43 protein-coding genes, 1 tRNA gene and 1 pseudogene (1 of these 45 cut by a window edge) are annotated in these 57,671 nt (G+C 57.1%); 10 read left to right on the top strand and 35 right to left on the bottom strand.

All coding sequences use genetic code 11. From position 1 onward, the window contains the following. From ISF27_RS02125 to trkA, 3 genes are all read right to left on the bottom strand, one after another. Positions 1-79 carry the beginning of a histidine kinase N-terminal 7TM domain-containing protein gene (locus ISF27_RS02125; protein WP_207727363.1) on the bottom strand. Its footprint begins 1,556 nt before the window's first position, so 79 of the gene's 1,635 nt are visible here — the first part of the coding sequence; it begins with the start codon at positions 77-79; its stop codon lies off the left edge, out of view. A gap of 123 nt (positions 80-202) precedes the next feature. Next, entirely contained in the window at positions 203-1,642 is a 1,440-nt protein-coding gene (locus ISF27_RS02120; protein ID WP_194608659.1) for a TrkH family potassium uptake protein, read from the bottom strand. Positions 1,643-1,656: 14 nt separating this feature from the next. Next, positions 1,657-3,018, bottom strand: a complete 1,362-nt coding sequence (gene trkA / locus ISF27_RS02115; RefSeq protein WP_194608657.1) for a Trk system potassium transporter TrkA — start codon at positions 3,016-3,018, stop codon at positions 1,657-1,659. A gap of 218 nt (positions 3,019-3,236) precedes the next feature. Here trkA and ISF27_RS02110 point away from each other — a divergent pair, with 218 nt between their 5' ends. From ISF27_RS02110 to ISF27_RS02095, 4 genes are all read left to right on the top strand, one after another. Continuing rightward, entirely contained in the window at positions 3,237-4,970 is a 1,734-nt protein-coding gene (locus tag ISF27_RS02110) for a sensor histidine kinase (RefSeq protein WP_328701477.1), read from the top strand. Beyond that, positions 4,963-5,649, top strand: a complete 687-nt coding sequence (locus ISF27_RS02105; RefSeq protein WP_194608654.1) for a response regulator — start codon at positions 4,963-4,965, stop codon at positions 5,647-5,649. The genes ISF27_RS02110 and ISF27_RS02105 overlap by 8 nt, the downstream gene beginning before the upstream one ends. Positions 5,650-5,757: 108 nt before the next feature. Beyond that, entirely contained in the window at positions 5,758-7,017 is a 1,260-nt protein-coding gene (locus ISF27_RS02100; protein WP_194608652.1) for a sodium/glutamate symporter, read from the top strand. 235 nt (positions 7,018-7,252) lie between these two features. Beyond that, on the top strand, positions 7,253-8,227 hold the full coding sequence (locus tag ISF27_RS02095) for a TAXI family TRAP transporter solute-binding subunit (protein ID WP_194608650.1): 975 nt from the start codon (positions 7,253-7,255) through the stop codon (positions 8,225-8,227). 60 nt (positions 8,228-8,287) lie between these two features. On the opposite strand, the gene ISF27_RS02090 is transcribed toward ISF27_RS02095, so the two are convergent. Continuing rightward, positions 8,288-8,857 carry a hypothetical protein gene (locus ISF27_RS02090; protein WP_194608648.1) on the bottom strand — a complete coding sequence of 190 codons (570 nt, stop codon included), beginning with the start codon at positions 8,855-8,857 and terminating at the stop codon, positions 8,288-8,290. Positions 8,858-9,125: 268 nt separating this feature from the next. Between ISF27_RS02090 and ISF27_RS02085 the strand changes: the two genes are divergently transcribed. After that, positions 9,126-10,310, top strand: coding sequence for a polysaccharide deacetylase family protein (locus tag ISF27_RS02085; RefSeq protein ID WP_194608646.1), 1,185 nt, complete (start codon positions 9,126-9,128; stop codon positions 10,308-10,310). A 105-nt stretch (positions 10,311-10,415) separates the two neighbouring features. Here the strand turns inward: ISF27_RS02085 and ISF27_RS02080 are convergent, their stop codons facing one another. The 3 genes from ISF27_RS02080 to ISF27_RS02070 are packed head-to-tail and all read right to left on the bottom strand — an operon-like array spanning position 10,416 to position 14,071. Further along, complete coding sequence (locus ISF27_RS02080; protein ID WP_194608644.1) at positions 10,416-12,614, bottom strand: ATP-dependent helicase; 2,199 nt, start codon at positions 12,612-12,614, stop codon at positions 10,416-10,418. A gap of 3 nt (positions 12,615-12,617) precedes the next feature. Next, complete coding sequence (locus ISF27_RS02075; protein ID WP_194608642.1) at positions 12,618-13,259, bottom strand: HAD family hydrolase; 642 nt, start codon at positions 13,257-13,259, stop codon at positions 12,618-12,620. Beyond that, positions 13,253-14,071 carry a TatD family hydrolase gene (locus ISF27_RS02070; RefSeq protein WP_194608640.1) on the bottom strand — a complete coding sequence of 273 codons (819 nt, stop codon included), beginning with the start codon at positions 14,069-14,071 and terminating at the stop codon, positions 13,253-13,255. Before ISF27_RS02070 ends, ISF27_RS02075 begins: the two co-directional genes overlap by 7 nt. A gap of 252 nt (positions 14,072-14,323) precedes the next feature. Here ISF27_RS02070 and ISF27_RS02065 point away from each other — a divergent pair, with 252 nt between their 5' ends. Next, complete coding sequence (locus tag ISF27_RS02065; RefSeq protein ID WP_194608638.1) at positions 14,324-16,462, top strand: Na/Pi cotransporter family protein; 2,139 nt, start codon at positions 14,324-14,326, stop codon at positions 16,460-16,462. Positions 16,463-16,485: 23 nt separating this feature from the next. Here ISF27_RS02065 and ISF27_RS13480 read toward each other — a convergent pair whose 3' ends face one another. After that, positions 16,486-17,322, bottom strand: coding sequence for a DUF5131 family protein (locus ISF27_RS13480; RefSeq protein ID WP_194608636.1), 837 nt, complete (start codon positions 17,320-17,322; stop codon positions 16,486-16,488). A gap of 140 nt (positions 17,323-17,462) precedes the next feature. Between ISF27_RS13480 and ISF27_RS02055 the strand changes: the two genes are divergently transcribed. Then, on the top strand, positions 17,463-18,350 hold the full coding sequence (locus ISF27_RS02055; protein WP_194608634.1) for a methylenetetrahydrofolate reductase: 888 nt from the start codon (positions 17,463-17,465) through the stop codon (positions 18,348-18,350). Here ISF27_RS02055 and ISF27_RS02050 read toward each other — a convergent pair. The 5 genes from ISF27_RS02050 to ISF27_RS02030 form a co-directional block, all read right to left on the bottom strand. After that, positions 18,319-19,347 carry a hypothetical protein gene (locus ISF27_RS02050; protein WP_194608632.1) on the bottom strand — a complete coding sequence of 343 codons (1,029 nt, stop codon included), beginning with the start codon at positions 19,345-19,347 and terminating at the stop codon, positions 18,319-18,321. The two genes, ISF27_RS02055 and ISF27_RS02050, sit on opposite strands and share 32 nt — an antisense overlap. Before the next feature lie 64 nt (positions 19,348-19,411). After that, a complete protein-coding gene (gene idi / locus ISF27_RS02045; RefSeq protein ID WP_194608630.1) occupies positions 19,412-19,954 on the bottom strand; it encodes an isopentenyl-diphosphate Delta-isomerase in 543 nt (180 codons plus the stop codon). 4 nt (positions 19,955-19,958) lie between these two features. Further along, a complete protein-coding gene (locus ISF27_RS02040; protein ID WP_194608628.1) occupies positions 19,959-20,561 on the bottom strand; it encodes an ECF transporter S component in 603 nt (200 codons plus the stop codon). Between the two features lie 202 nt (positions 20,562-20,763). Then, complete coding sequence (locus ISF27_RS02035; protein ID WP_194608626.1) at positions 20,764-21,552, bottom strand: patatin-like phospholipase family protein; 789 nt, start codon at positions 21,550-21,552, stop codon at positions 20,764-20,766. Positions 21,553-21,821: 269 nt separating this feature from the next. Beyond that, complete coding sequence (locus ISF27_RS02030) at positions 21,822-22,634, bottom strand: hypothetical protein (protein ID WP_194608624.1); 813 nt, start codon at positions 22,632-22,634, stop codon at positions 21,822-21,824. A 173-nt stretch (positions 22,635-22,807) separates the two neighbouring features. On the opposite strand from ISF27_RS02030, the gene ISF27_RS02025 reads away from it, so the two are divergent. Then, positions 22,808-23,860 carry an IS30 family transposase gene (locus ISF27_RS02025; RefSeq protein ID WP_194609583.1) on the top strand — a complete coding sequence of 351 codons (1,053 nt, stop codon included), beginning with the start codon at positions 22,808-22,810 and terminating at the stop codon, positions 23,858-23,860. Between the two features lie 18 nt (positions 23,861-23,878). Here the strand turns inward: ISF27_RS02025 and ISF27_RS13585 are convergent, their stop codons facing one another. Next, positions 23,879-24,010, bottom strand: coding sequence for a zinc ribbon domain-containing protein (locus tag ISF27_RS13585; RefSeq protein ID WP_194608622.1), 132 nt, complete (start codon positions 24,008-24,010; stop codon positions 23,879-23,881). A gap of 289 nt (positions 24,011-24,299) precedes the next feature. Between ISF27_RS13585 and ISF27_RS02015 the strand changes: the two genes are divergently transcribed. Continuing rightward, a complete protein-coding gene (locus tag ISF27_RS02015; protein WP_194608620.1) occupies positions 24,300-25,445 on the top strand; it encodes a tyrosine-type recombinase/integrase in 1,146 nt (381 codons plus the stop codon). Between the two features lie 91 nt (positions 25,446-25,536). Here the strand turns inward: ISF27_RS02015 and ISF27_RS02010 are convergent. The 9 genes from ISF27_RS02010 to ISF27_RS01970 all read right to left on the bottom strand — a co-directional run bounded on the left by ISF27_RS02010 (position 25,537) and on the right by ISF27_RS01970 (position 36,914). After that, a tRNA-Gly gene (locus ISF27_RS02010) sits at positions 25,537-25,607 on the bottom strand. Positions 25,608-25,825: 218 nt separating this feature from the next. Then, positions 25,826-26,284: a CBS domain-containing protein gene (locus ISF27_RS02005; protein WP_194608618.1), complete on the bottom strand. Its 459-nt coding sequence runs from the start codon at positions 26,282-26,284 to the stop codon at positions 25,826-25,828. Positions 26,285-26,313: 29 nt separating this feature from the next. Continuing rightward, a complete protein-coding gene (locus ISF27_RS02000) occupies positions 26,314-26,985 on the bottom strand; it encodes an LbetaH domain-containing protein (protein WP_194608617.1) in 672 nt (223 codons plus the stop codon). 6 nt (positions 26,986-26,991) lie between these two features. Next, positions 26,992-29,277 (bottom strand): DNA topoisomerase, encoded by a 2,286-nt coding sequence (locus ISF27_RS01995; protein WP_194608615.1) that lies wholly within the window; start codon positions 29,275-29,277, stop codon positions 26,992-26,994. 293 nt (positions 29,278-29,570) lie between these two features. Further along, positions 29,571-30,662, bottom strand: coding sequence for an aspartate-semialdehyde dehydrogenase (gene asd / locus ISF27_RS01990; protein ID WP_194608613.1), 1,092 nt, complete (start codon positions 30,660-30,662; stop codon positions 29,571-29,573). A gap of 200 nt (positions 30,663-30,862) precedes the next feature. Further along, on the bottom strand, positions 30,863-31,600 hold the full coding sequence (gene deoD, locus ISF27_RS01985; RefSeq protein ID WP_194608611.1) for a purine-nucleoside phosphorylase: 738 nt from the start codon (positions 31,598-31,600) through the stop codon (positions 30,863-30,865). 2 nt (positions 31,601-31,602) lie between these two features. Beyond that, on the bottom strand, positions 31,603-33,855 hold the full coding sequence (locus ISF27_RS01980; RefSeq protein WP_194608608.1) for a DNA gyrase/topoisomerase IV subunit A: 2,253 nt from the start codon (positions 33,853-33,855) through the stop codon (positions 31,603-31,605). A gap of 11 nt (positions 33,856-33,866) precedes the next feature. Then, entirely contained in the window at positions 33,867-35,786 is a 1,920-nt protein-coding gene (locus tag ISF27_RS01975) for a DNA gyrase/topoisomerase IV subunit B (protein ID WP_194608606.1), read from the bottom strand. A 102-nt stretch (positions 35,787-35,888) separates the two neighbouring features. After that, positions 35,889-36,914, bottom strand: coding sequence for an RluA family pseudouridine synthase (locus ISF27_RS01970; protein WP_194608603.1), 1,026 nt, complete (start codon positions 36,912-36,914; stop codon positions 35,889-35,891). A 252-nt stretch (positions 36,915-37,166) separates the two neighbouring features. Between ISF27_RS01970 and ISF27_RS01965 the strand changes: the two genes are divergently transcribed. After that, positions 37,167-37,910: a metallophosphoesterase gene (locus ISF27_RS01965; RefSeq protein WP_194608601.1), complete on the top strand. Its 744-nt coding sequence runs from the start codon at positions 37,167-37,169 to the stop codon at positions 37,908-37,910. Here the strand turns inward: ISF27_RS01965 and ISF27_RS01960 are convergent. The 12 genes and pseudogenes from ISF27_RS01960 to ISF27_RS13200 all read right to left on the bottom strand — a co-directional run. After that, positions 37,876-39,147, bottom strand: a complete 1,272-nt coding sequence (locus ISF27_RS01960) for an O-acetylhomoserine aminocarboxypropyltransferase/cysteine synthase family protein (RefSeq protein WP_194608599.1) — start codon at positions 39,145-39,147, stop codon at positions 37,876-37,878. The two genes, ISF27_RS01965 and ISF27_RS01960, sit on opposite strands and share 35 nt — an antisense overlap. A 188-nt stretch (positions 39,148-39,335) precedes the next feature. Next, positions 39,336-41,105 (bottom strand): ammonium transporter, encoded by a 1,770-nt coding sequence (locus ISF27_RS01955; protein ID WP_194608597.1) that lies wholly within the window; start codon positions 41,103-41,105, stop codon positions 39,336-39,338. A gap of 279 nt (positions 41,106-41,384) precedes the next feature. After that, a complete protein-coding gene (locus ISF27_RS01950) occupies positions 41,385-42,857 on the bottom strand; it encodes a glutamate synthase subunit beta (RefSeq protein WP_194608595.1) in 1,473 nt (490 codons plus the stop codon). A gap of 43 nt (positions 42,858-42,900) precedes the next feature. Further along, a complete protein-coding gene (gltB, locus tag ISF27_RS01945; protein ID WP_194609624.1) occupies positions 42,901-47,427 on the bottom strand; it encodes a glutamate synthase large subunit in 4,527 nt (1,508 codons plus the stop codon). A gap of 735 nt (positions 47,428-48,162) precedes the next feature. Continuing rightward, the gene (gene pyk / locus ISF27_RS01940) at positions 48,163-49,581 is read right to left on the bottom strand and encodes a pyruvate kinase (protein ID WP_194608592.1); all 1,419 of its coding nucleotides are present in this window, start codon (positions 49,579-49,581) and stop codon (positions 48,163-48,165) included. A 340-nt stretch (positions 49,582-49,921) separates the two neighbouring features. Continuing rightward, positions 49,922-51,709, bottom strand: coding sequence for an aspartate--tRNA ligase (gene aspS / locus ISF27_RS01935; protein ID WP_194608590.1), 1,788 nt, complete (start codon positions 51,707-51,709; stop codon positions 49,922-49,924). A 154-nt stretch (positions 51,710-51,863) separates the two neighbouring features. Then, positions 51,864-52,553: an SDR family NAD(P)-dependent oxidoreductase gene (locus ISF27_RS01930; protein ID WP_328701475.1), complete on the bottom strand. Its 690-nt coding sequence runs from the start codon at positions 52,551-52,553 to the stop codon at positions 51,864-51,866. Continuing rightward, entirely contained in the window at positions 52,540-54,639 is a 2,100-nt protein-coding gene (locus ISF27_RS01925; protein ID WP_235985987.1) for a penicillin-binding transpeptidase domain-containing protein, read from the bottom strand. Before ISF27_RS01925 ends, ISF27_RS01930 begins: the two co-directional genes overlap by 14 nt. Before the next feature lie 58 nt (positions 54,640-54,697). Then, positions 54,698-55,150 carry an FtsB/FtsL family cell division protein gene (locus ISF27_RS01920; RefSeq protein ID WP_194608586.1) on the bottom strand — a complete coding sequence of 151 codons (453 nt, stop codon included), beginning with the start codon at positions 55,148-55,150 and terminating at the stop codon, positions 54,698-54,700. A 26-nt stretch (positions 55,151-55,176) separates the two neighbouring features. After that, positions 55,177-56,145 carry a 16S rRNA (cytosine(1402)-N(4))-methyltransferase RsmH gene (gene rsmH, locus ISF27_RS01915; RefSeq protein ID WP_194608584.1) on the bottom strand — a complete coding sequence of 323 codons (969 nt, stop codon included), beginning with the start codon at positions 56,143-56,145 and terminating at the stop codon, positions 55,177-55,179. Positions 56,146-56,164: 19 nt separating this feature from the next. After that, complete coding sequence (gene mraZ / locus ISF27_RS01910; RefSeq protein ID WP_194608582.1) at positions 56,165-56,593, bottom strand: division/cell wall cluster transcriptional repressor MraZ; 429 nt, start codon at positions 56,591-56,593, stop codon at positions 56,165-56,167. Positions 56,594-57,435: 842 nt separating this feature from the next. Then, positions 57,436-57,671 (bottom strand): annotated as a pseudogene (locus ISF27_RS13200) (IS30 family transposase); the annotation flags it as partial.

Genomic DNA, 57,671 nt, shown 5'->3' with positions numbered 1-57,671 from the left:
TTCCCAAAACGCGCAGAATAATCGCGCAGAAAACCATCGCGGCGACAAGAACGGCTGTCTTTTGACTCTGCCTCGTCATGCGGCCCCCTTTCCCATCGATGCAGTCCCTGAACATATTATACACGAGGATTCGCGGATTATTAAGAAAAAACTCCACCCGGTTTCCAAGGGGAATCGAGTGGAGTTTCCTTCAAAGTTGCTTTCAGGTTTTCTGCCAGGTTTTCGGGTAGAACAGCATGAGAAGCGGGAAAATTTCCAGCCTGCCGGCGAGCATGTCAAAGATCAGGACAATCTTCGCGAGAGGGCTCAGGAAGCCGTAATTGCAGGTCGGGCCAACCATGGCAAGTCCCGGCCCGATGTTATTGAATGTCGCCGCGACGGCGGTAAATGCCGTGACCAGGTCGTCATTGTCCAGTGCAACCAGGAGAACCGAGATGCCGAAAATGATGATATAGACGGCGAGAAAGACGTTGATCGAGCGTGTGGTGCTCTCCTCCACGGTCTTTCCGTCCATCTTCACGCGGCAGACCGCATTGGGATGCAGATAGAGCTGGAGCTCCTTCCGGATGTTCCGAAACAGCAGGACGACGCGGGACACCTTGATACCGCCCCCGGTACTTCCCGCGCAGGCGCCGATAAACATCAGGGCGACCAGGATGGCCTTGGAGAAGGACGGCCAGAGGTCAAAATCGGTGGTGCCGTATCCGGTGGTGGTGATGATGGAAGCCACCTGGAAATATGCCTGATGCAGCGCCTCGCCGAAGCTGCCGTAAAACCCGGTGACGTTCAGGGCAATCAGCAGGACGGAAGCGGCAATGATTGCCAGGTAAGTCCGGACCTCCTCGCTCTTCAAAGCGCTCCGAAAATCTCTCATGAGGATCAGGAAGTAGAAATTAAAATTCACGCCGAAGAGGATACAGAATGTCGCGGTTGCAGTCTGGAGAAACGGCGAATAGCTGCCCATGCTGTCGTTCCGGACGGCAAAACCGCCGGTGCCGGCACTGCCGAAGGTGATCGTCAGGGCGTCAAAGACCGGCATGCCGCCGATCAGCATCACAGCGATCTGAACGACCGTCATGAACAGATAGATTTCATAGAGAACCTTCGCCGTCGTCTGCACCTTCGGGAGCATGCGGGAAACGCTCGGCCCCGGGCTCTCCGCCTTCATCAGGTTCATGTGGGAACCGCCGGCGAGGGGAAGCAGGCTCAGGATAAAGACGAGAACCCCCATGCCGCCCAGCCAGTGGGTGAAGCTCCGCCAGAACAGGATGCAGCGGGGAAGGGATTCAACCTCGGGAAGGATGCTCGCCCCGGTGGTGGTAAAGCCGGACACCGTCTCAAACAGGGCATCCACCGGGTTCGGGATGCTGCCGCAGAGGACAAAGGGAACGGCGCCCATGACGCTCATCATAAGCCAGCTGAGCGAGCAGGCCGCCATGCTCTCCGCCGTGAAGAAAACCCGGCTCCGGATCGGAACCCTGGTCAGCAGGAAACCCAGGACAAGGCAGGCCGCCATCGTAGCAAGGAAACAGAAGCCCGCGCTCTCCCCGTAGACGACCGCCGTCAGGCAGGGCAGCAGCATAAATGCCGCCTCCACATTCAGCACCCAGCCGAGAATATGGGATATCATTGCAAAGTTCATAATTTCAGAAGCTCCTATGCTCTGGCCACAATATCGCGGATATCGTGAAGGCCCTTCTGGCTGGTCACGACAATCACGGTATCCCCGAGCCGGATCATGTTCTGGCCGCGCGGGATAATGATCTTTCCGTTCCGCATAATGGCCGCGATCAGCAGATTATTCTTCGTGGGCAGATCGCTCAGCGGGATATTGGTCACATCGGACTCTTCGCGGATAATAAACTCGAGTGCTTCCGCGCGGTTGCCCAAGATGTGGTAAAGCGTCTCCACATTGCTGCCGATCGAGTTCTGCATGGCCCGCACATACTGCAGGATATAGTCCGCCGTCAGGAACTTCGGGTAAATGAGGCTGCCGAGATCCATCTTGCTGATGAGCTGGTCAAACTGAATCCTATTGATTTTTGTGACAATCTTCGCCTGGGAATTATCCTTGGCATAGAGGGAGAGAAAGACGTTCTCCTCGTCGATATTGGTCAGGGTGATGAACGACTGCGCCGTCTGGAGGCCCTCCTCGAGAAGCATGTCCTTGTCCGTCCCGTCGCCGTTGATAATGAGCGTATCCCCGAGGACGTCCGCGAGAAAATCGCAGCGGGCGCGATCCTTCTCGATAATCTTCACCTGGATCTTCATCCGGGAAAGCTGCTGAGCAAGATAATAGGCGATGGTGCCGCCGCCGATGATCATGCAGTCGCGGACCTGGTGTGTGTCGAGGCCGATCTTGCGGAAAAACTCCGCCGAGTTGGTCTGGGACGCGATGATGGAAACCATATCCCCGTTGCGGATCACGAATTTCCCATCCGGGATGGAAACCTCATCCCCCCGCTCGACCCCGCTGATCAGGACGTCGCAGCGGAGCTTATTGTCGATCTCCATGACTGAGAGCCCGTCAAGGCCGAATTCCGGCTGAACCTTGAACTTCAGGAGCTCGATTCTCCCCTTGGCAAAGGTATCGATCTGGATTGCCGGCGGGAAGCGCAGGATGCGGGAAATCTCCGTCGCGGCAGCCATCTCCGGATTGATAATCATGGAGATCCCCATCTGCTCCTTGATAAACCCGATCTCGTTGCTGTAAACCGGGTTGCGGACGCGGGCGATCGTTGCGCAGTGTCCCGCCTTTCTCGCGATCAGGCAGCAGAGCAGGTTCATCTCGTCCGAATTGGTCACCGAGATGAAAATATCCGCCGTCTTGATTCCGGCCTCCATCTGTGTCGTGATGCTGGCACCATTCCCCTCGAGGCGGATAGCGTCAATGTCTTCGGAAACCCTGGCGAGGGCTTCCGCGGAGCGATCCACCATGACCACGTTGTGGCCTTCCTTTACCAGCTGGTCGGCAAGGGCTGTCCCGACCTTGCCGATCCCTACAATGATGATATTCATATATTCCTCCAGTATAAATCCATGCACCATACTAACAGAACAGGGGCAAAAAAGCAACCGGAGCGGCAGGCAGCATTGTGAACCGATCGTCCAGACGGTATAATAAAAAGGACCTGTCCGGCATGTGCCCGGCACCGTATGTACCGGCGTCCCCACGGAACTTTTCAAGGCACAGGATCCCGGACAGGGATCGAAATTTTTCAGAAGGAGGCGCTCCCGTGAAATTTCATCTGCAGGCCCCGTCGAACGCCCTTGAGCGGACGATCTACCGGACATTTCTCCTCTTCTCGGGATTCATGATCCTGGCCTCACTTTTGATCTCCCTCGCCTATGACATCCACCGGCAGCGACGCTACATGGACCGGGTGATCTACGGATCGGCCGCCTACGTCGCCGGCCTTCCGGGCGTCGTCTCCATGCTGGAGGCCGGCTACCCGGACAGCGCAACCTTAAGTGTCCTTGAGGATTTCTGTGAAAATATCCCCGACATCACCGGGGCGGTGGTCTACAACACGAGCGGCCTCCGCTTCTTCCATACGAGCCGCCACGCCACCGGCGAATCTTACCTGGACGGCAGCGAGAAGCCGGTCCTTGCGGGCGCCGACCCCTACATCACCACCGGTTACGATACGACAGGGGCGCAGCGGCGGGCCTACCACGCGGTCAGGAGCTCCTCGGGCGAGATCATCGGCTTTGTGATGCTGTCCATCCCCCAGGCGGTGATCTCCGCGAGTGACAAAGGACTGATCCTCCTGCACTTTGCCATTTTCCTGGTCATGATGGCGGTCTGCCTCGCTGCCACCCAGGCCACGCTGCGCTATATCCGCTCCGCCCTCGCGGGGCACGATCCGGATGAGCTCCTGAGCCTCTACACCCGCCAGAACTCTGTGCTGAATAACCTCGCCGAGGGCATCGCCGCGACCGACCGAAACGGCAAAATCATTTTCGCCAACAGCGAGGCCAGGGCAATCCTCGCGAGCGGCTCCGTGATCCGCGAACACCGGATCGGGGACATTTTCCCGGACAGCGCCTTTGCCCGGGTCATCCGCGATGGCGAGCCTGTCCTCCACCGGAACACGGTCATCGGCGGGCGGAGCCTTCTCATCAGCGAGGTGCCGATCATGCCCGGCGGAAGCCGCTCCCTTCTCCGGGTCGGGCAGGGGGCAGGCCCTGACGGCGAGCTGGTGATCCTCCAGGACCGGACAGAGACCCTGAAACTCTCTGATGAGCTCTCGGGCGCCCGCAGCATGATGGACACGATGCGCGCCTTCAACCATGAATATCTGAACAAGCTTCATGTCATCCTCGGCTACCTCCAGATCGGGGAGATCGAGAAGGCCAAAAAGTTCATTACAAACGCCGGCCTCGTCTCCAGCCAGGCTGTCCGGCAGACCGCGAACAGCATCCGCGAAAGCCGCATCTGCGCCCTCGTCATCGGGAAGATGATGCATGCCGCGGAGCTGGGAATCACCCTCTCTGTGACGCCGGACAGCCTCGTCCTGGAGAATGACCTCCTGATCCCCCTGGACAGCCTGGTGACAATTATCGGCAACCTCCTGGAAAATGCGATCGACGAGCTCGACAGCGCGGATGTTCCGGTGAAGGAGGTTGTGCTCAGCCTGTATTTCAGCCCGGAAGTGAATATCCTCGTCTGCACGGATACCGGCAGGGGCATCGACCCGGCCATCCGTGATCACATCTTCGACATGGGGATTTCCACCAAGGGCGCCGGCCACGGGACAGGGCTCTACCTGATCCGGCAGATTACCCGGAATTACGGCGGCACCATCGACCTGGAATCGGAACCGGGCGAGGGCACAAGCTTCACCGTCACCTTCACCGGGGAAAAGGGCATGGGAGCCGGGGAAGACAGCACAGGAAAAAAGGGACAGCCGGAGACGGCGCTGCCCAAAGAGACGGATCAAACTATGGGAGGAAACAGACATGGTTAAGGTACTGATTGTCGAGGACGACCCGATGGTTGCCTCCATCGACAGCCGCTATGTGGAGATGGACGGGAGATTTCAGGTGCTGAAGGTCTTCGACAACGGCAGGAGCGCTCTGGAATACCGGGAAATGGACCAGGTTGACCTGATCATTCTCGACTATTTCATGCCCTCCATGAACGGGGCGGAATTTCTCGACGCGCTCCACGGGCGGGGATACTTCCCCAGCATCATCATGGTGACTTCCGCCAATGACACGGACACCGTCACCGCGCTGATCTCCCGCGGTGTTGTGGATTACCTGGTGAAGCCCTTCGAGTACAGCCGCTTTCAGGAAGCCCTCTCTCGCTTCATCGACACCCGCGGCCTTCTCAGCGCCCACTCCGGCCAGGTCGCCCAGGAGGATATTGACCGCCTTCTCCACGGTGCCCACCCGAAGGCTTCCGGGCAGAAGGAGGTGCTCGCCAAGGGGCTGAACGCCCCGACGCTTGAGCGGATCCGGAACTTTCTGCGCGGGCATGCTGGCCAGTCGTTTACGAGCGAGAGCATTGCCCAGGCGGTCGGCCTTTCCCGCATCACCGTCCGCCGGTATGTCAATTATATGGTGGACACCGGCGAGCTCGTCAGCAACATCGACTACCACACCGGCGGACGGCCGGGGATTCATTACCGGTACTCTTCATAATTTTACTTACTTTACGTTACTAACTTACATAAATTGTATAGTAATTATTTGATGGCTATAATGCAATCATAAAAGTTCGATATACTTTTCTAAGAAGGGGGTAAATTTATGCTATCAACCATCGCATCGTACTTCGGTACCTTCAAGGCCGGGGAAAATGGGGCGGTCAGTACCTTCCAGTTTGAGTACCTGACTACGCTCGGCCTCGCCGCCATCGTCATCTTCCTCGGGCGCGCCATCGTGAAGCGCTCCAGGTTCCTGAGGAAATACGCGATCCCGGCGCCGGTCGTTTCCGGTATCATTTTCTCGGTCGTCATTTCCTGTATCAAGGCGGCAGGAATCATCGGATTCACCTTTGACACCAAGATCATGAAGGATCTGTGCCAGAACCTTTTCTTCCTCTGCGTCGGCTACGGGTTCTCGACCAGCCTCATCAAGAAGGCCGGTGGCAAGCTCGTGATGATGATCGCCGTCGCGGCAGTTGTCCTGATCACGCTCCAGGATATCCTGGGTGTTGTCGTCGGCAACGCGATCGGCCTGAACCCCCTGCTTGCCCTGCAGTGCTCCTCCTCTTCCATGTCCGGAGGCGTCGGCACCGCATCGGCCTTCGGCCCGATCTTTGAGAAAATGGATCCGTCCATGGGCGAGGGCATGGCGACGACCGTCGGCGTCGCGGCAGCGACGATGGGCAACATCATGGGCTCCCTGATCGGCGGCCCGGTGGCAGCATACCTGATCACCCATCATAACCTGAAATCCGACCCGAATGATAAACCCGAATCGGCAGCCAGCGGAAAGCTCCCGTCTCTCAACAACGAGCGCATGATCACGGCGTTCGCCATGTCCCTCCTGTTCGCTGCCCTCGGCATGCCGATCTACATGATCCTCGACAACATCCCGATGATCTCCATGCCGAAATTCATCGGCTGCCTCTTCGCCGGCGCAATCTGCCGCAATGTCTGCGAGGCCGCCGGAGTTGACACCCACGTTCCGGAATTTGACGCGATCGAGCACATGTTCCTCGAGCTCTACCTCGCCCTCGTCCTGATGACCATCGACATCACAAAGCTTGCACCGGTTGCCGGCCAGATGGGCATCATCCTTCTTGCCCAGGCGATCTTCATGGCAGTATTTGCGATCTTCGTCTCCTACAACATGTTCGGCCGCGACTACGGCGCAGCCGTCATGGCAGGCGGTAACTGCGGATGGGGCTGCGGCTCCGGCCCGAACGCTGTGGCAAATGAGAAGGCCATCATGGATGAGTACGGCTATCACAATGTAGCCTGGGTTCTGTATCCGTCATGGGCAGTCATCTGCGATGATATCTACAACCCGATCTTCCTGTCGATCTTCTCGAATTTCGTATAATCAACGCAAAAACTTCCTTTTCTTTCTATATTTCTGTTCCCACGCCGCCCCGGCTTTTTCCGCCGGGGCGGCCGTTTTGTCGCCGTTCAGCACAATCCTCCAAATTGTCCAGTTGCCCGCCCTATTCTTTTATGTTAAAATTTTACAGACGATTGAAAACAATTCATTCCGAGAGGGGGAATGAGATCGTATGCATCCTGCCGGAAAATGCCGCCTTGTCCTATCTGTTGGACTGATGATGGCAGCCTGCGCGCTTTTTGCCTGTTCCGGAAAACAGGCTTCTTCTCCCGCCGGCACCGGAGAGCCTTCCGGGAGCGGTCTCACCGTCATCACCATCGGAACGGCGGACGCCGGCGGAACCATGGTGCCCGCCGGCCAGGCGATCGCTGACGCCATCGCCGCCGCGGATCCCACCATCCGGGTCAATGTCAATGCCTCTACCGGCTCGGTCAGCAATATCCAGTCCCTGCGATCCGGGGAGATCGATCTTGGCCTGGTCAGCGGGGACGCCGCCTGGCGAGCCTATAACGGCTCAGGGGATTTCTCCGGCAATGCTTTCCCCGGCCTTCGCGCGGTCGCCGCGCTCTATTCCAGCACCTCTGACTGGATGGCGCCGGATGCCGTCGGGATCCGCTATGTGCATGACCTGAAGGGTCATGTCTGTGCCATCGGGCCGGAAAATTCCGCGACAGACAACACTGCCCGGGATAGTCTCCGCGCCTGCGGCATTCCTATCGATTCCGACCACTTTAAAAATATCAGCATCGGTGAGGGGAGTTCCATGACCATCCGCGGCGAGATCGACGCGGTGCACGGCTTTGCCGGAAACCCGATCAGCGGCCTTGCGGATATGGCGGAAGCGACCCCATCGCGGCTTCTTCTCTACACGGAAAGTGAGCTCGACGCCATCCTCAACCGATACCCTTACTACGAAGAAGTCAAAATCCCTGCCGGAACCTACAAGGGGCAGGATACGGTTGTCACGACCTTTGGCGTCAAGTGCCTGCTCTGTGTGAGCAGCGCCGCCGACAAGGAGAAGATCCAGCACCTCGCGGAAATCCTGGATCATGCAGCGGTAGATCTTGCCTCCACGTACCCCTATCTTCAGGAACTGGACGATGACCTCTTCCGCTACAGCGCCATCCCGATCCCGCTGCATGAAGGCGCGCTCGCCTACTACCATCAGAGGGGATACATCGATTCCCAGTGAATGCCTTCTCCATGACCAGACAATCGCCGCCACCTGAAAATAGGTGGCGGCTTGATCATGTCAATCTTTGATGTAATGGATCGCGACCCATCCGGTAGAGTTTGTGTCCAGATAAGAAAATGTCGTCTCGGAATCGACATAAATCTCGGATGTCCCTGTGGGCTCCCCGTGAATCGTCTGGGCATAATCATCATAACCATCGATGCTGTAGGAATACTGATATGTCCGGCTGTTCAGGTTGACCGTATCGCCCTGCACAGACACGCTGGCATGCTTTAACCCGCTGCTCACCGGTACGGAACCAGCCAGAATCTGCTGATTCTGAATCGAGTAGATGATACAGCCATCGCCAGTATATTTGCCATCCTGCAATCGGATCCGCCCGGTCCACGCCCCGTCCGCATTGACCCAGTACCCGTCCGGTGTCCTGGTGCCGGCAAGCATATACCCATATTCATTAAAATAGTACCACTTGCCTTCAATCTCCTGCCAGCCGTTCGCGGTCCAACCCCCATCATCATTCTGATACCACCAGCCTGCCTGGTCCTGCACCCACTGACCGGCAAATGCGGGCGTTGACACTGCCAAAGTGATTGCTGCCGCCAAAATCGGTATAAGCGTCCTTTTCATGTGAATGCCCTCCTTATTAAAATTATACGAATGCCCTCATGATTAAAATTATACCAGACCATCGCAGAAAATAATATCATCCCGGAACGGTTTTTGCATACTCCCAAAAAACCGGAACTATCCGGACATCCATGAGAAAGTAAGAAAATCTTCATTTCCAAGGAGCATCTTTGTATACCTTTTTCTGTGCAGATTCAGTATAATACAGGATATTGTGATAAAATAGGAATCAATTACGAAATAAGGGGAATTGAGTAAGGAAAACGTTATGGATGAACATCAGCAGGGCAGACAGGACAGGGAACGTGCTGCCGGGAACAGCAGGTTAATCGAAGATAGACAGGCCGGGAGGAATACGGCGGCAAGGCCTCAGGCTCACAGGCCGTCCAGGAATTCCGGGAACGGGCGCCGCACGGCGCACCGGCACCGCCGGTATAAGCGGGGGAAGGCACTCTATATCGCCCTGGGAATCCGCGCCGCCTTCGCCCTGATCGTCCTCCTCCTCGCGGTGGGCGCCATCCGCGGGATCACCGGCATGTTCCGCCATCACGGACAGCAGCAGGCAGAGGAATCCACGGAGGAAGCCTCCTCGGCGGAGGAATCCGCCGCGCCGGAGGAAACCCAGAACCCGAACATCGTCACCTCGAACGGCCGGCAGCTCGACCTGACAAAGCCGATGGTCGCGGTGACCTTCGACGACGGCCCGTACGCCAGCGTCGGCAATCAGATCATGGACACGCTCGCGCAGTGCGGCGGGAAGGCCACATTTTTCGTGGTCGGCAACCGGGCGGAAAAATACACCGACGAGCTCAAGCGGATGGCCAGCGAAGGCCACGAGATCGGCAACCACTCCTATGACCACGATGAAAAGCTGTCGAAAAAAGACGCGAAAACGATTGCCTGGGAATTTAATTCCTGCGACGAGGAGATCAACAAGGTTGCCGGGGTGACGCCGGCAGTTTACCGCCTTCCCGGCGGCATCAACTCCGACACTGTCCGGAAGACGCTGACCAAACCGCTGATCTCCTGGAGTGTGGACACGGAGGACTGGAAAACCAGAAATGCCCAGGCTACCGTAAATGCGGTCGTCGGGCACGTCCGCGACGGCGATATCATCCTGATGCATGAGCTTTACCAGTCCACCGCCGACGCCTGCAAGACGATTCTCCCGGAATTGGTGAACGAGGGCTACCAGCTGGTGACGGTTTCTGAGCTGATCCAGTACCGCTCGTCCGGGCCGCTCGAGCAGGGCGTCCAGTATACGGATTTCCATCCGAAGTCCGGCGATGCCCAGGCGGCATCTTCCGGGACGCCGACCGTCGACGTCGACCAGGAAACCGCCGGTCTCGCCGCGAGTGCTGAGGAGAGCGGCTCTGCCGCTGCGCCGTCAGGCAGCTCCGCGGCAGGTTCCTCCGCGGCGTCATCCGGCGGGGAGGACAATACGGAAAACTGAGGCAAGCACACGAAGGGCTACCGCGATTCCACTTGATCCATGGAATCGCGGCAGCCCTTTCTTGTACAGTTGCCTTTTTGTCAAAAAGCTCCGATCCTCATTTTCCTATGCGGGGTCCCCTCCGGGCGGCTGCGGCGTCTGGCCGCGATCTTCCGCCTTCTCCAGCCTCGCCCGGAACGAGATCGCGCGCGGCGTCCTGATCTGGGCGAACCGCACAAGATAGGCTTCCCTGTCGAGATCCAGCGCTTCAATCACGCCTTCCCCGAATACCCGGTGCATGACATGGGTTCCCGGGGCAAGATGTTCTTCTTCTGTCCCCTCCCGGAGGCGCTGTTCGCTGCTGCGGATATACGCCCGCGCCTCCGCCATCTCCTCCTCCGACGGTTTATGGGTAAATTCCAGAAGGCCGGCATCAATATCCAGGATGAACCGCGAGGGATACCGCGGCATCCCGTCAAAATTTCTCCCGGACGCTTCCGTCATGCACAGCCTGTCCTTCGCCCTGGTCAGGGCGACAAAAGCGAGCCTGCGCTCCTCCTCCATCCCCTGACGGGTTTTCACCTTCCGCGACGGGAAGATCCCCTCATTCATCCCGCAGAGGATGACACAGGGGAACTCCAGCCCCTTGGCCGTATGGATCGTCATCAGCTTCACCCGGTCGCCCGTCTCCTCGATATCGGTATTGGTAAACATTGCCGCGTGGACCAGATAATTCTCCGCGGTGCATTCCTCCCCGCAGCTTGTCTCGTAATCGTAGACCGACTGGCGAAGTTCGGCAAGGTTGTCCAGGCGCTCCTGGCTTCCCTCGGTCCGCAGGGCTTTTTCGTAGCCGCTCTGATCGACCAGCTCCGCGAGCGTCTCGGACACCGGTTTTCCCGCGTATTCGGCGGCTTCCCGTTCAATCAGGCGGACGAATTCCGCCGCCCCCGTCCCCCGGAAAATGCCCTCGCCGAGATTTCTCTTGAGTGCCTCATAGAGTGTCCCGCCGTTCTTTTCCTGATATTCCTTCAGCCAGGCGATCCTTCGCTCCCCCAGATTCCGTTTCGGCTTGTTCACAATCCGGAGGAAGGACAGGTCATCGCGGTAGACCGCCATCCGGAGATAGCAGAGCGCGTCCTTGATCTCCATCCGCGAGAAAAACTGAGTGCCGCTGTAGATCACGTACGGAATCTTTTTCCGGATCAGTGCCTCCTCGACCGCACGGGTCACATAGTGGGCGCGATAGAGGATCGAGACATCCCGGAAAGGAATCCCCTCCGCCCGGTAAGACAGGATCCTGTCCGCGATCCATCCCGCCTCCTCGTCTGCCGACGGGGCATAGTGGCAGACCGGCATGGAGCCGCTCTCCCTGCAGGGAATCAGGTCCTTCCGGATCCTGTCGCGGTTGCGGCTGATCAGGGAATTGGCCACATTCAAAATCTCCGGTGTTGACCGGTAATTCCGCATCATCATGACGGTGTGGCAGGGGGTGAAGATCTTATCAAAATTCAGCAGATACTCCACCCGCGCCCCGCGCCAGGTGTAGATCGTCTGATCCGGATCCCCGACAATGAAGAGATTCCGATGGTAGCCGCAGAGAACCTCCATGAGCCTGTACTGGAGTGCGTCGATATCCTGAAACTCATCGATCATGATGTACTCCAGGCGCTCCTGCCATTTCTGGCGGATTTCCGGATTTTCCTCAAAGAGAAACAGGGAAAATTTGATCAGGTCATTGTAGTCGAGGCCGAAGCATTTCTTTTCCTGATAGAGATAGCCGTAAAAGATGATATCCCCGGCCTCCTCGGCTTTCTCGTATTTTTCCCTGAGTGTATCCCTCGACATCCGGAGCATATCCCGGTAATACTCCGGCTCCCGGAAGGTCTTCCGGATCTCGATCATGTCGCGCGCGGCACTGAAGGTCATGTCCCGGAGGGTCAGCCCGCGCTCCTCGTAGATGGCCTGCAGCATGGCATCGATATCCGAATTGTCCAGAACCAGGAAATTCTTCGGATACTGCAGGGCATGGCCGTCCTCCTGGAGGATGGAGACACAGAACCCGTGAAAGGTATTCACATAGCCCGTATCATTATCTCCGGTCAGCGCATGAATCCTCCGCCGCATCTCATTTGCCGACTTGTTGGTAAAAGTCACACAGAGAATATTGCCGGGGAGGATGCCCAGCTCATTCACCAGGTAGGCAAACCGCCTCGCCAGGACGCCGGTTTTGCCCGAGCCGGCGCCGGCGATCACCCGCACATAGCCCTCGGTAGCAGCCACCGCCTCGCGCTGGGCAGCATTCAGGTTCGCAAAAAGGTCTTCCATCGGTCACTCCATTTTCCCGGAAAGGCCGAGAATCTCCCGCAGCTCGCCGACATCACCGCCGGAGAAGCACCAGCCGTCCATCCCCTCCCGCTCCGCGGCATCGACATTGCGCCGAAGGTCATCGATGAATACGCACTCCTCCGGCCTCAGGCGGAATTTTTCAAAAAACCGGCGGTAAATTGCCTTCTCCGGTTTGAGGCACAGTTCCTCGGCAGAAAAAAGGATCCCCGAAATCAGGTCCGGCCGCGGCATAAACCGCGTCCAGCTTTTCCGGAGCCGCACCCCCGCGTTCGAGAGCACATAAATCTCCTGCCCGCGGCTGACAAGGTCTTCCATCACCTTGTCCATCCCTCTCTTCGGATGGAGATTGTATTGGTCATAGCTGAGAAATGCTTTCCGCGCGATCTCCCGCACCTCATCTGAGGAGAGCCTCGGCAGCACCTCCGCGAGAAATTCCTCCTCGCTGATCGCCCCTATATCAAGATAGGCCCAATCATAAGAAACAAAGACCGTCAGCCAGATTTCCCGGATGACCGCCGGGTCATCGGTAAACTGACGTATCGCCGCCCTGCCATCATAGTCGGCGAGCACCATCCCCATGTCAAAAACCACATTTTTGTACGCATTCCCCGGCTTTTTCAGCATTTTTCCTCTCCTCCCCGGCTGCCCGCCATCCTGTCCAAGCGGAACAGCCGTTCCGTATTCTCCCTGGCCATGCGGATCAGGCGCTCCTCCGGTATGCCCATATACCCCGCCAGCGCCGATGCCACATGGCAGATATTGCCGGGCACATTGACCCGGCCAAGGCCCGGGACGTTCCTCGGCGTGAGGTAAGGGGCGTCCGTCTCGAGAAGGATCCGGTCTTCCGGAATCTCCCGGACAGCCTCCCGGAGATCCTGCGCCCTCCGGTCATCACAGATCCAGCCGGTGACGCCGAGATAGAATCCCATCTCGAGGTATCGCCGCGCCTCATCGCGCGTCCCGGTGAAGCAGTGGATAACCGACCTCCGGCAGAGCCCGGAATGTCCGGAAAATATCTCTGCCATGTCGTCAAAGGCCTTCCGCTCATGGAGGAACATCGGCATCCCGGCCTCCTCGGCGATAGCTATCTGCTCCAGAAGCGCCTTCCGCTGATTTTCCCGGGTGGAGAACATCCGGTCATAGTCAAGGCCGCACTCGCCGACCGCAAGGATGCGCGGGTTATCCCGGAAAATCCGACGGATCAGCCGGTAATCCGCCTCCGAAGCGCTGTCCGCATTGTGCGGGTGTATCCCGGCTGTCCCGTACACCCCGCCATGGCTCCGGGTAAATTCGTCCACCAGGCGGTCCTCCTGCGGATCCGACCCCGTAAGAATACATGAGACGCCGCTTGCCGCGGCGTCCCGGAGCACTTTCTCCGGGTCATGGAACTCCCGGGAGAAGAGGTTCACACCGATATCCCAATAACGGTTCTCCATCCTCAGCTTCTCCTCCTTCCAGAGATCTCCCTGCCGCATGCGGCCATTGTGTGAATGCCGCCGGCATGTGCTGAACAGACAGGTAAATTATAACTTTATCCCGGCATTGTGGCAAGAAGCCGAAAATGCCGATTTTCCTCTCCCCCGCATAAGGTTTACGAATCCGGATTTTCAATGCTATAATGAATCCGGTTTTTACATCTGCAGCAGGCTATGATACACGGCGAAAGCCGGAAATGGAGTCCATCTGATATGTCAGCAATTGAAGTCCTAACTCTTGTCGGCGGGATCATCAGCGGCCTTGCCCTTTTTCTCTACGGCATGAACGTCATGAGCGCCGGCCTCACCAAGGCCTCCGGAGGGAAACTGGAGCAATTTCTCAGCGGCGTCACCAAAAACCGGCTGACCGCTTACCTCTTCGGCGTCGGCGTGACCGCCCTTGTCCAGTCCTCCTCCGCATCCACCGTCATGGTTGTCGGCCTCGTCAACTCAGGGATCATGACCCTCAAAGAAGCCGTCAACATCATCCTCGGCGCCAACCTCGGCACCACCTTCACCGCCTGGCTCCTCTCGTTGAACGCCATCTCCAGCGACAATCTGATTCTCACGCTCTTTAAGCCGGCAACCTTCACCCCTTACCTCGCCATCATCGGCGTCGGCCTCCTGATGTTCGCGAAGTCCGACCGGAAGAAGACGATTGCGTCCATCCTGATCGGCTTCTCGGTCCTGATGTTCGGCATGCAGATGATGTCCAGCGCGGTCTCCCCGCTCAAGGATTCGCCGGCATTTGTCCGCTTCCTGACCTCCTTCAGCAACCCGGCGATCGGCTTTCTCGTCGGTATCCTGTTCACTATGATTATCCAGAGCTCCGCCGGCACGATCGGCGTCCTCCAGGCGCTCTCCCTCTCCATCAGCGTAACCTACGGCATGTCGATCCCAGTTGTCATCGGCGCGGAGGTCGGCACCTGCATCACCGCCATCCTCTCCTCGTTCGGCGCCAACCGGAACGGCAAGCGGGCTGCCCTCATGCACCTATATTTCAACATCATCAAGGCCGGCAGCTTCATGATTATTTTTTACAGCCTGAACGCGGTTTTGCATTTTGCCTTTCTCGGCAGGGACGCCGGGATGATCGGCATCGCCGGTATCCACACCCTCATCAACCTGGTGGCGACCCCGCTCATGCTGCCCTTCTCCGGGATACTCGTGACTCTCGCCATGAAATCCATCCCGGAAGACGCGAGGGAACAGGAGGAAGAAGCCTCCGAGCGCTCTCTCAGTGTTCTCGACGAACGCTTCCTGACGAACCCGCCTTTCGCCCTCGAACAGGCCAGAAACGCGGCAGCCAAGATGGCAGGATACACGCTCGAGTGTACGCGGGAGGCTACCTCCCTCGTCTTCGACTACTCGGATGAACGCGCGGCCAAGGTCATCACCCTTGAGGACCGCATTGACCACTATGAAGATAAGCTCAGCTCCTATCTGGTGCAGATCAGCGCCGCTGACCTTGGACAGAAGGACAACCAGGCGTTCTCCGTCCTTCTCCACTCGATCGGAGACCTGGAGCGCATCAGCGACCACGCCCTGAACATCCAGCAGAGCGCGGAGAAAATGCACAGCACCGGCCGCATGTTTTCCGCGAGAGCCCGGGAGGAGGTCGGCATCTTTATCGCCGCCGTGGACGAGATCAGTGAGCGGACGATCCGCGCTTTCCAGGGCATGGACAGGGAGCTCGCGGCCACCGTCCAGCCCCTCGAGGATGTGATTGACATGCTGAACATGGAAGTCAAGCGCCGGCATGTGAGGCGCCTGCAGAAAGGCAAATGCACGATCGATCTCGGTTTCTCGCTGACCGACATCGCGACTGACCTCGAGCGCATCGCCGACCACTGCAGCAATATCTCCCTCGCCCTGATGCTGGCCGACAAGCCGGATTTCGGTTCCCATGAATTTGAAGATTCGCTCCGGAAGAAGGAAAGCCCGGAATATGAAGCCATGATCGCTGACTACGAGCAGAAATACCAGCTTCCTGTCTATGGAAAATACCAGGGAAAGGCAGCGGAAAATCCCGGACAGGCTTCCGCCACTTCCGCCGCGGCGGCGCTCCACGCGGATGGCGCAGCTCCCGCACCTGCCACGGGCGGCGCAGCCCCGGCATTCTCCGCGGGCAGTGCAGCTTCATCACCTGCCGCAGGCGGCGCGGTGCCGGGATATTCCGTGAAACCTGCAACGGGAAAGGAACCTGCCAACAGCTTTTCGAAGAATCCGTTTACTGGCAGCAATGCCCTGGATTCCTCCCCGCTGCACCGCTATTCCTACGCGGACGAGCAGGAACAGCTGGCAAAGAGGAAAAACAAGAAGAAAAAAGAAAAAGGAAAAAAGAAGAAATAAGCCGTTCGCCGGCAGGTCCCCATTCAGGCCTGCCGGCGAATCCATTCCATGATCACATCCACAATATAGCCCTGTTCTTCCTCCGTGAGAACCTTCCCGGAAGGTATGCCGTGCCATTTTTCCAGGCAGCTCCGACAGCAGCAGGCGGTGGCGTGCTGGGCAGGGAAGACGGGATGCCCGCGCATCGGAGTCTGCTTTCCGTCCTTCGGCGGATTTTCCGGAGCAAGCCGCTTCCGGACAAAATCCGCCGCGTGCTCCCGGATCGTCTGCTCCCCCTTCTCCCGGAGATAGCCGAGATCCTTCCGGTTTAGGTGAAAACCGCTCCGGAATTTTGACCCGGCAAGCCGCCGGAACAGCTCCTCCCGATCCGGAAGCCGATAATGAATCTTTGCCCCGTCATTGTGCCCGGGGATATAGCTCATCCCGGACTTTTCCGCCTGTACCTCCCGCTGTTCCTCCGGAATCCTGTAGAGCTTCCCATCCTTTACCAAATGGCTGCCCGTCGAGAGGAACAGGAAGGGAACCCCGGCACGGACACACGCTGTCCGGAGATCCCGCACCCAGCGGAAATCCAGCGGAACCTCCTCCGCACCGCTTCCTCCCGCGCAGACCACCCGGCAGATCCTGCCGCCGGCAAGCCATGGCGTGAGATTGAGCGGACCTCTCATCGGGATACACCGCACCTCCACCGGAGGCGTCTGCCCCGCCGGTTCCGCCGGAAAGGCCTTCCCCGCCGGTTTCCCCGGAAAGGCCTTCCCCGCCGGTTCCCCCGGGAAAGCCTGCTTCGCCTCCTCCCTGGGGAATTCCAACGAAAAAGCCTGCTCTGCCTCCTCCTGGCTTGTGACCGTGACTACCTTCACCAGAACCACCTTCCTTCAGCATCTTTTTGACACCCGGCGGGAAATTGTGTTATAACTCTAAATAACGCTCAGCCCGGTGTACCCACGCACCGGAATCTGCGGATGAAAAAACGATTCGCCTTGAATGGAGAGGTTATCCCATGAAGATCATTGACCTGTTAAATACCGGAAAAATTACCATCTCGATGGAGGTCTTCCCGCCGAAGACGTCCACTGCCTTTGACTCTGTGGAAAAAGCGGTCAGGGGCATTGCCGCCCTGCATCCGACCTTTGTGAGCTGCACCTACGGCGCGGGTGGCGGTACCAGCGAATATACCGTCAAAATCACGAAAGAAGTCCTCGACATGGGCGTGCCCGCCATGGCCCACCTCACCTGCATTTCCTCCGATCGGGACACGATTGAGCAGCAAATTGACCGGATCAGGGAAGCCGGAATCGAGAACATCCTCGCCCTGCGCGGCGATATCCCGCAGGGATTCGATGTCCATGCGCCGCACCGCTTCCAGCACGCCATCCAGCTGATCCACGAAATCCACGCGCTCTATCCCGAAGCCTGCATCGGCGGCGCCTGCTACCCGGAAAAGCACCCGGAGGCCGCCAGCAAGGAGGAGGATATCCTCCACATCCGCGAGAAGGTCGATGCCGGCTGTAATTTTCTCACCACGCAGATGTTCTTCGACAACTCGATCTACTACAACTACCTCTACCGCCTGCGCGAAGCCGGGGTTATGGTTCCGGTTCTCGCCGGCATTATGCCGGTGACCACGCGCCGCCAGATGGAGCGCTCCATCCAGCTCTCCGGATGCATCATCCCCGCCCGCTTCAAGGCGATGGTCGATATGTTCGGCGGGAATCCGGGAGCGATGAAGCAGGCCGGCATCATCTATGCCACGGAACAGATCGTAGACCTGATCTCCAACGGCATCCGCCACATTCACCTGTATACGATGAACAAGCCGGAAATCGCCGAAGCCATCCTCCGGAATATCAGCGCCATCACCGGGATTCCTGCCGGATCGTCCGACTGACCTTCGGGGAGATCATCTCGTCCGCGGCAAGGCTGTCGACATTCACAGAATTGCCGCCGATGACCGCGGACAGGATTTCCCCGTCCACTCCAGTTGTCCAGGTGGTGTTTCCATTTTCCACTGTCATCCCCTTGACAATCCTGCCATCGGGATCCACCAGCTTTTTTCTGCCATCCACTTCGAAAATACCATAGTCCCGGCTCTTCCTCTGCAATCTCCCGCGATAGTAGAGATAGCCGTCCACCTCACCGGTAACCCCTCTTCCGCTCTCATCAAACATATACCATTCCGCGCCATTTCCATCATCGATCTGAACCGACCCGACGGAGGCGGCGAGCCCCTGCGCGGGATCGAGATAGTAGAACGCCGGGTCTCCTCCGCCGAGAACTTCAACCATCCCGGAAAGCGCATGCGCATCGGAATCAAAAAGGTAAATTCTCCCGTCGATCGTCCGTGAGAGGATCCCCTGGTCCGGCAAGGCAGCCAGCGGAAAACCCGCAGCGTCAAAATAGAACCAGCTCCGTGCGCCTGAAGAGCTTCCCTCGGGATCCCGGAGATAGCGCCACATCCTTGCCGTCCGGATGCCGGTCTCGTCCCCAGTGCCATAGTAAGCGTACCCTCTCCGCTCCGGGACAGCGGCCTTCTCCCGAACCCATCCGGTCAGCAGCATGCCGTTCCGGTGGAATCCGTAGGTCACGCCGTCGATCTCCGTAACGTCGTCTTTCTTCATTCTTCCGGTCATCGGGCTGAAATAAAACCATGCCATGCCGTTGTGATCGCCGGCATATTCCGCCGTGGACGGATCCTGTTCCTGCCAGGAGAGGGGAATCTCCAGGTAGAGCCATCCGGTGGCATTGGCATCCCCGATCCGATAGACCTGCCGCCCCTGGTCAATCGCCCAGCCATCCTCGGCTGCCGCGGGAACCGTCTGAACGGCAGAAAGTGCGGCGGCGAGAATAAGCGCCGCCGTTCTTTTTCCAAATCTTTCTATTTTCAAGAAATTTCCTCCCTGTTGATCAACGTCCAGCAAATGCCGGGGTTCCTGTGCGGCTCCCATGATTTCACCCGTCCTGCCCGCCGCGGAGCATCGCCATGACGCGCGGCGCCGCGGTCAGAAACCATGCCGCGAACCGATAGGGATGCTCCAGGAGCGCCCGTTCCAGAGCCGAGAAGGAAATCCAGGTAAGCTCCCCGATTTCCTCCGGGGCCGGGTGGAACACCGTGTCCCGTCCAAGCCTTGCCAGAAAAACATGGTCGTACTCATACTCCGCAAGCTCCCCGTAATCCGCATAGTAGACAAAGGAGAATATTTCCTCCGGCTCCCCCAGGGGAAATGCGGAAATCCCGAGTTCCTCCGCCGCGCGGCGGGAAACCGCCTCCGGAAGCATTTCCCCCTTTCTCGGGTGCGAACAGCAGGCGTTGCACCAGAGGCCGGCAGAATGATACTTGCCGGCTGCCCGCCGCTGGATCAGCAGGCTGCCGCTGCCGTCCGCCACAAAAAGGGAGAACGCGCGGTGCAGGCGCCTCTCCCGGTGGGCCGTAATTTTCTCGCAGGTGCCGATCTCATGGTCATAGGGATCGACGAGAATGATCTCCTCGCGCATATCCTCAGCCTCCTACTTCGTGCACGCCCTTGAGGATCGGGCTCAGGTGCTTGTAAATCAGGAAGGTAATCCCGACGTCAATCATTCCCTTCACGAAGGTAAATGGAAGGTTGAAGCAGATGAGCGACATGAGGATGCTCTTCATCCCGGGAATAATCGCCTGATATGCCGCGAGAATCGTCTCCTCCGGGAGAAAATTGTAATAGACGGGGTAAACCACGAAATAATTGATCGGCACAGACGCGATAGCCATGACCGAGGCGCCGAGGAAGGAGCCGGTGATCGCCCCCGCCTTCGTCCGGTGATATTTATACCAGAGCCCTGCCATGCCGGAGAACACCGCGCCCATGAGGAAGTTCGAGAGTTCCCCCACACCGAAGGAGCCGGTGTTCGCGATATGGAAAATGTTCTTGATCAGCTCAACCAGAATCCCGGTCATCGGCCCGAGTGCGAATGCCCCGAGAAGCGCCGGAAGATCAGAAAAATCAAATTTGATAAATGTCGGCATAAGCATCGGAACCGGAATCTCCAGCAGCATCAGAATATACGCCGCCGCGGCGAGTATGCCGGTCACCGCGATTTTGTGAATCTTTTTCATGTCAGCCATATCAGGGAGCCCTCCTGCCGTCCGCCCCGCGGGCGGTCTACACGCCAATATCTGCAGCCGAACTCGATTATATATGGTATGCACAAGGATTGCAAGTTTGCGGGGAGGGACGGCGCCAGGCGCTTACTGCTGCCAGGATACGGCCGGGATGCGCCCGGCGCAGGCAGGTACTGGAGATGCGCCCGGCGCTTTCCGTCCAGGGTCACCCGCGAAGGCGCGCAAAAAGCCGCCTTGTCTCCGCATATCCCCTCTCCTCGAGATTCCGGACATTTTCCACGGAAAAATCCAGGGTTCCGGCATGGGGCGCTTTCTCCAGCGGTGCCTCCGGACGGAGTTCAATCAGCCTGCGGCTCCCGATAAGCCGCGGATCGACCTGGTCCTCCATCGTCAGGTAGCTGACCAGCACCGGATCCGCCAATGACTTCCGGAAGACGCCGAGCGGGATCTTGTCCGCCACGGCAGTCTTTGAAGCGCCAAGCGGAAGGATTCCCCCATCCGTGTAATGCCGCCCGCGATACGGAATAGGATCCGCTATCCCCGGGATGCAGGCGCTCGCGAGGACAAGAAGCCTCTGCTCCCCCGCCGGAAGGCCATTCAGGCGGAAATATTCCGGCTGTTCCGTCTCCCGGCAGTATGCGCACACGGTGACCGGCACGGTATTCTTCTCTAAGAGGCTGTCCGGATAGAGTTCCCGCATCGTCCGGGCAACTTCATCAGCGGAGATCTCCGGCTTTCTGCCCCGATGCTGCGGATCCGGGCAGAGAAACCGCCGCATTTCCGCCATGAGCTCACGCATCGCTCCGATCCCGCAGGCTGCGTAAAGCAAGGCATTCAGGGCACCGATCGATGTCCCGGAAAGCTCAAGCTGCGCCTGATCCAATCCCATTTCTTCCAGCGCCCGAAACATCCCGATCTGGTACGCGCCCTTCGCCCCGCCGCCGGAAAGCACAATGCCGGCTCTCCTGCCCCTGAGCAGTGTTGAAACAGCCATATCCATAAACCTCCTTCAGCCCTGCTATGCCCTATCCCATAAATTCCTGTTTGGCTGCTAATTTATCATATTCAGTGGCAAACCTCAATGCAAAGGGAACTATCTCCACCACTACGGTCATGGTTGCAATTCATTTTTCATAGAAACTCCTGATCTCTTCTTCTGCACATGGCAGCGGCAGCGGAAATTGTCCGCTGCCGCCGCTATGACAGGAGTATGCTTCTAATTCATTGCAAAGAAATATCTACTGGTTATTTTTTTCGCTTTATTCACTGGATCCAGACACCATTAACATCCACACGATAGCCATCCGGTGTTGTTGTATTTCTGTACAAATGCCCCTGCATCTTTCCTGCCTCAGGTTCAAAGTAATACCACTTTCCTTCAATCAGCTGCCAACCGGTCAGCATATATCCGAAGTTTCCGTCATGCTGATTATATAGGAAATATATATTACCATCTGTATCATTCAGCCAACCGCCCTGGCAATATCCGACCGTGTCGAAATGATACCATTTATTTTTACCATTCCAGGATAGTTCTTTCCAAGTTCCCTGCGGATAGGTGCCATCTACATAGCGGAACCACCAGCCTTTGGCATCCATTTTCCAGTTGCCGCTGTTCTTTTGATTACCGGTATAATAACCCTTGGTATATTCTGCTTTCGAACTGTTGCCCCTGCGTCCGCTCCTTTCGGAATTTGCCTTACTTTCTGTATTATCTGACGGCTTATCCGCATGCAGCTTGATCGATTTTCCATCATACAATCTCATACCATCAGCAGCCTGCGACCAATGACTGAACCACTCATAGAGCATCGGCATCTCTGACGGGATGCAATTGTGATTCCTCTCTGCTGTCTGTCCGAATTTAAACAGCGGGATGCCCGCCTCATTCTTCCAGATATTGGTCTTGTAACGGCCATTCTCGCGAACTTCTGTAGGATTAGCTGAATCTGCCAGGCCATTACGGTTCAGGTAGTAGGAAACTGTCGTACTGCACTTATTGGCATTAGCACCAGTCTGTTGGAAATCCCAGCTGTCTACATCGTACTCGCCCAGAATTAGATAGTGCGGAATCAAGCATGGTATCTTATGATAAAGTAGTGCAGATGTTTAAACAGATTGATGCATTAAAGTAAACTACCGCCGATTGTAAAATGAAGTTGGACATCTGAATAAAATAAAGATCCATGGCAGGATCTTTGGTAGAATGTAAGTCACCACAACAAACTTTCTACAGGAGAATCGCCACCATGGACTACTCTCATTCTACCATATCTTCCCATATAAAAGGCAAACATCTTTCGTATGAGGAACGGGTTCTTATTCAGATTCGTCTTAAAGACCACTACTCCATCCGGGCAATTGCCCGTGAGATCGGCTGCTCACCGAACACTGTCTCGAACGAAATAGCACGTGGCTCCGTTGCCTTGTATAACGGCCATGTGACCCGTTATAAGGCGTCTGCCGGTCAGAAAGCCTATGAGGACAACCGAAAGCACAGTTGCCGGCATTATGACTTCCTGAGCAGATCAGCGTTTCTGGAGTATGTGCTGAAACACTTTACAGAAGATGGCTGGTCATTGGACGCCTGCACTGGACGCGCTGTTCTCGATGGTGAATTTACCAGAGAGCAGATCGTCTGCACAAAAACGCTTTACCGCTATGTTGATCTTGGCCTCTTTGGCATCAGGAACCATAACCTTCCTGAAAAGCTGAAGCGTAAGTCCAAGAAACATAGAGTTCGGATCAACAAGAAAAAGCTGGGTCGCAGCATTGAGGAACGTCCCAGAGAGATCGAGTCCCGTGAGGAATTCGGGCACTGGGAATGTGACCTCGTATTGGGTGCCAAAACCCGGGATGACCAGGTCCTGCTCACTCTTGCTGAACGCAAAAGCCGTGAGTTCCTGATGCTTCCTATTGCAAACAAGACATCAGCGTGTGTCATGAAGGCAATTAAACAGCTTCAGGAGACTTACAGCGAACACTTCGGTGAAGTGTTCAAAACGATTACGACCGATAACGGTTCGGAATTCGCCGACCTTTCAGAACTTGAGAAGATGGCTGATACGCTTGTCTACTATGCCCATCCCTACACATCCTGCGATAAGGGAACCGTAGAGCGGCATAACGGCCTGATCAGAAGGTTCATACCAAAGGGTAAGCGGATTGATGACTTTACCGGTCAGCAGATCTCCGATGTGGAGACCTGGTGTAACTGCCTCCCACGGAAGATCCTGGGTTACAGAACCCCGGATGAAATCTTCGAGGAGGAAATCGACCGAATCTACCAGGCTACTGCCTAGCGGAGGGTGTCCAACTTGTTATTGCAATTTACCCTTTTCTTCTTTTTGTAAGTTATCGTAATACTGTTTTACATTGTACCCGCATCCCGGACACATTTCTGCCTGATCGGAAACTTCCCGCCCACATTCCGGGCATCTAATTAGTGCCATATTTCATACTCCCCCTTTTGATAAATAGCTATGCAAATCAACTATAGACATTATAGCACTTGTATTGATATTTGGGAGATATTCTGCAAGTGAATGATAGATAAGTTCGTATAGTTGATTATAGTCAAGTTAATTATATATTTCACATCAAAAGCCATTGTGCTTTGTAAGATTACTGCATTAGCAGTAGTCTAGTTTTCTAAGGAGCAATCTTCATAGGATTGTTCCTTTTTTTTGTGTTATAATATAAATGTATTAGTGTGCCTATCGTGATATGGAAGGAGGATCAATGGAAGCTAACGATAGGCAGTATCTTGCAATGCACAAATATAAAATATGGCAGTCAGAAAACGACCATAGGTGGTGCACCTATCTCCCACCGGAAACAAAATGGCAAGAACGAAAGTGTGTTCGGCGTAAAAATAAAAACGATTTGCTACAATGTATTATCCAATATTACAGGGGAACTTGTGATGAAGATATTACATTTGAAGAAGCATTTTCAAAATGGGTTCAGCACCAATTATCCTTGGAGAGAATCTCCTATGCTACAGGAAACCGGCTATATTCCGTTTATCACAGGCATTACCAGAAATTCGGAAAACAAATCTTGCATGAAATCCAGCCGTCAGATTATGTAGAGTTCATGGAGTCAGAAGTCGCAAATAAACATCTTACGGCAAAAGGATATGCCAATTTCAAACAAGTTATTAGCGGGACATTGAAATATTCTAAGCGCAAAAAATGGATTAGTTTCCTTCCCGACGATGTATTTAGTGAACTTGATTTTTCACGTAGGGATTTTAGGAAACCAATCCATGGAAGTAAAGAAGAAGTGTTCAATGTAGAAGAAATGGACACTATCATTTCTTACTTGAAAGAACATCTGGACACCCAGAATATTGGAATTTTACTTATGTTTATTACAGGCATGAGGGTAGGCGAGCTTGCTGCTTTGAAGCATGAGGATTTCTGTGATGGCTATGTTATGATACATAGGACAGAGACAAAATATTGTTTTGATGGAAAATATCATTATGATGTCAAGGATTTTCCAAAAACTGAGGCAGGAGTAAGGGCTATTGTTATTCCAGATTCATACCAATGGCTCATTCGGAAGATCACAGAGTTAAACCCAACAGAAGAATATGTCTTTGTTAGCTCGCGTACAAAGAAACGAATGTCAACAAATTGTTTCCGTACTCGCCTGAGAAATATCTGTGATGAACTTGGGATTTACCGGAAGTCACCGCACAAGATCAGAAAAACTTATGGAACGATATTGCTAGACAACCATGTTGATAATTCTGTTGTTACATCCCTGATGGGACATACAAACATTGCCGTTACAGAAGGATATTACCACAGGGATAGGAAATCATTAGATCAAAAGCGGATGATTTTAGATCAAATTTCAGATTTTAGCAAAGGATAAGATATGCAACAAAAAGGCAACACCCCTCACAGATGCTGCCTTTTTATTAGAATGACCTAGCAAAACGAACAAGTAAGCCATGTCATTATTCAGCAGATGACGGGAATCGAACCCGCCTCCCCAGCTTGGGAAGCTGGTATTCTACCGATGAACTACATCTGCAGGAGAAATAACTAATTTCTCGACAAAAAATATTGTAGCATGAAATTCGACATTTGCCAATACCCTAAATGAAGTTCTTTTTCACAGCTGGCGGATATCGTGACGATTCAGCACCCACATCGAGCGCCTGCGGCGCTTGGCAACATGCTGGGTGGAAAAGGCAGCACTTATTGCCTAAGTCCCCTCTTCCACCCGGAAAATCCCGCCTTCGTCCACAATCAGAGTGCGGCGCGGATATCTATGCCGTCCTTCTGGCTGTTCATCCGGCTGGCTTTGTCGACCTTTTTCCGGAGATAGCCGATGACATCCTTTCTGGTGACGATGCCGATAAAGCACTTCTGGTCATCAAGGACGGGAACAAAATTTTGCTGCACAATGATATCCAGAAGATCTTCCATCCGGGCATCCACCCTCACCGGCTCATTGTCCCGGCGACGCTCAATATCCGTGATCTGCGCCTTGGTCAATTCCCCGATCATCTCCCTCGGATGATTCCTGAGCCACCAGAGGACGTCCCCCTCGGTGATTGTCCCGATATAGTGGCCGTCCGCGACACAGATAATTGGCACCGACTGGTAACGGTATTTCTTCATCGTTTCCATGGCCTCGGCAAGTGTGTCCGTGTCCTTGAGGTAAACCACGTTCTCCTTCGGTGTCAGGAAAAATAAAATATTCATGAAAATACCTCCTCTAAGGTCTTAAATTGTCAATGTTTCCGCACGATCTCCCCTTCGCGCTTGTAGATCGAATCCGCGTCAACGCACCCCCGCACAGATGACAGCGGATAAATATTCGTATTCCGTCCGACGACGACGCCGGGATTGAGCACCGTGCCGCAGCCCACCTCAACGTGATCGCCGATCAGCGCGCCGACTTTCTTTCTCCCGGTATCCACATCGCCTTCCCCGGTGTGGATCTGCACATGAAGCTTGTCCGCCTTCACATTCGAGGTGATGGAACCTGCTCCCATATGGGCGTGAAAGCCGAGAATAGAATCGCCGACATAGTTATAATGGGGGGTCTCCACCGCGTCGAAGAGAATCACGTTCTTGAGCTCTGTCGAGTTGCCGACGACAGCCCCCTCGCCGATCAGCGCACTCTGCCGGATAAATGCACATTGCCGGATCTGCGCGCCCGGCCCGACAATCACAGGGCCGTGGAGATATGCACTCGAAAAGACCTCCGCGGTCCGGTGCACCCAGATATTCTCCCCCACCTGCCTGTACTCCGCCGGATCCAGGGTCTCCCCCAATTTTACGAGGAAATCCGCGATGCCCTCGAGGGCTTCCCACGGATAGGTAAACTGCCGCAGATAGTCTGCCGCCATCGTGTGCGTCAGGTCATAGAGCTGTGTGATTTCTGTATCCTTCTTGAGCATCTTGTGCTACCTCTGTTCTGTCTGATTTGTTTTCCGGGATGCAGCCCCCGCTGTCTGGCTCTCCGCCAGATTTCTCGGCTGGGCAACTGTCCCTGCTGTCCGCCTCTTTGCCGGATTTTCCCGCGTTGAAGCAGCCCCCGCTGTCCGTCTCTTCGCCGGATTTTCCCGCGGAGCGGCTGTCCCTGTCTTCCTCCTCCCGGCGGAAGGATGGTCGTAGATTTCATTCTCCTTATAGAAGGCCGCCACCTGGTCAAACCGCTGGCGGACCGTCTGAGGCGGGACATTCGTGCCGGCGGCACCGAGTGTCCTCACGGTGACAAACTTTTCCAATTTTTCCCGGTACTCGCCCGGCGTGATCCTGCCCTCCGCGACATAGGTCAGCCCTTTCTCCCAACTCGCCGTAAGCTCGGGATTCAGCATCTGGCGCATGGACGCGCCGACCACCTCGTAAACCGCCTCCCCAAGAAAGGATGGTGTGATCACCTGGGTCTTTGTGTTCAGGTTCAGATACCGGATCGTGAACAGCTTTTTCAGAATCTCCGCGCGGGTAGCGCTGGTTCCGATGCCGCTTCCCTTAATCTGGGCGCGCAGCTCCTCATCTTCAATCAGCTGGCCGGCATTTTCCATCGCCAGGATCATCGATCCCGAGGTATACCGCTTCGGCGGGGAAGTCTCCCCCTCACGGATGGAGAGCGCGGTAAGCGGGAGGACGGATCCCTTTTTCAGCCCCGCGACCGCCCTGAGGAAAGCCGGGTCGGAAAGATCAGCTTCCTGCCCCTGCTTTTCCGGGGAATCCTCCCCGGCGCTCCGTCCATCCTCCGCTCTTCCCCTGGTTCCTGTACTCCGGGATCCCTGCGGCAGCCCCGCAACCTGGAGATACCCGGGTTCCTCGAGCACACGGAAATTGGCGAAAAAGTGCTCGCCGCGGGTGACAATCTCCAGCGCATATTTCCGGTAAACTGCCGGCGGGCAGAAAATGCTTAAAAAACGGCGGCAGATCATCTGGTAAATGCGCACCTTCTGTTCCGGAAGGCTCCGGAGCGCGCCGAGGCCGTATCCGGTGGGAATCAGCGCGTAATGATCCGTGATCGCCTTATCGTTCACATACCGGGTCTTCGCGATGTTCTTCCAGCTTCCGGACGCGAGAACCTTTCCCGCGGCATCTGCCACCGGCCCGTACCCGGCAATTCCCCGGATGTTCCGGTCGATCTCCTTTGCCACCGCCGTGGAAAGCACCCTGGCATCGGTTCTCGGATAGGTGACCAGCTTCTTCTCGTACAATTCCTGGATAACCGCCAGCGTCTGATCCGGGCTCAGGTGGAAATACTTAGAGCAGTCATTCTGAATCTCCGCGAGGTTATAGAGAAGCGGCGCATTACGGACCTCCTTCTTCTTCTCCGCGGAGAGAACCCTGCCATCCTCGCGGTCCGGCTCAGAGAGCAGGCGGATGAGTGCCTCCGCGTCCTTCCTCTCCCGGAAACCATTTTCCTTATAGAGAAGCGGGCTTTTCTCGTAGCGGGATCCCGCGGCCGCCCTCCACTCTCCCTCAAGAGGAAAGGTCTTCGCGCCCTCCCCGTCATCCAGTCGGAAAGTACCGATCACCCGATAGAATGGCGTTTTGACAAAATTTCTGATCTCGCGTTCCCGGCGGACAACCATGCCGAGGACGCAGGTCATGACACGGCCAACCGAGATAACCGTCCAGCGGCCTTTCCGGTAGTTCGTGATCGCCGGCCCGAACTTCAGGGAGAGCGCCCGGGAAAAGTTGATGCCCATCAGGTAGTCTTCCTCAGCCCGAAGATATGCCGCATCTGCCAATGCGTCGTACGCCTTCTCCTCCTTCGCCTCCCGGATGCCGCGGAGAATCTCCTCCTCCGTCTGGGAATCAATCCAGACCCGCTTCTGTGTTTTATCCGCGGGAACTCCGGCCATCTGCGCCACCAGACGGTAGATGTATTCCCCCTCCCGCCCCGAATCGGTGCAGACGTAGATGGTATCGATGTCCGGCCGGTTCAGCAGCCCCTTGACGACATTGAACTGCTTTTTTACGTCCGGAATGACTTCATATTTAAATGTTTTCGGCAGAAACGGCAGCGTGTCCAGCCGCCATTTCCGGTATTTCTCATCATAAGCCTCGGGATAACTCATGGTGACAAGATGCCCGACACACCAGGTAACCACCGCATCCGCGGACTCCAGATACCCGCTGCCCTGGCTTCCGCCGACATGGAGAACCTGGGCGAACTGTCTGGCCACGCTCGGCTTTTCCGCAATATATAACGATTTTCCCAAAACAATCCTCTTTGTCTTTTCTGCCGGAAACCGGCGGCACTTCCGTCTTCGGCAATTTTATTATAAGCCCCGCACAAAAGAGAAACAATTTCGCGCGCATGAAAAATTATTATAATTCTATGAAGTGGAGAAACAAACCATGTTCCTGATCAGCCCCCGCATCCCGCGAAGCTGCGCCTCGCCCGATGCGGGGTGTGCCCGCTGGGCCTGCGCTCGTTAAGCGCTCTGCATAAAAAAAATCAGGAGATATCGCCCGACATCTCCTGATCTCGCTCTCCGCGGATGCGGAAAGATTACTTTGCCTCGATATAGCCGAGCTTCGTCAGAAGCTCCGCGCAGAGAACCGCGCCGCCGGCGGCACCGCGCAGGGTGTTGTGGGCGAGGCCGACAAACTTCCAGTCGTAGACGGTATCCTCTCTCAGGCGGCCGATGGTAACGCCCATCCCATGCTCATAATTGACGTCGAGCGTAACCTGCGGGCGGTCCGGCTCCTCGCGGTACTGGATAAACTGCTTCGGAGCGCTCGGAAGCGCATACTCCTGCGGAAGGCCGCGGTAGCTCACGAGCTTTTCAATCAGCTGCTCCTTCGTCGGATGCTGGCGGAACTTCACGAATACCGATGCCGTGTGGCCGTCCGGAATCGGGACACGCAGGCACTGGCTGGTGATCACCGGCTCCTTGGCCTTGACGATCACGCCGTTCTCGATCTCCCCGAAAATCTTGAGAGGCTCCTGCTCACTCTTATCCTCCTCACCGGCGATATAGGGGATGATGTTGTTGACCATCTCCGGCCAGTCCTTGAAGGTTTTTCCCGCCCCGGAAATTGCCTGGTAGGTGGAGACAATACACTCGTAGGGCTCAAATTCTCTCCAGGCCGCCAGCGCCGGTGTATAGCCCTGGATGGAGCAGTTCGGCTTCACAGCGATGAACCCGCGCTTCGTGCCGAGACGCTTTTTCTGGAAGGGGATAATGTCAAAGTGGCTGGCATTGATCTCCGGGATGACCATCGGCACATCCGGGGTCCAGCGGTGCGCACTGTTGTTGGAAACCACCGGAGTCTCGGTCTTCGCGTATTCTTCCTCGATTCTGCGGATCTCGTCCTTCGTCATATCAACAGCGCTGAAGACAAAGTCAACCTTGTCGACCACATTCTCCGGCCTGCTGACATCCACGACAACCATGTTCTTCACCTTTTCCGGGATCGGAACGGACATCTTCCAGCGGTTCCCGACCGCCTGCTCGTAGGTTTTTCCCGCGGATCTCGGGCTGGCAGCCAGAACGGTGATTTCGTACCACGGATGATCGGCAAGGAGGGTAACGAAACGCTGGCCGACCATACCGGTCGCGCCAAGGACGCCAACACGAAGCTTCTTCTCAAGACTCATAGATTTTGGTCCTTTCTGCTCAGTTTACAGGAAATTGCTTTCATCTTATATGAACCAAAAGTAAAAATCAATCGAAAAAGTTCACAGCATTCCCCCGGTTTTTCCTTGTCTTCTTGGCATCCGCGACAAAATTTTCCCTGAACCCTCCTGCCGCACAAGGCAGATTCGGCATACAGAAGCCGGAAAAACGGCATGTTTTCCTACAGTTTTTCCGCAACGTCCAGGGCAACCCGGATCATATCCGTGAAAGAGGTCTCCCTCTCGGCTGCCGTCGTCGCCTCCCCTGTGACCAGGGAGTCCGAGATGGTGAGAATCGTCAGCGCGTTCGCCCTGCCGTACGCCGCGTTGCTGTACAGGGCAGCAGACTCCATCTCCACAGCGAGAACCCCCATGGAGGCCCAGTCTGTCCCTGCCGCGGGCATCGGCGGATTGTAGAACATATCCGAACTCAGGATATTCCCCACCCGGTAAGGGAGCTTCCTCGCCTCCGCCGCCTCCGCCGCCTTCCGGAGGAGTTCAAAGCTCGCAATGCAGGAATAGGAGCCCGGCAGGCGGTAGAGATCCGGATAATTGGATGTCGTGCAGGCTCCCATCCCGAAGACGAGGTCGCGGATATGGACATCCTCCGTCATTGCCCCGGCAGTGCCCACGCGGATCAGATTCTCCACGCCGTAGTAGTTGATCAGCTCATACGAATAGATTCCCATCGACGGGCATCCCATGCCTGTTCCCATGACAGAGACCGGCTTTCCCTGATAGGTTCCGGTGTACCCGAGCATATTGCGGGTCGTGTTGACCAGTTTCGCCCCGGCCAGGAAATGCTCCGCGATGTACTTTGCCCGCAGGGGATCTCCCGGAAGCAGGATCGTCTTCGCAAAATCCCCGGCTTTTGCCGAATTATGCGGTGTCGGTGTTTTCCCTGGATCATATTTTGACATGCCTATACCTCCTCAGGTTTTCTCTTGGATCCTCTGCCATCGCGCCTGGCCTTCCGGATCTCACCGAGATTGATCCTGCTGTCCCGGTAAGTAACGGTAGGCGGTGCTGCCTCCGCCATCACCCACGCGGAAAGAACACTGTCCCCGGAAGTCAGCCGGATACCCCGGACGCCGCGGGAATTTTTCTTCATCACCGAGATTTCTCCCAGCGGAAACCGGAGGAAATACCCGTTCTTTGTCGCCAGCACCACATCTTCCGCGGACGCGGTGTCCAGCACCGCAATGAGGGAATCTCCCTCAGCGAGCTTTGTCGCCGCGACGGTATTCCGGTTCACCGTGATAAACTCAGTGCCGGGCACAATCTTGACCATGCCCTGCCCGGTGGCAAAGAGCAGCCGTTTTCCCACAAGGCGGGTCATATTGTCCACACAAACCGGTCTCTCCTTCATGCCGTCGAACCGGCTGATATTGTCGATCGGTGTCCCTTTGTCCTTCACCTTCCCATTCGGAATGTCCGTCACGCGCACCATATGGAGCACTCCCTGGTTGGTGACCAGGCCAATCTTCTCCGCGGTGGTGCAGGGGATCACCCAGACATTTTCCTTATCTACCGTCTCCCGGTTTTTCTCGTAAAGCTGTGGGTCGAGAAGCTTGGCATAGCCAAAGCGGTCCAGGACGAAAATCTCCTTCCGGGCGGCCTCCTCGGTCTCCACAACCTCCGCCTCCGCCTGGTCCTCAATCAGGGTCTTCCTGGGAACAGCGAATTCCTTCCGGATCGCCTCAAGATCCTTCCGGATCACCGCATCCATCTCCCCGCGATTCTGCAGGATCTTGTTATACTGGCGGATCTTCTGGAGAGATTCCAGATATTCCTTCTGGAGCGTCAGGAGCTCAAGCCCGATCAGCCGGTAGAGCCGCATCTGCAGGATCGCGTCAGCCTGGCGCTCGGTAAAGTGAAATCCCTTCGCCTCCTTCTCCAGTGACGGATCCCGGAACGTAATGTTCTTGGTCTCCCCCCTGGTGAGGCACGCCCTCGCGTCGGCAAGCTTCCGGGAACCGCGGAGGACAGCGATGATGAGATCGATGCAGTCCACCGCCCGGATTAACCCCTCGTGAACCTCCTTGTTCTCCATCTCCTTCTGCAGGAGAACCTGGTATTTCCGCGTATAATTCTCATACTGGAAATCCAGATAGCACTGCAGGATGCTTCGAAGGTTCATCGTCTCCGGACGGCCGTTCACGATCGCCAGCATATTGACGCCGAAGGTATCCTCGAGCTTCGTCTTCTTGTAGAGGATGTTCCTGATCTTCTCCGGATCCGCGCCCTTCCTGAGCTCCAGGACAATGCGGATGCCCTCCTTGCTGGACTGGTTCGAGATATCCGTGATGTCCGGGAGCTGCCGGCTCTCCACCAGCTCCGCGATATCCGTCAGGCACTTGTTGATTCCGGCGCCGATCATCGTGTAGGGGATCTCCGTGATCACCAGGTGGTCTTTCTCCGCGCGCTTCTTCGCCGGCTCGAAGACAATTTTTGCCCTGAGGCGGAGTTTCCCCGTTCCAGTATCATAAATCTGCACGAGATCACTCCGGTTGGCGACAATACCGCCTGTCGGAAAATCCGGCCCGTGAAGCGTCCGCAGAAGATCCGATGTCGTAAGAAGCGGATGTTCGATGTAGGCGAGAACCGTGTCAATGAGCTCCCCGAGATTGTGCGTGGGGATACTGGTACTCATGCCGACGGCGATCCCCTCCGACCCGTTCAGCAGAAGGTTCGGCACGCGGACCGGAAGAACCACCGGCTCCTGCTCGGTCTCATCGTAGTTCGGCTGGAAGCGGACCGTCTTGTCCAGGTCCTTCAGGAACACCTCCTGGGTGAATTTCTGGAGCCTTGCCTCGGTGTAGCGCATGGCGGCGGCGCCGTCGCCCTCAATGGAACCGAAATTGCCGTGGCCGTCCACAAGGGGCATGCTTTTCTTGAAGCCCTGCGCCATGACCACCAGGGTGTCATAGATTGAGCTGTCTCCGTGCGGGTGATATTTTCCCATCGTATCCCCGACGATTCGCGCCGACTTCCGGTGCGGCTTGTCATAATCCAGGCGGAGCCTGTCCATATCGTAGAGCACGCGCCTCTGCACCGGCTTTAAGCCGTCCCTGGCATCAGGGATCGCGCGGGAGGTGATGACGCTCATGGAGTAATTGAGGTAGCTTCGCTGCATCTCCTCACTGTATTCCGTGGTGATAATCTTCTCTGCCATGTCTCTCTCCCTTACGCGTCAATCTCCGCCTCGTCGGCGTGGTCATGGATAAATGTCCGCCTGGGCGGCACATCGCTCCCCATCAGCATCTCTGTGACTTCGGAAGCCACATGGCTGTCCTCGATCTCCACCCGCTTCAGCATCCTTGTCTCCGGGCAGAGGGTCGTCTCCCAGAGCTGCTCCGGATCCATCTCGCCGAGACCCTTGTAGCGCTGGAGCGTGAACTCCCCCTTATGGGTCTTCCGGTACTGCTCCAGGGCATGGTCGTCATAGAGATACTGCCCCTCCCCGCGCTTCGGCACAACCTTGTAGAGCGGCGGCATGGCAATATAGACATGCCCCTCCCGGATGAGATCCGGCATGAAGCGGTAGAAAAAGGTAAGCAGCAGCGTGTCAATATGGCTTCCGTCCACATCCGCATCGGTCATCAGGATAATCTTATCATACCTCAGCTTGGAGATATCAAAGTCATTGCCGTATCCCTCGGAAAACCCGCAGCCGAAGGCGTTGATCATGGTCTTGATCTCGGCATTGGCCAGAACCTTGTCCATGGATGCCTTCTCCACGTTGAGAATCTTCCCCCGGATCGGCAGGATAGCCTGAAATTCCCTGTTGCGCCCGGACTTCGCCGAGCCGCCGGCGGAATCGCCCTCGACGATGAAAATCTCACATTTCGCGGGATCCCGGCTCTCGCAGTTGGCCAGCTTGCCGTTGCTGTCAAAAGAGAACTTCGGCTTTACCAGCATGCTGGTCTTCGCCTTCTCCGCGCTCTTCCGGATCTTCGCGGATTTCTCGGCGCATCCGATAATGTTCCGCAGAATCTCCACATTGCGGTCAAAAAACAGCGTCAGCTCGTCGCCGGTTACATTGGCCACAGCCCGGACAGCATCCTGGCTCGCCAGTTTGGTTTTTGTCTGCCCTTCAAACACCGGATCCGGATGCTTGATCGAGATCACAGCGATCATGCCGTTGCGCGTGTCCGCCCCGGTAAAGTTGGTGTCCTTCTCTTTCAGGATGCCAAGCTCGCGGGCATAGCTGTTGATCAGCTGGGTAAACCGCGTTTTAAAGCCGACCAGGTGGGTGCCCCCCTCCTGCGTCGCAATATTGTTGCAAAAGCCGAGGATATTCTCCTCGAACTCGTTCACAAACCGGATGACCCCTTCGACCTCGATGCCGTCGCTCTCCCCTTTGAAAGCGATCGGATCGCAGACAGCCTCCTTCCCCTTGCTGATCTCCTTCACGTAGGCGGTGATGCCCTCCGGCTCGCGGTAGACGGCCTTCTCCTCCTCGCCCTCCCGCTTGTCCTCATAAAATAACGTGAGTTTCGGGTTCAGGTAAGCGAGCTCGTGGAGCCGGGCTTTCAGCCAGTCCTCCTTGAACCTGGTCTTCTCGAAGATCGTGTCATCTGGAAGAAAATTGATGGTGGTCCCGTGCTCCCTTGTCTTCCCGCAGGCCGGAAGCAGGCCGCCGACGAGCTTTCCCGTGGGCTTCCCTTTCTCGTAGGAATCCCGGTAGATGTACCCGCCCCGGCAGATCGTGACGTTCATCCTGGCAGACAGGGCATTGACCACCGAGGAACCGACGCCGTGCAGGCCGCCGCTGGTTTTATAAGAATTGTGGTCAAACTTTCCCCCGGCGTGAAGTGTGGTCAGTACAATCCGCTCGGCGGTGACGCCCTTCCGGTGCATCTCCACCGGGATGCCGCGTCCGTTATCCTTCACCGTGCAGGACCCGTCAGCCTCCAGGGTGACATGGATCTCCGTACACGCTCCGGCAAGATGCTCATCTACCGAGTTATCGACGATCTCATAGATCAGATGATTGAGACCGCGCGACCCGATACTCCCGATATACATGCCGGGCCTCCGCCGGACTGCCTCCAGCCCCTCCAGCACCGTGATACTGCTCGCGTCATATTTCTGTTCTGCCATAAAATCTTCACTCCTAGCTGATCTCTCGCCTATGTCTGGCTCTATCCTATCACAAACGCTGCCAAAATTCAAACATACGTTCGCATTTCCCTCTGCTTAACCTCACCGCCCGGCAGGATTGCCGTCCGTGAGGATCTCTTCCACCTTTCTCCGCACAGGCTTCTCCGGGCCGAATGTCTCAGCCCACCGGGGATATCGGGCCGTCACCCGGAGTATCTTCCCAGTAAACGGTTGGCGGAGGACAGCCATATACGCGCAGAGATGAAGCTCCCCGCCGCTTCCTGCCTCATTCATGATCCGAACCACCCCCGGATCTCCGGTCGCAAGAAAGGCTTCCCTTGCCCCGCCCGGCCCGTAGAGAAGGTCGCCGGCGAGGGGATGTCCCTCGGAGGCGAGGTGGACGCGGATCTGGTGGGTTCTCCCCTGCTCCAGGGTGCAGGCGGTGAGGACCTCATTCCCGGACACCGCAAGGGCGCGGCAGCGGGTTTTCGCCGGTTTCCCCTCCGGGCAGGCCTGCCGGAGCATCAGGACGCCGGGGATCCTGCCGATCGGCCGGTCGATCACGATATCCCCGCCGAACCTGCCGATGGCGCCGGCGAGATAGACCTTCCGGAAGGCCTTCTCCTCCTGCTGTTTGAACAGGCTGTCCGCCGCCCCGCTGTTCTTCGCGATCACGACAAGTCCGGAGGTGTCCCTGTCCAGGCGCCCGATCATGTGGATTTCCCGGGCACGGTTTTCATAGCCGAGATAGACCGCAGCCGCATTGGCCAGCGTGTCGGCATAATGCCCGAAGGACGGATGGCAGACAAGGCCGGATGGCTTCTGCAGGATCAGGAGATCCTCGTCCTCATAGAGAATCTCGGGCGGAAGAAAGGGTTCCGGCCGCACCCAGACGCATTTCCCGCTGTCCGGATCCGTGATATCCAGCCGGAGCTCATCACCGGGGGCAAGCAGGGCGGCTGCCCTGGCCGGTTTTCCGTTCAGCAGGATTCCCCCCGCACGGTACTTTACCCGGCTCATCAGCCGTGCCGAGAAGCCGAGCTTCTGCTTCATCAGGTCCCGCACCGTGATCCCGGCAAGATCCCCGGTCACAGTGATGGAAAGAATTCTCCGATCCTCACACGCCATTTTCCCACCTCCCATCGCCTGCTGGCAGAGCGCCGGCAGACCAGCTTATTATAGAGAGAAATTTTCCATCCGTAAAGCGGGAACGGCCTGTATCGGAATGTAGGGCGATGTCTGCATTTGACATCCGCGCCCGGGTAAACTAGAATAACAGGGACAGGGAATTGCAGAATCAGAACAGCAGATGATGAGGGTGCTTCCATATCCGGAAGTGCCCTCTTTCTTTTCCCGGCATTCTCCAGAAAGAAGGCTTCCATGCGCTATTATATTGCCGATTGTCACTTTTTTCATGAATCCCTGAACCGACAGCTGGACTGCCGTGGCTTCACGGACGTCCGGGCTTCGAACAGCTACATGATCCGGCAGTGGAACCGAAAGGTCCGCCCGCGGGATGAGGTGGTTATTCTCGGCGATTTTTCCTGGGGAAATGCGAAGGAGACCAACAGCGTCCTGGAACAGCTGAACGGAATCCTCTACCTCATCAAGGGCAATCACGACCGCTTCGGGGAGCAGAAGGACTACAACGCCTCCCGCTTCGTCTGGATCCGGCCGTACGCGGAACTGCACGACGGCGGCAGAAAAGTCATCCTCTGCCACTATCCGATCCTCTGCTACAACGGCCAGTATCATCTGAACGAGGACGGGTCGCCGAAAACCTGGATGCTCTACGGCCACGTCCACGACACCCAGGATCAGCGGTTGATCGAGACTTTCCAGGAAATCACGGCAAATACCGTCCTCGCCTACAAGAATGGGGAGTCCCGCACCGTTCCCAGCAACATGATCAACTGCTTCTGCATGTATTCGGACTACACGCCGCTCTCCCTCGACGAGTGGATCGCGTGCGACAAAAAACGCCGCGCGGCGAGAAAAAATATTCTGCCGCGCGGCCTGAGCCGCCTTGAGATCCCGGGAAGGGAAGCCTTTCTCCCGTCCCCGGGAACCCCGGAGACCGATGGTCCTTTTATTTCCGAAGCGCCTGATCCAGATCTTCGATGATGTCCTCGACATTTTCAATTCCGCAGGAGAGGCGGACCATATCCGGCCTCACCCCGCAGGCGATCAGTTCCTCATCGGTCAGCTGCCGGTGCGTGGAGCTCGCCGGGTGAAGCACCATCGTGTGGGCATCCGCCACATGCGTCGCGATAATGATCAGCTTAAGCTTTTTCATGAATACCTCCGCGGCTTTTCTCCCGCCCCGGACGCCGAAGGAGATCACGCCGCAGGTTCCGTCCGGCATATACTTCTTCGCCCGCTCATAATACCGGTTTGACGGAAGTCCCGGATACTCGACCCAGGCGACCTCGGGATTCTTCTCCAGATACTCCGCAACGCACTGCGCATTTTCACAGTGGCGCTTCATGCGGACGGCCAGGGACTCCAGGCCGAGGTTCAGGATATAGGCGTTCATCGGGGACGGGATGGACCCGAAATCCCGCATCAGCTGGGCTGTCGCCTTCGTGATGAACGCGCCCTCTTTTCCGAATTTTTCCGCATAGGTAATGCCGTGATAGGACTCATCCGGCGTCGTAAGCCCCGGAAACTTCTCTGCGTTCGCCATCCAGTCGAATTTCCCGCCGTCAACGATGGCGCCGCCGACCGTGGCATCGTGGCCGTCCATGTATTTTGTCGTCGAGTGGGTCACGATATCCGCGCCCCACTCGATCGGCCGGCAGTTGATCGGGGTCGCGAAGGTATTATCCACCACGAGCGGCACGCCGTGGGCGTGCGCAGCCTTCGCAAATCGCTCGATATCGAACACAGTCAGCGCGGGGTTCGCGATCGTCTCCCCGAAAACTGCCTTCGTATTCGGGCGGAATGCCGCCTCGAGCTCCTCATCCGTGCAGTCCGGATCCACAAAAGTGAAATCCACACCCATTTTCCGCATCGTGACGTTAAACAGGTTGAATGTCCCGCCGTAGATGGATGTGGACGCCACCACATGGTCCCCTGCCGTGGCGATATTGAAGATCGCGAAGAAGTTCGCCGCCTGCCCGGAGCTTGTCAGCATCGCCGCCGTGCCGCCCTCGAGCGCGCAGATCTTCGCCGCCACCATATCATTCGTCGGATTCTGCAGCCTGGTGTAGAAATACCCGCTCGCCTGAAGGTCAAAAAGTTTCCCCATATCCTCGCTGGTGTCATATTTGAACGTCGTGCTCTGGATAATCGGGATCATGCGGGATTCGCCGTTCTTCGGCTGATATCCCGCCTCGATACATTTCGTCTCCTGTTTCATGCCTCGCCTCCTGAAGAATATTGACTAATTCCTATTATAAACAGGGTTTTGAACAGTTTCCAGTATTTTGTTGGCCAGCACAGAGCTGGGCATTTGTGCTGCCCGCCGGGCGCACCAAAAAGCCGGGAACCCCAGCGGATTCCCGGCTGAAATGCTATTTTCCAGCATCCTCCTTCGGCCGAAGCGGATTATTCGACGTCCTGCAGCGCCGCGAAGTCCTCCTCCCCGGTTCTCACCTTCACCACGCGGAGCACCGGATAGACAAAGATCTTGCCATCGCCGATATGGCCGGTGTACAAGGTCTTCTTCGCCGTGCTGATGACCGCGTCAACCGGAACCTTGGAGACAATGACCTCAACCTTGACCTTTGGAAGAAGGGTGGAATCCACGACGGCGCCGCGGTAGCGCTCCGTCGATCCCCTCTGGATGCCGGAACCCATGACCTGCGTCATCGTCATGCCGGTCACGCCGAGCATGTTCAGGGCCTTTTTGAGTTCATCGAACTTGTTCAGCCGGCAGATGATCGTCACCTTGTACATGCCTGTCGCCGCTGTGGCAGCTGTGCCGGACACCTCCGGGCTCTCCGGCGCCTTGACCACCTTGACCGCGGCGTTCTTCTGCGCCTCAGAGGCAGCCTCGTAATTGTCCTCACCGAGATCGGTGTTATCGTTCACGTCAACGGAGAGGTCGGTAACATCGGTGATCGCGAACCCGGAATAGGCGCTCGCGAGGCCGTGCTCATGGATGTCGAGGCCGTCGATTTCCACCTGGGAGGGAACGCGGAGCCCCACCCATCGGTCAATCAGCTTGAAAATGACGAACATGACCACCAGGACATAGATATCGATCGCCAGGATGCCGATCACCTGGATGCCGAGCTGATGAAGGCCGCCGCCGTAAAAGAGGCCGAGGCCAACACCGTCATCGCCGGTGGAGAACAGGCCGACCGCCAGGGTGCCCCAGACCCCGTTCACAAAATGGACGGAGACGGCGCCGACCGGATCGTCGATTTTCGCGACATTGTCGAAAAATTCTACAGAAAAGACAACCAGGATGCCGGCAACGAGCCCGATGAAAAATGCCCCGGCCGGCGACACGCAGTCCGCGCCAGCGGTGATGGCGACAAGCCCGGCGAGCGCCGCGTTGAGCGTCATGGATACATCCGGCTTTCCATAGCGCACCCAGGTGAAGATCATCGCCGTGCAGGTAGCCACCGCCGCGGCAAGGTTCGTGGTCATGAAGGCCAGGGACGCTTCATAGAGCGCCGTGTCATCGCCCATCGAGACGGTGGAGCCGCCGTTGAAGCCGAACCAGCAGAACCAGAGGATGAATACGCCGAGGGCGACAGCGGTCATGTTGTGGCCGGGGATTGCTCTTGCCTTGCCGTTCTTGTCATACTTGCCGATGCGGGGGCCGAGCAGGGCAGCGCCGAGGCAGGCGATGATGCCGCCGACGTTGTGAACCTGCGCGGAACCGGCGAAGTCGTGGAAGCCAAGCGCGGAGAGCCAGCCGCCGCCCCAGCTCCAGTGCCCGCAGATCGGATAAACCAGGAGCGAGATCGCCGCCGAGTACAGGCAGTACGCTTTAAAATTCGTGCGCTCCGCCATGGAGCCGGACACGATGGTGGCCGCCGTTGCGCAGAACACGGTCTGGAAAATGACGTACGCCCACAGCGGCATCGCCTGCGGCACCACGCTGTTCTCCGCCGTGTAAGCTCCGCGGATCAGGAAATCCGGAACTCCGACAGCCGCTCCCATCCCGTGAAACATCAGGGAAAATCCGATGATCCAGAAGCACGGGGTGCCGATACAGAAGTCCATCATGTTCTTCATCAGGATATTGCCAGTGTTTTTCGCCCGCGTGAGTCCTGCCTCGCACAGGGCAAATCCAGCCTGCATAAAGTAAACCAGTGCCGCGCAGAGCAGCACCCAGATCACAGTTGATTGTTCAAATCCCATACGGTTTCCTCCTTTCGATCCTCACCAATCCCTCATTCCCTCCATGGCATACGGCGGGACGCCCCGGGAGCGTTCCGCTTCCGGATAAGCGTAAAGCAAATTTGCATAGCTCGCAAAAGGCGCCGGCAGCAGATCTCTCTGCTTCCGGCGCCTTTGCCATCGATATACGGATTGTAAACGGAAAATCCTTTTCCCGCAATAGTGATAATTAATATTTTTTTTATTATTTCTATATATTTTTTCTACATGTCTAACAGTGCAGGCGGCTTGGGCTTTCCCTCACTCCTCCTCGTTGGAGTACCCCATCAGGTATTCATCCACCTCGCGGGCAGCGCATCTCCCCTCATGGATGGCCCAGACGACCAGGGACTGGCCCCTGTGCATATCTCCCGCGGTGAATACCTTATCCGCACCCGTGCGGTAGCCCTCCGGCTCCGCGGCGACCGTGCCGCGCGCGGAGAGGGCGGCGCCGAAGGTGTCCGCCGTATACTTCTCGCACCCGGTGAACCCGGCGGCGATCAGGAGGAGGCCGCAGGGAATCTCCTTCTCGGTGCCCGGGATTTCCACAAGCTTCCGGTTTTCCAGCTTCACGCTGACGATCGTGACCGATTTGAGCACGCCCTTCTTGTCCGCGTGAACTTCCTTCACCGTGGTGGAATAGACGCGCGGGTCGCTGCCGAACTTCGCGATGGCCTCCTCATGGCCGTAATCGGTCTTTTTCACCTTCGGCCACTCCGGCCACGGGTTGTCCGCCGCTCGCTCTGCCGGCGGCTCAGGCATCATCTCAAGGGCGGTCACCGACCGGCAGCCCTGACGGATCACCGTGCCGATGCAGTCATTTCCCGTATCTCCGCCGCCGACAACCACGACATCCTTCCCGGCCGCGCTCAGGACACTCTTCGCCGTCTCCGGCGAGAGCAGCCGGCGCGTCGCCCCCGTCAGGAAATCTACCGCGAACGCAATGCCCTTCACGCCGTCCATCCCCACCGCGCTGAGCTTTCTCGGCTCCTTCGCGCCGCAGCAGAGGAGAACCGCGTCATATTCCTTAAGAATCGCGGCACCGTCAACGTCCTTGCCGACATCCACGCCGGTCCGGAACTCGACGCCCTCCTCCTCCATCAGCCTCCTTCTCCGGCTGATGACCGACTTATCCAGCTTCATGTTTGGAATGCCGTACATCAGGAGGCCGCCGATCCTGTCCTCACGCTCGAACACGGTCACGCTGTGGCCGCGGTGATTGAGCTGGTCCGCGGCGGCAAGCCCGCTCGGCCCAGCGCCAATGACCGCTACCTTCTTCCCGCTCCGCACCGCCGGGATCTGCGGCTTCATATAGCCGCGGGCAAATCCCGTCTCGATGAGGAAGAGCTCATTATCATGGCAGGTCACCGGCTCGCCGTATTCCCCGTTGATGCAGGCCTTCTCGCAGAGCGCCGGGCAGACCCTCCCGGTAAATTCCGGAAAATTGTTGGTCTTGACGAGCCGCGCAAGCGCGTGGGCGTAATGCCCGCGGTAGAGATGGTCATTATACTCCGGGATCAGGTTGTGCAGCGGGCACCCGGTCACCATGCCGCCGAGCCTGACCGCCGACTGGCACAGCGGCACCCCGCAGTTCATGCAGCGGGCCGCCTGTTCCCTCCGCGCCTCCTCGGAGAGCGGGATGTGGAACTCGTCGAAATTTTGAATCCGCTCCTTCACCGGCACATCCGCGTTCTGCTTTCTCTCATACTCCAAAAATCCAGTTGGTTTTCCCATAGTTCTATCCTCCGGCCGATCTGGCATGCTCACTTTCTTCCGGTTACGCCGTCACTTCGCTGAACGCATGAAGAACAGCCTCATCGCGGGGTTCCCCGTTCTCCTCATTCTTCGCGATTGCCCGGATCATCCGCTGGTAATCGGTCGGCACGATCTTCTTGAAGTCGGCCATGCGGTCGTTAAAGTTGTCGAGAATGTCCCTGCCGACCTCTGAGCCTGTCTCCTTCACATAATCGGTGAGGATTGCCCTGAGCTCCTGGCGGTCTTCCTTCGCGTCGAGATCCTTAAGGCTCACCATATCCTTGTTGAGACGGCGGTACAGCGTGTGATCCCGGTCGAGCACATACGCAAAGCCGCCGCTCATGCCTGCCGCGAAATTCTTGCCTGTCTGGCCGAGGATCACCGCGCGCTCGCCGGTCATGTACTCCAGGCCGTGGTCGCCGCAGCCCTCAGCCACCGCCGTGGCTCCGGAATTGCGGACGCAGAACCGCTCACCCGCGACGCCGCGGATGTACACCTTGCCGCTGGTTGCCCCGTAGAGAGCCACGTTGCCGACAATGATATTTTCCTCCGACCGGAACGGGCTGCCCTCCGGGGGAACCAGGACCAGCTTGCCGCCGGAAAGCCCCTTGCCGAAGCCGTCATTGGCATCACCGGTGAGCCTCAGGGTCTCGCCCTTCGGGATGAACGCGCCGAACGACTGGCCGCCCCCGCCCTCGCACTCCACGACGAAGGTGTCGTCCGGAAGGGTGCTGCCGAACCGTCTCGTGATCTCGCTTCCGAGGATTGCGCCGAAGGTGCGGTCCGTGCTGGACACGTTAAGGCTGACTTTTCCGCCCCTCGTATCCGCCCCCGCTTCCAGCGCATCATGGAATGCCGGGAGCAGCCGGGAGATGTCAAGCGTCTTCTCGAGATGGAAGTCATAGACCTTCTCCGGGTTAAAATGGCTGTTTTCCGCCTTCGCCCAGGTGGTGTCGAGAATCCTGGAGAAATCAACCTCCTTCGCGCGGTCTGTGATGAGATCCTCCCTCACCTCCAGGCAGTCCGTACGGCCGATCATCTCCTCCACACGCCGGAAGCCCAGGGATGCCATAATCTCGCGGACCTCCCTCGCGACGTAGGTCATATAATTGATCACGTGCTCCGGCTTCCCGCGGAATCGCTTCCGGAGCTCCTCATTCTGCGTGGCAATGCCGACCGGGCAGTTATTCGTCGAACATTTCCGCATCATCATGCACCCCAGGCAGACGAGGGGCGCGGTGGCAAAGCTGTACTCGTCGGCGCCGAGCATGGCGGCAATCGCCACATCGCGCCCGGTCATGAGCTTGCTGTCCGCCTCCAGGGAAACGCGGTCCCGGAGGCCATTTTCCATAAGGCTCCTGTGGGCGTCGCTGATGCCGAGCTCCCACGGGGCGCCGGCATTGTGCATGGAGCTGCCCGGCGCCGCGCCGGTTCCTCCGTCATAGCCGCAGATCAGGATGTTCTGGGCTCCTGCCTTGGCGACACCGGCAGCGATCGTGCCGACGCCGTTCTCCGAGCAGAGTTTGACCGAGATGGACGCCCTGCGGTTGGCGTTCTTGAGATCGAAGATCAGCTGCGCGAGATCCTCGATGGAGTAAATGTCATGGTGCGGCGGCGGGGAAATCAGGGACACGCCCGGGGTCGAGTATCTCGCCTTCGCCACCCACGGATAGACCTTCTTTCCCGGGAGATTTCCGCCCTCCCCGGGCTTCGCGCCCTGCGCCATCTTGATCTGGATCATTTCCGCGCTGTTCAGGTACTGGCTGGTCACGCCGAAGCGCCCCGAGGCCACCTGCTTGATCTTGGAATTGCTCTCCGTGCCGTAGCGTTCCACGTTCTCACCGCCCTCACCGGTGTTTGAGCGCCCGCCGATCCGGTTCATCGCGATCGCCAAGGTCTTATGCGCCTCCTCGGAGATCGCGCCGTAGGACATGGCGCTCACGCCGAAGCGGCGGACAATGCTCTCCACCGGCTCGACTTCCTCGATCGGGACCGGCTCCTGCTGTGCCTTGAATTTCAGCAGCCCGCGCAAGGTATGCGGCTTCTTGGAATCGTCCACAAGCCTCGAGTATTCCTTGAATTCCTCATAGCTGCCGTCCCGGACCGCGCGCTGGAGCGTGAGGATCGTCAACGGATTGTAGAGATGATCCTCAGTGCCAAAACCGCTCCGCAGGTTGTGGAAGCCGACGCTGTCCAACTTCGTGTCCGTGGTGAGCCCGAGCGGATCGAAGGCGTGATCGTGGCGGTACATTACCCCCTCCGCGATCTCCTTGACGCCGATGCCGCCGACGCGGCTCACGGTTCCGGTGAAATAGCGGTCAATCGTCTCCTGGCTCAGCCCGATCGCCTCGAAAATGTGCGCGGACTGATAGGACTGGAGCGTGCTGATGCCCATCTTCGCCGCGATCTTGACCACGCCGAGCGTGAGCGCCCGGTTATAATCCTTGATCGCCGTGTGGTAATCCTTGTCCAGAAGGCCGAGATCAATCAGCTCACTGATGCACTCATGTGCGAGATAGGGGTTGACCGCGCGGGCTCCGAAGCCGAGCAGCGCCGCGATCTGATGGACATCCCGCGGTTCCCCGCTCTCCAGGATGATGGAAATCGCCGTCCTCTGCCTTGTGCGGACGAGGTGCTGCTCCACCGACGAGACGGCGAGCAGCGAGGGAATCGGCACGTGGTTCTCGTCCACCCCGCGGTCGGACAGGATGATGATATTGCTTCCCTCGGCGGCGGCATGGTCGACGGAGACATTCAGCTGGTCGAGCGCCCGCTCCAGGGACGTATTTTTGTAATAGAGGAGGGAAATCACCCTGCTGTGGAAGCCGGGGCGGTCCAGCGCCTTAATCTTCATCAGGTCAACACCGCTCAGGATCGGATCCTTAACCTCGAGGACACGGCAATTTTCCCCCTTATCCGTCAGGAGGTCGCCGTCCGAACCGATGTAGATCGTGGTGTCGGTGACAATCTTCTCCCGGAGGGAATCGATCGGCGGGTTGGTCACCTGCGCAAACTGCTGCTTAAAATAGTTGAACAGCAGCTGATGTGCCGGGGAGAGCACCGCCAGCGGAACGTCATGCCCCATCGAGGCCGTGGGTTCAACGCCATTTTCCGCCATCGGGAAAATCTGATCCATCACATCCTCATAGGTGTACCCGAATACCTTGTAGAGCTTGTCCCGCATGGCCTGGGTGGACACCGGGATCTTCTTATTGGGGACCTTCAGGTTCTCCAGGTGGAGCAGGTTCCGGTCGAGCCACTCGCCGTAGGGCTCACGGCCGGCGTAATAGCTCTTGCACTCCTCATCGGAAATGATCCTCTTCTGCCTGGTGTCCACCAGGAGAATCCTGCCCGGCGTCAGCCTGGACTTTTTGACAATATGCTCCGGCGCGATGTCCAGGACACCGACCTCCGAGGAGAGGATGAGACGCCCGTCGTCCGTCACGTAATAGCGCGAGGGGCGGAGGCCGTTGCGGTCCAGGGTCGCGGCAACCAGGTCGCCGTCGCTCATCAGCAGGGCAGCCGGCCCGTCCCAGGGCTCCATCATCGTCGCGTAATAGTGGTAGAAATCTCTCTTTGCCGTATCCTCGTAACCCGGGTGGTTCCAGGGCTCAGGCACGAGCATCATCACCGCCAGCGGAAGATCCAGCCCGTTCATGTAGAGAAATTCCAGCGTATTGTCCAGCATGGCGGAATCGGACCCCGTGGACTGGATCACCGGATAAATTTTGTCGATATCCCCGGCAAAGTATGGGGAGGCCATAGTCTCCTCCCGGGCGAGCATACGGTCCACATTGCCGCGGATCGTGTTGATCTCCCCGTTGTGGGCGAGGAAGCGGTACGGATGGGCGCGATCCCAGCTCGGCGTTGTGTTGGTGGAAAAGCGGGAATGCACGATCGCGATCGCCGTCTTGTACTCATGGCTCTGGAGATCTGTGTAGAACTTCCGCAGCTGCCTCACCAGGAACATCCCCTTGTAAACGATCGTCCGGGAGGAGAAGGAACAGATGTAGGTGTCCTCGGAGCTCTGCTCGAACTCTCGGCGGACAACGTAAAGGCGCCGGTCAAAATCGATTCCCCGCTCCGTGTCCTCCGGGCGCTCGACAAAGCACTGCATGATGGACGGCATACAGTCGCGGGCTTCCTTCCCGAGGATCTCCGGATGCGTCGGAACCTCGCGCCAGCCCAGGAATTTCAGCCCCTCCTTTTCGGTGATCACCTGCATCATCCGCATGGCGAAGGTTCTCTTCATCCGGTCCTGGGGAAGGAACATCATGCCGATCCCGTAATCCCGCTCGCCCTTCAGGGAAATGCCGCACTTTGCCGCCTCCGCGCGAAAGAACGGGTGGCTGATCTGTGTCAGGATGCCGACACCGTCCCCGACCTTTCCCGTTGCATTCTTCCCGGCGCGGTGCTCCAGCTTCTCGACAATGCTCAAGGCGTTGTCCAGAACCTGATAGTCTTTATGGCCGTCGATATTGACGATGGTGCCGATGCCGCAGGCATCGTGCTCCTTCCCCATCGGCGCATAGTATTTCCGCATATCCATGGTCCTGCCGGTTTTCCTGCCGTGCGTGTTCCGGCGCTGCTGTCCACCGTCGTCCGGATTCCCCTGTTCCCGCTGATTTCCCATTCGCATGCACTCCTTCCGCTGATCCGCTCCGGGACAGTTAACTCGTAGCGAATACTTATTATTATCTTTTTGTTATCTTTGATATGGGTTCGATTATACGGAGTGATATGCATTTTGTCAATAATAATTTTTTCTTCCATAATTTAATGTTATGTCTTGTATTGAATATATTTATTCATTGTTAAAATGCATGATTTTCATCGTTAAGTGGCTGGTTATCGTTAAGTGCTCTGCGTAAGCAAATTTGCTAAGCTCGAACTGCGCTTTCGCTTGTTCTCACTAAGCAAATTTGCATAGCTCGCACTAAACTCGCGCTTCGCCCGCTGGGCTCGCGTCCGCCCTGCGGATAGCCATTCCACTAAACTCGGACTGCGCTTTCGCTTGTCCTCGTTAAGTGGCTGGTTATCGTTAAGTGCTCTGCGTAAGCAAATTTGCTAAGCTCGAACTGCGCTTTCGCTTGTTCTCACTAAGCAAATTTGCATAGCTCGCACTAAACTCGCGCTTCGCCCGCTGGGCTCGCGTTCGTTAAGTGCTCTGCGTAAAAAAAAGACTGCTTTTCCCAACCGGAGTGAAGGAAAAACAGTCTTATATACAGTCATGCGTCACGATTCCGCGAAGGGAACGTACAGACCGGTCGATTGCGGAAAAAGATCACCACACCTCGACAACGCGGATCATATTGGTTTTTCCGGAAACGCCGAGCGGCACGCCTGCCGTGAGGATGATGCGGTCCCCGCTCTTCACGATACCGGCTTCCTTGGCCTTGTTGACCGCCGCCTCGAAGACGAGATCCGGCCGCGGCTGCTCGCTGATGACGAGCGGCGTCACGTCGAAAAGCAGGTTCATCTGGTCAGCGACCTTCTCACTGGTTGTGCAGGCGACAATCGGGCACATCGGCCGGTAGCCGGAAAGGCGTCTCGCGGTATAGCCAGAGATCGTGACCGTGATGATAGCGTCCGCATGGAGGTCGTCCGCGATCTGTACCGTCGCGTGGGAAATCGCCGTGGTCGTCATCCCGTCATTCTTGATCACGCGGTTCTGCAGGCGGGCGACATAGTCGATATCCTGCTCTGTGCGCTCAGCGATGCGGGACATGGTGGCCACCGCCTCTGCCGGATATTTTCCGTTCGCCGACTCTCCGGAGAGCATGATGGCGGTCGTCCCGTCATAGATCGCATTGGCCACATCGGTGGTCTCCGCCCGTGTCGGGCGCGGATTGTGCATCATGGAATCGAGCATCTGGGTCGCCGTCACACACTGCTTGCCCATCTGCTCAGCCATGCGGATCATCCGCTTCTGGAGAACAGGGACGTCCTCCAGCGGAACCTCAACCCCGAGGTCGCCCCGGGCAACCATGATGCCGTCGGCCGCCTCCAGGATCTCCTTGAGATTCTTGACCCCCTGGACACTCTCGATCTTGGCGATGATCTGGATATCCTTTCCTCCGTGCTCCTCGAGGATATGGCGCATCTCCCGGATATCGGAGGCCGTCCTGGTGAAGGAGGCAGCCACATAGTCAAATCCGGTCTCACAGCCGAAAATCAGGTCATCGCGGTCCTGGTCGCTGATAAACGGCATCGTCAGATCCGCGCCGGGCACATTGACCCCCTTGTGGTTGGAGACCGGGCCGCCGTTCTGCACGGTGCAGGCGATCTCCGTATCGCTCACCTTGTCGACGGTCAGGGCGATCAATCCGTCATCGATCAAGATCGTGCCGCCCTCCCGGACATCACCCGGTAGACCCTTGTAGGTGACCGACGCCCGCTCGGCATTGCCGAGCACCTCATCGGTCGTCAGCGTGAATTTCTGGCCGGCGGCAAGCTCAACGCCGCCATTCTCGAAGTCCCTGAGCCGGATCTCCGGCCCCTTGGTGTCCAGGAGCGTGGCGACCGGAATCCCCAGCTCCCTGCGGAGCTTGACCACCCGATCGAACTTCGCCTGGTGCTCCTCATGTGTCCCATGGGAAAAATTAAAACGGGCGACATTCATCCCCGCCTTCATCAGCTTGCCGATCATCTCCTCGGACTCACTGGTCGGTCCGAGCGTGCAGATAATTTTTGTTTTTCTCATCTGAAAATCCTCCCGGCGGGCCATCTCCCCCGCCCGCGCATCTTCTCTTTCTCTTATCGTTCGATCCCCTGTATCATACCACAATTTGTTTCCGCCCGCAGGAAGAGAATCAGAGATTTTTCACAAAGAATCCCTCGCAAAACATGACGCAATTCCGGAGATTGTCCAATATTTATCGAGATTTCCCGTAAACATTGACAAATTTCGGGAACCGTCCAACCCACGCATCCGCGGGAGGCACGCTTCGCTCGATGCGGGAGCCTGAGCGCCTGCGGCCGTCGGGAGGACAGGTTCAAAATGCCGGGGCAGCCCCGAAAGGCCGTCCCGGCACGAAACCACTTTATTCTTCTGCGCTTTTCCCCTGGAGGTCTACCCGGATGTGGAGCTCCTCGAGCTGCTTTTCGGTCACCTCGGACGGAGCGCCCATCATCAGGTCCTGGGCGTTCTTGTTCATCGGGAACGGAATGATCTCGCGGATGGAATCCTCACCGGCAAGCAGCATGACCATGCGGTCTACGCCGGGGGCAATGCCCGCATGCGGCGGGGCGCCGTAGCTGAACGCATTATAGAGCGCCGGGAACTTCGCCTTCACGTCCTCCTCGCCCAGGCGGACAAGCTCGAAAGCCTTGACCATGATCTCCGGGTCATGATTGCGGACCGCGCCGGAGGAGAGCTCGACACCGTTGCAGACGAGATCGTACTGGTCAGCGGTGATGGTGAGCGGGTCGATTTCTCCCCGCTCCGCCTTGAGCAGCGTCTCCAGGCCGCCTGCCGGCATGGAAAACGGATTGTGGCAGAATTCCAGCTGTCCGGATTCTTCACCGATCTCATACATCGGGAAATCCACGATCCAGCAGAAGGCATACTGCTCCCTGTCCATGTGGCCGGGCACCGCGGCACCAAGCGTCTTCACAAGGACGCCCGCCGTCTTCTGGGCAGCGGTGAGCGGTCCCGAGGCGAGGGCGACAAAATCTCCGGGCTTAAGGCCGAGTGCCTCCGTTACCTGATCCTTCACCGGATTCACAAACTTGGCAATTCCGCCGACAATCTCACCCTGATCATCCACGCGGAACCAGTAAGCCTTATTGCCCGCCTGAACCTCAACATCCGCAAGCGTCCGGTCGATGAACTTGCGGCTCTCGGAGAATCCGGAGACCACAACCGCCTTGACGCAATTTCCCGCAAACGGGCCGAAGCCGCAGCCGGCAAGGACGCCGGTGGCATCCTGGACCGTCAGATCGATGCGGAGATCCGGCTTATCCGAGCCGTATTTCTCCATGGCTTCCCGGTAAGGAATCCGCACAAAAGGCGCCTCGGATGCCCGGTTATAGGTGCCGTATTCCGCAAAAATCGGCGGAAGCACATCCTCAAGAACGGCAAAGACATCCTCCTGCGAGGCGAAGGCCATCTCCATGTCCAGCTGGTAGAATTCCCCCGGGCTGCGGTCGCCTCTCGCATCCTCATCGCGGAAGCAGGGCGCAATCTGGAAATAGCGGTCGAATCCGGACACCATCAGCAGCTGCTTGAACTGCTGCGGCGCCTGCGGCAGGGCGTAGAATTTCCCCGGATGCTTTCTCGCCGGCACCAGGTAATCTCGCGCGCCCTCCGGGGAGGAGGCGGTCAGGATCGGCGTCGTAATCTCCAGAAATCCGTGATCCGCCATGGCCTTCCGCAGGGCGGCAATGACCTGGCAGCGCAGGAGGATATTCTTCTTCACCGCGGGATTGCGCAGGTCCAGATAGCGGTATTTCAGCCGGACGGACTCATCTGCCTCGCGGCTGTGGTTGATCTCAAACGGGAGCTCGTTGTAGCGGCAGCGTCCGAGGACAGTGACGCTCTCCGGGACGACCTCAACGTCGCCGGTCGCCTGTTTTGGGTTCTTGCTGCTCCGCTCACGGACCATTCCTGCTACAGTGACGGTCGATTCCTTATTGATGGCCCGGAAGGCCTTCATCATTTCTTCTGTCTCAATCACGACCTGGGTGGTTCCGTAAAAATCGCGGATAACGCCAAAGCCGAGAGCACTGCTGACGATGCGCAGATTTTCCAGCCAGCCGGAAAGAACAACCTTTTTGCCGGCATCCTGGAGGCGCAGCTCGCCGCAGGTGTGGGTGCGGGATTGCATCATAATGAACCTCTTTTCTTATACTGCAGATTTACCACAACAGTTTACCGCAAAAATCCGGCGAATGCCATACGATTCGCCGGATTTTCCCAAGGAATAGTAATTTCGTTACTTTCGGGCGGTCGGTTTGCGGGCTCTCCCTCCCCATGTGCCGCGCTCACCAGATGAAATTTGATTTGAGCTTTTCCCCGTTATCCACAAAGAGATCCTCACCGGTCATGCTCCGGTTGACCACTGCCGTAAAATAGACAAACTCGGCGATTTCTTCCGGTTCTGCCCATTTGCCGAGAAGCGTCTCCTTGAGAACCGACTGGTAGAGCTTCGGATCCTCGAGGATATGCCGGTTGAGGCCGGTCATGACGCCGCCCGCGGACACGCTGTTGCTCGTCGCTCCCCACTTCGCTATCCGGAGGGCCACATTCCGCATGTAGGCGAGAATCCCTCCCTTGCTCGCGGCATACTCCGGAAACTCCGCGCCGGTCGTCGCGCTGGCGGATGCCAGGAAGACCACCGCCCGGATGGCCGGCTGGAACGCGTAAAATTCTGTCACATGGATGGTGCCCCGGAGGTTCACCTCGATGTCACAGCCGCTCCCCTGGACACCCGCGTTGTTGACAAGGATTTCCAGGCCGGGAATCTCCGGCAGGCGCTCATCCCGGATATCACAGACAAAATGGCGGTAACGCGGATGGCTGATCCCCGCTTCCCGGACATCCATGCCGAAAACCTCGTGCCCCTCCCGGAGAAATTTCTCCGCGCACGCCCTGCCGATGCCCGCGGACGCTCCTGTCACCAGTACCCGCATTGCCGCCGTCCTTTCCCGGATGCTTCCGTCAATTTTCTTCACTGCTCTCTGCTTCCGCGCCGCCCTGTCCGCCATCGGGTGCGCTGCCCGCGCCGGCCTCTCCGGACTGCGCCGCCTCGTCGGTCGGGCTCGCCGGCTCGAGCTCCGGATAATCCCCGCCGCCCTCGACTACCTCGTCGGTGTAATTCGGCCCTTCGGTTACGGTCTCTCCATTCTCATCGGTCGCTGTGACCGCGGACTCGGACTCCGCTGCCGTGCTCTCCGCGGCATTTACCCCCTCCGGGAGGTTGGCAAGCGCCTCATTGGTCTCCCCGGTCTCAGTGCCCTCCGGGAAAATATTGAGGTAAGGCAGTGCCTCGGTCATGATCTTGGAGAAGATCTCGCTCGCGAAGGTCGAGTGCGCCTGCTCCTCCCCCGGCAGGTTCGGGGTATCCACCACGACATAGCAGAGAACCTGCGGATCCATCGCCGGCGCGCAGCCGATAAAGGAAACCAGGTAGTTCATGGCCGAGCGCGGAACCTTCTGCGCTGTTCCGGTCTTGCCGCCAACCTGATAGCCGGCAACCTTTGCCGCCGACGCCGTTCCGGCTTCCACCGTCTGGAACAAAGCGTTCTTGATAAAGGTGGAGGTGTTCTCCGACACGGTCTCGCGGACAAGCACCGGGTCATTCTTCTGCACGACCGCCCCGGTATCGCTCAGGATCTGCTTCATGACATGCGGCTTGTAGTAAGAGCCGCCGTTGATCAGCGAGCAGTACGCTGCCGCCATCTGCACCATCGTGCAGCTGTAGTTCTGGCCGAAGGAGTTGGTGGCAAGCGAGGCGCTGTTCATCTTGTCGAGCGTGTAGACAAGGTTCGAGGTGTCCGCCTCCGCCGGCAGGTCGATGCCGGTCTTATCGCCGAAGCCGAAAATCTTCTGATACTTCAGGAACTTTTCCGCGCCCTGGGCGAAATTGATTTCCATCATGACCACGTTGCAGGACTTCATGATTCCCTGCGTGACGGTCAGCGCGCCGTGCCCGGACCTTGCCACGCAGCGGATGTCCCAGTCGCCGACATGGAGCTTGCCGTTGCAGACGTAGGTCTCATTGCCGGTGATCGTCCCCTCCTCCATGGCGCCCGCCACCGTGAACGGCTTCTGGGTCGAACCGGGCTCATAGGCATCGCTGACACAGAAATTCCGCCACATCTTATACCAGGCGTCCTGCTTTGCCTTGTCGTCCATCGCGTTGATCTGTTCCTGGGTATACGCCGAGGAGAGGTCATAGGGATTGTTCAGGTCGTACCGGGTGCTCGTATCCATCGCGAGGATTTCCCCGGTGTTGGGATTCATCATGACACAGGCCGTCAGCTTGCTTCCGGTTCCGGACTGCCATTCATTGATATACTTCTCCACAATCTGCTGGAGATTAACATCGATCGTCAGCTGGACGGTATTCCCGTTGACCGCCTGGCGTACCGTCCGCTCCGGGTTCGACTCGTCGTTCATGTAGCCGAACTCCCGGCCGTTGACGCCGGTCAGCTTGTCATCATAATACTGCTCAACGCCGCCGGTCGCCCTGCCCTCACTCTGGCAGAAACCGAGCACGCTGCTCGCCAGCTCATTGTACGGGTATTTCCGCTTATACTGTTCCTCGAAGGAGACGCCGGCAACGCGGTTCTTGCCGCCCTGGTCTACCGTCGCCTTGCGGTACTCTTCATTTTTCTGGTTCGCATAGTTTTCGAAAGCTTCCTTCTGATCCGCGCTGATGCCCTTCTGATAGACATAGTAGGCGCGATCCTTCTTCTCCTCGAGCTTAGCGCGGAGGTCATTTTCGTCGATGCCAAGTGTCTGGACAAGGGCATCCACCGTGGGGTCGAGGTAAGTGTATCCGTCTGATTCCTCACCGTCCTCCGGCTCGTTGTAAATCTGCTTCGGGTTGAGCACCACGTTGTAGACCTTCTCGCTCGTCGCAAGGTAAGTCCCGTTCCGGTCAATGATATTGCCCCGGCGGTAGGGAATGGTCCGGCTCTCGTAATCCTGGTGGCTCATGACGATCTGGTTATAAGCCGCCCCTTTCGTCCGGACAATACTAAAGAGGGCATATGCGAGACCAAGCAGGATCAGCACGATAATCAGTGCTGCCATCGCCAGCCGGGTCTCCATATAGCCCCTCAGTTTTTTCCATTTTCTTTTGCCGTTCGAATTAGTTTTTGGGAATTTCATTATTCTGCCTTACGTACTCGCTCTCTGTCTTATCATAGAGAAGGATCTGATCCGGGTTGGCATAAACCATGCCGAGCTCCTGCGTAGCCACCTGGTAAATGTGGCTCAGGTCAACAGAGGTGTTGATCTTGGTCTGCAGCTCGTCATTCTTCGCCTTCTGGTTCTCGATCTGGACCTCCAGCGCCTCGACACTGTTCATCTTCGTCTGGACCGCGGATTCCGCGCTCAGGTAGCCCAGGCAGCAGATCAGGGTGATCAGGCCGGCGCAGGCCAGCATGAACACATAGCCCCTCCCGATCGACGAAGGCTTTCTCCGCGTGCGGCGGCGTGGGGCAGGTCTCCGCTGCGGTTCATCGAACTCTCTGACCTTGCGGACCGTATTCCCATCCACGTAATAGTCATTTCTGCGCACAACCGTTCTTCTCGCTGCCATATCTGCTCCCTCCGCCGGGTCCCGCCTCAGCTTTTCCCGGTACTCCCCTTATCTTCCGCGCCAATTTTCTCAAACACCCGGAGCTTGGCGCTTTTTGCCCTGGGATTCTCCTGATCTTCCTCTGCCGTGGGGACGATAGCTTTTCTCGTCACCACATGCCCCTTCGGCTTCCTCCCGCACACGCAGACCGGAAAATCCGGCGGGCAGATGCAGGGATTTTCCGCCGTACGGAAACGGCTCTTGACGATCCTGTCCTCCAGGGAATGGAAGGTGATAATCGCCAGCCTGCCGCCGGGCTTTAACAGATCGATCATCGCGTCAACCGACTGTTCCAGCACATCCAGCTCATGGTTGAGCTCGATGCGGATTGCCTGGAAGGTCTGCTTCGCGGGATGCCCCTTCTTCGCGCGGATCTTTGCCGGAACCGCGCCGCGGATGATCTCCACGAGCTGTCCCGTGGTCTCGATCGGCGCCTTCTGCCTCGCGAGCACAATGTGCTTCGCGATGTTCCGGGCAAACGGGTCCTCCCCGTAGTCCCGGATCACGCGGCAGAGCTCCTGCTCACTGTAGTCATTGACGATATCCCGGGCGGTCATCGTATTTCTCTGATCCATCCGCATATCCAGGGGTGCGTCGACCCGGTAGGAAAACCCCCGGTCTCCGTTGTCAAACTGATAGGAGGAAACCCCGAGATCCAGGTAAATGCCGTCCACCCCGGCGATCCCGAGATTCCGCAGGATCTCCGGCATGTTGACATAATTATCGCGCACGATCGTGACCTGGCTGCCGAATGCCGACAGGCGTTTCCCCGCTGCCTCGATAGCCGCTTCATCCTGGTCAATGCCGATCAGCCTGCCCCCGCCAGTGAGATGCCGGAGCACCTCCTCCGCGTGGCCGCCGCCGCCCAGCGTGCCGTCCACGTAGATGCCGTCCGGCCTGATCTTCAGGCTGTCCACGGTCTCATGGAGGAGCACCGATGTGTGATGAAATTCCATCCGCTCTCCTCCTCCCGTCTCAGAAATTCAGGTTGTAGCCGTCCATCCTCTCGGCAACCTCGTCCATATCGTCGTAAGTGTTCATCTGCTCGTAGATCACCGGATCCCAGATTTCCAGATGATTGCCGTTGCCGGCAAGAATCACATCCTTCTCCAGGTGGGCGTACTTGCGGAGGGTCTGCGGGATGGTGATCCTTCCCTGCTTGTCGACAACTACATCCTGGGCGCCGATCAGGAAGAAGCGGGAAAGTTTGCGGGCATCGGAATTGCCCATCGGCAGTGCGCGGATCTTGGCTTCGAAGATGTTCCATTCATCGGGGGCATACACAAAGAGGTTGTGATCCAGCCCGCGGGTGATGATATACGCGTCACCCATCTGCTCCCGGAACTTGGAGGGTATGATCACTCGTCCTTTTGAATCAATCGTATGATCGTATTGCCCTAACATCGCACTACCTGCCCTGTCTTGACTGCTTTCCCACCTGAGACCCTAAATCGTACACTGCCCACCACAATTTACCACAATCCACCACTTGGTTTAATTTTACGACACCGTTCCCCTTTTCGCAAGAATAAATAAAATCTTTGGTAAGTATTTTGCTAGCGGGGAAAATCTGTTCCCAGCCGGCTGCTGAGGGATTCCCCCTGTTCCCGGAGTTTTTTCCTTATCTTGTGTCTGAATCTTTTTGTATAACCATATCTTGTGCATTTTGGCTGGAGTTTCCCGGCTGGACAGCGGCAAGGCATTTTCCGAAAATCTTTTCTTCCTACCTTATGTATGCTATGACAGGCTGAGTTTCCGGGTATGCATATCCCCCTTCCGTGGTTCCGACGGGAATGTTCCTGCCGGAAAAATCCCCCCTCGCCACCATTTCCGGGCTGACGGTGGGGATAATTCCCACAGGTGGTAATTCCGGGAAAATTTTCGTCATTTTGACCAAATGGCCTATCTGGAGCTCTATCCGTAAGGCCTGAGAGGAAGCGCCAGGGAAAACAGGATCTTGCTTCCGTTATTAACCCAAGGTCGGTTGAAATCCGAAGTTCCAGTTTGAAGGGGTAACTTCTACCATTGCCTGGATTGCAACCGAAAGTTCCATTTTTTCGCCCCGTGCTACTGTACATCTGATTCTGAAACGGCTATAACTGGGGCATAGAGACGGCCGTTTCTATAAAAATGCGTATCTTTATAAGAGGTCGAGCCTAAAATCCGAAATTCGGAACTTTTAAGTTCCACCCCTAAATCTGGTGCATGGGATGGTTCTCCGGGCTTGTTGCTCCGACCGATACGTATTAGTTCAACAGCTCAGGGCTCAGACTGATTTCGTCAGGTGGAATCAGTTTGAGCCCGAGCTTTTTTAAGATTGCCTCTCCGTACATGAAAGCGAACATCTCATAGGGACTCTTATTGCCCAGAGACGCTCTCCTGTATGAATTGATATGGCTCATCATTAGTGTGATCTGCCCCTGAGTATATGGTGTGATATCAACGCCTTTAGGAATAATGCGGCGTATCATTTCATGATGTA

The organism is Clostridium vitabionis, assembly GCF_015351765.1.
GTDB lineage: Bacteria > Bacillota > Clostridia > Lachnospirales > Lachnospiraceae > Clostridium_R > Clostridium_R vitabionis.
Note: the sequence above shows the minus strand (reverse complement) of the source record. Positions and strands in the feature narration are given on the sequence as shown.

Bases quoted from the DNA above. Each gene is read 5' to 3' on its own strand.
- ISF27_RS01955 (WP_194608597.1), bottom strand. From the start codon at position 41,105: ATGGGATTTGAACAATCAACTGTGATCTGGGTGCTGCTCTGCGCGGCA.
- ISF27_RS01925 (WP_235985987.1), bottom strand. From the start codon at position 54,639: ATGGCAGCACTGATTATCGTGCTGATCCTGCTTGGTCTCGCATATGCC.
- ISF27_RS02015 (WP_194608620.1), top strand. From the start codon at position 24,300: ATGGAAGCTAACGATAGGCAGTATCTTGCAATGCACAAATATAAAATA.
- mraZ (WP_194608582.1), bottom strand. From the start codon at position 56,593: ATGTTAGGGCAATACGATCATACGATTGATTCAAAAGGACGAGTGATC.
- ISF27_RS02080 (WP_194608644.1), bottom strand. From the start codon at position 12,614: ATGGAAGACCTTTTTGCGAACCTGAATGCTGCCCAGCGCGAGGCGGTG.
- ISF27_RS02000 (WP_194608617.1), bottom strand. From the start codon at position 26,985: ATGCTCAAGAAGGATACAGAAATCACACAGCTCTATGACCTGACGCAC.
- asd (WP_194608613.1), bottom strand. From the start codon at position 30,662: ATGAGTCTTGAGAAGAAGCTTCGTGTTGGCGTCCTTGGCGCGACCGGT.
- ISF27_RS01965 (WP_194608601.1), top strand. From the start codon at position 37,167: ATGCGCTATTATATTGCCGATTGTCACTTTTTTCATGAATCCCTGAAC.
- ISF27_RS02035 (WP_194608626.1), bottom strand. From the start codon at position 21,552: ATGGCTGTTTCAACACTGCTCAGGGGCAGGAGAGCCGGCATTGTGCTT.
- ISF27_RS01980 (WP_194608608.1), bottom strand. From the start codon at position 33,855: ATGGCAGAGAAGATTATCACCACGGAATACAGTGAGGAGATGCAGCGA.
- ISF27_RS02120 (WP_194608659.1), bottom strand. From the start codon at position 1,642: ATGAACTTTGCAATGATATCCCATATTCTCGGCTGGGTGCTGAATGTG.
- ISF27_RS02005 (WP_194608618.1), bottom strand. From the start codon at position 26,284: ATGAATATTTTATTTTTCCTGACACCGAAGGAGAACGTGGTTTACCTC.
- ISF27_RS01960 (WP_194608599.1), bottom strand. From the start codon at position 39,147: ATGAAACAGGAGACGAAATGTATCGAGGCGGGATATCAGCCGAAGAAC.
- idi (WP_194608630.1), bottom strand. From the start codon at position 19,954: ATGCGCGAGGAGATCATTCTCGTCGATCCCTATGACCATGAGATCGGC.
- ISF27_RS01975 (WP_194608606.1), bottom strand. From the start codon at position 35,786: ATGGCAGAACAGAAATATGACGCGAGCAGTATCACGGTGCTGGAGGGG.
- ISF27_RS02105 (WP_194608654.1), top strand. From the start codon at position 4,963: ATGGTTAAGGTACTGATTGTCGAGGACGACCCGATGGTTGCCTCCATC.
- gltB (WP_194609624.1), bottom strand. From the start codon at position 47,427: ATGGATATGCGGAAATACTATGCGCCGATGGGGAAGGAGCACGATGCC.
- ISF27_RS02040 (WP_194608628.1), bottom strand. From the start codon at position 20,561: ATGGCTGACATGAAAAAGATTCACAAAATCGCGGTGACCGGCATACTC.
- ISF27_RS02055 (WP_194608634.1), top strand. From the start codon at position 17,463: ATGAAGATCATTGACCTGTTAAATACCGGAAAAATTACCATCTCGATG.
- ISF27_RS13585 (WP_194608622.1), bottom strand. From the start codon at position 24,010: ATGGCACTAATTAGATGCCCGGAATGTGGGCGGGAAGTTTCCGATCAG.
- ISF27_RS02065 (WP_194608638.1), top strand. From the start codon at position 14,324: ATGTCAGCAATTGAAGTCCTAACTCTTGTCGGCGGGATCATCAGCGGC.
- aspS (WP_194608590.1), bottom strand. From the start codon at position 51,709: ATGATGCAATCCCGCACCCACACCTGCGGCGAGCTGCGCCTCCAGGAT.
- deoD (WP_194608611.1), bottom strand. From the start codon at position 31,600: ATGTCAAAATATGATCCAGGGAAAACACCGACACCGCATAATTCGGCA.
- trkA (WP_194608657.1), bottom strand. From the start codon at position 3,018: ATGAATATCATCATTGTAGGGATCGGCAAGGTCGGGACAGCCCTTGCC.
- pyk (WP_194608592.1), bottom strand. From the start codon at position 49,581: ATGAGAAAAACAAAAATTATCTGCACGCTCGGACCGACCAGTGAGTCC.
- ISF27_RS01970 (WP_194608603.1), bottom strand. From the start codon at position 36,914: ATGGCGTGTGAGGATCGGAGAATTCTTTCCATCACTGTGACCGGGGAT.
- ISF27_RS02075 (WP_194608642.1), bottom strand. From the start codon at position 13,259: ATGCTGAAAAAGCCGGGGAATGCGTACAAAAATGTGGTTTTTGACATG.
- ISF27_RS02025 (WP_194609583.1), top strand. From the start codon at position 22,808: ATGGACTACTCTCATTCTACCATATCTTCCCATATAAAAGGCAAACAT.
- rsmH (WP_194608584.1), bottom strand. From the start codon at position 56,145: ATGGAATTTCATCACACATCGGTGCTCCTCCATGAGACCGTGGACAGC.
- ISF27_RS02090 (WP_194608648.1), bottom strand. From the start codon at position 8,857: ATGAAAAGGACGCTTATACCGATTTTGGCGGCAGCAATCACTTTGGCA.
- ISF27_RS01950 (WP_194608595.1), bottom strand. From the start codon at position 42,857: ATGGGAAAACCAACTGGATTTTTGGAGTATGAGAGAAAGCAGAACGCG.
- ISF27_RS02085 (WP_194608646.1), top strand. From the start codon at position 9,126: ATGGATGAACATCAGCAGGGCAGACAGGACAGGGAACGTGCTGCCGGG.
- ISF27_RS02070 (WP_194608640.1), bottom strand. From the start codon at position 14,071: ATGGAGAACCGTTATTGGGATATCGGTGTGAACCTCTTCTCCCGGGAG.
- ISF27_RS02100 (WP_194608652.1), top strand. From the start codon at position 5,758: ATGCTATCAACCATCGCATCGTACTTCGGTACCTTCAAGGCCGGGGAA.
- ISF27_RS01920 (WP_194608586.1), bottom strand. From the start codon at position 55,150: ATGGCAGCGAGAAGAACGGTTGTGCGCAGAAATGACTATTACGTGGAT.
- ISF27_RS02095 (WP_194608650.1), top strand. From the start codon at position 7,253: ATGATGGCAGCCTGCGCGCTTTTTGCCTGTTCCGGAAAACAGGCTTCT.